At 72.7% G+C, this 54,653-nt stretch carries 48 protein-coding genes (1 of these 48 cut by a window edge); 15 read left to right on the top strand and 33 right to left on the bottom strand.

All coding sequences use genetic code 11. The features are described 5' to 3' along the window. Positions 1-171 precede the first annotated feature (171 nt). Both J7I94_RS22250 and J7I94_RS22245 read left to right on the top strand, forming a co-directional pair. Complete coding sequence (locus J7I94_RS22250) at positions 172-1,329, top strand: alkaline phosphatase PhoX (RefSeq protein ID WP_215169213.1); 1,158 nt, start codon at positions 172-174, stop codon at positions 1,327-1,329. Positions 1,330-1,425: 96 nt separating this feature from the next. Beyond that, complete coding sequence (locus J7I94_RS22245; protein ID WP_215169211.1) at positions 1,426-2,019, top strand: excalibur calcium-binding domain-containing protein; 594 nt, start codon at positions 1,426-1,428, stop codon at positions 2,017-2,019. Between the two features lie 2 nt (positions 2,020-2,021). On the opposite strand, the gene J7I94_RS22240 is transcribed toward J7I94_RS22245, so the two are convergent. The 5 genes from J7I94_RS22240 to J7I94_RS22220 all read right to left on the bottom strand — a co-directional run bounded on the left by J7I94_RS22240 (position 2,022) and on the right by J7I94_RS22220 (position 6,256). Next, positions 2,022-3,104 carry a type III polyketide synthase gene (locus J7I94_RS22240; RefSeq protein ID WP_215169209.1) on the bottom strand — a complete coding sequence of 361 codons (1,083 nt, stop codon included), beginning with the start codon at positions 3,102-3,104 and terminating at the stop codon, positions 2,022-2,024. An 8-nt stretch (positions 3,105-3,112) separates the two neighbouring features. After that, the gene (locus tag J7I94_RS22235) at positions 3,113-4,327 is read right to left on the bottom strand and encodes a cytochrome P450 (protein ID WP_215169207.1); all 1,215 of its coding nucleotides are present in this window, start codon (positions 4,325-4,327) and stop codon (positions 3,113-3,115) included. A gap of 102 nt (positions 4,328-4,429) precedes the next feature. Next, positions 4,430-4,792: a DUF952 domain-containing protein gene (locus J7I94_RS22230; RefSeq protein ID WP_215169205.1), complete on the bottom strand. Its 363-nt coding sequence runs from the start codon at positions 4,790-4,792 to the stop codon at positions 4,430-4,432. Between the two features lie 12 nt (positions 4,793-4,804). Continuing rightward, positions 4,805-5,269, bottom strand: coding sequence for a hypothetical protein (locus J7I94_RS22225; protein WP_215169203.1), 465 nt, complete (start codon positions 5,267-5,269; stop codon positions 4,805-4,807). A 171-nt stretch (positions 5,270-5,440) separates the two neighbouring features. Next, positions 5,441-6,256: a class I SAM-dependent methyltransferase gene (locus J7I94_RS22220; protein WP_215169201.1), complete on the bottom strand. Its 816-nt coding sequence runs from the start codon at positions 6,254-6,256 to the stop codon at positions 5,441-5,443. A gap of 55 nt (positions 6,257-6,311) precedes the next feature. Here J7I94_RS22220 and J7I94_RS22215 point away from each other — a divergent pair, with 55 nt between their 5' ends. Next, positions 6,312-7,031 carry a GntR family transcriptional regulator gene (locus tag J7I94_RS22215; protein ID WP_215169199.1) on the top strand — a complete coding sequence of 240 codons (720 nt, stop codon included), beginning with the start codon at positions 6,312-6,314 and terminating at the stop codon, positions 7,029-7,031. A 461-nt stretch (positions 7,032-7,492) separates the two neighbouring features. Here J7I94_RS22215 and ppdK read toward each other — a convergent pair whose 3' ends face one another. Beyond that, positions 7,493-10,213, bottom strand: coding sequence for a pyruvate, phosphate dikinase (ppdK, locus tag J7I94_RS22210; protein WP_215169197.1), 2,721 nt, complete (start codon positions 10,211-10,213; stop codon positions 7,493-7,495). 735 nt (positions 10,214-10,948) lie between these two features. Continuing rightward, positions 10,949-12,217 (bottom strand): ROK family protein, encoded by a 1,269-nt coding sequence (locus J7I94_RS22205; RefSeq protein WP_215169195.1) that lies wholly within the window; start codon positions 12,215-12,217, stop codon positions 10,949-10,951. Positions 12,218-12,542: 325 nt separating this feature from the next. On the opposite strand from J7I94_RS22205, the gene J7I94_RS22200 reads away from it, so the two are divergent. Together J7I94_RS22200 and J7I94_RS22195 are read left to right on the top strand one after the other, a co-directional pair. Continuing rightward, positions 12,543-14,492 (top strand): glycogen debranching N-terminal domain-containing protein, encoded by a 1,950-nt coding sequence (locus tag J7I94_RS22200; protein ID WP_215169193.1) that lies wholly within the window; start codon positions 12,543-12,545, stop codon positions 14,490-14,492. A 230-nt stretch (positions 14,493-14,722) separates the two neighbouring features. Further along, positions 14,723-16,447, top strand: a complete 1,725-nt coding sequence (locus tag J7I94_RS22195; RefSeq protein ID WP_215169191.1) for a CDP-alcohol phosphatidyltransferase — start codon at positions 14,723-14,725, stop codon at positions 16,445-16,447. Here J7I94_RS22195 and dusB read toward each other — a convergent pair whose 3' ends face one another. Then, a complete protein-coding gene (dusB, locus tag J7I94_RS22190; protein ID WP_215169189.1) occupies positions 16,448-17,590 on the bottom strand; it encodes a tRNA dihydrouridine synthase DusB in 1,143 nt (380 codons plus the stop codon). 77 nt (positions 17,591-17,667) lie between these two features. On the opposite strand from dusB, the gene J7I94_RS22185 reads away from it, so the two are divergent. Then, entirely contained in the window at positions 17,668-19,116 is a 1,449-nt protein-coding gene (locus tag J7I94_RS22185; protein WP_215169187.1) for an MFS transporter, read from the top strand. Between the two features lie 59 nt (positions 19,117-19,175). On the opposite strand, the gene J7I94_RS22180 is transcribed toward J7I94_RS22185, so the two are convergent. Continuing rightward, positions 19,176-19,838, bottom strand: a complete 663-nt coding sequence (locus J7I94_RS22180; RefSeq protein ID WP_374198410.1) for a DNA-binding response regulator — start codon at positions 19,836-19,838, stop codon at positions 19,176-19,178. Between the two features lie 74 nt (positions 19,839-19,912). Between J7I94_RS22180 and J7I94_RS22175 the strand changes: the two genes are divergently transcribed. After that, positions 19,913-20,773 carry an aldo/keto reductase gene (locus J7I94_RS22175; protein WP_215169185.1) on the top strand — a complete coding sequence of 287 codons (861 nt, stop codon included), beginning with the start codon at positions 19,913-19,915 and terminating at the stop codon, positions 20,771-20,773. Between the two features lie 7 nt (positions 20,774-20,780). Here the strand turns inward: J7I94_RS22175 and J7I94_RS22170 are convergent, their stop codons facing one another. The 5 genes from J7I94_RS22170 to J7I94_RS22150 all read right to left on the bottom strand — a co-directional run bounded on the left by J7I94_RS22170 (position 20,781) and on the right by J7I94_RS22150 (position 29,644). After that, positions 20,781-25,124 (bottom strand): cation-translocating P-type ATPase, encoded by a 4,344-nt coding sequence (locus J7I94_RS22170; RefSeq protein ID WP_215169183.1) that lies wholly within the window; start codon positions 25,122-25,124, stop codon positions 20,781-20,783. Positions 25,125-25,137: 13 nt separating this feature from the next. Further along, positions 25,138-26,298: a hypothetical protein gene (locus tag J7I94_RS39565; protein WP_374198409.1), complete on the bottom strand. Its 1,161-nt coding sequence runs from the start codon at positions 26,296-26,298 to the stop codon at positions 25,138-25,140. Between the two features lie 197 nt (positions 26,299-26,495). After that, complete coding sequence (locus tag J7I94_RS22160) at positions 26,496-27,083, bottom strand: TetR family transcriptional regulator (protein WP_215169181.1); 588 nt, start codon at positions 27,081-27,083, stop codon at positions 26,496-26,498. Positions 27,084-27,107: 24 nt separating this feature from the next. After that, the gene (locus J7I94_RS22155; protein ID WP_215169179.1) at positions 27,108-28,112 is read right to left on the bottom strand and encodes an aldo/keto reductase; all 1,005 of its coding nucleotides are present in this window, start codon (positions 28,110-28,112) and stop codon (positions 27,108-27,110) included. A 149-nt stretch (positions 28,113-28,261) separates the two neighbouring features. Beyond that, positions 28,262-29,644: a glycine--tRNA ligase gene (locus J7I94_RS22150; protein ID WP_215169177.1), complete on the bottom strand. Its 1,383-nt coding sequence runs from the start codon at positions 29,642-29,644 to the stop codon at positions 28,262-28,264. Between the two features lie 149 nt (positions 29,645-29,793). Between J7I94_RS22150 and J7I94_RS22145 the strand changes: the two genes are divergently transcribed. The 4 genes from J7I94_RS22145 (at position 29,794) to J7I94_RS22130 (ending at position 32,976) form a co-directional block, all read left to right on the top strand. After that, complete coding sequence (locus tag J7I94_RS22145) at positions 29,794-30,771, top strand: zinc ABC transporter substrate-binding protein (RefSeq protein ID WP_215169175.1); 978 nt, start codon at positions 29,794-29,796, stop codon at positions 30,769-30,771. Between the two features lie 26 nt (positions 30,772-30,797). Then, positions 30,798-31,568, top strand: a complete 771-nt coding sequence (locus tag J7I94_RS22140) for a metal ABC transporter ATP-binding protein (RefSeq protein WP_215169174.1) — start codon at positions 30,798-30,800, stop codon at positions 31,566-31,568. A gap of 5 nt (positions 31,569-31,573) precedes the next feature. Continuing rightward, positions 31,574-32,476: a metal ABC transporter permease gene (locus J7I94_RS22135; RefSeq protein WP_215169172.1), complete on the top strand. Its 903-nt coding sequence runs from the start codon at positions 31,574-31,576 to the stop codon at positions 32,474-32,476. Positions 32,477-32,568: 92 nt separating this feature from the next. After that, complete coding sequence (locus tag J7I94_RS22130) at positions 32,569-32,976, top strand: Fur family transcriptional regulator (RefSeq protein ID WP_215169170.1); 408 nt, start codon at positions 32,569-32,571, stop codon at positions 32,974-32,976. A gap of 15 nt (positions 32,977-32,991) precedes the next feature. Here the strand turns inward: J7I94_RS22130 and J7I94_RS22125 are convergent, their stop codons facing one another. The 10 genes from J7I94_RS22125 to J7I94_RS22080 form a co-directional block, all read right to left on the bottom strand. After that, complete coding sequence (locus J7I94_RS22125) at positions 32,992-33,531, bottom strand: YcxB family protein (protein WP_215169168.1); 540 nt, start codon at positions 33,529-33,531, stop codon at positions 32,992-32,994. A gap of 25 nt (positions 33,532-33,556) precedes the next feature. Further along, positions 33,557-34,393 carry an isoprenyl transferase gene (locus J7I94_RS22120; protein WP_215169166.1) on the bottom strand — a complete coding sequence of 279 codons (837 nt, stop codon included), beginning with the start codon at positions 34,391-34,393 and terminating at the stop codon, positions 33,557-33,559. Between the two features lie 11 nt (positions 34,394-34,404). Continuing rightward, complete coding sequence (recO, locus tag J7I94_RS22115) at positions 34,405-35,151, bottom strand: DNA repair protein RecO (RefSeq protein WP_215169164.1); 747 nt, start codon at positions 35,149-35,151, stop codon at positions 34,405-34,407. A 22-nt stretch (positions 35,152-35,173) separates the two neighbouring features. Further along, the gene (locus J7I94_RS22110; RefSeq protein WP_215169162.1) at positions 35,174-35,389 is read right to left on the bottom strand and encodes a hypothetical protein; all 216 of its coding nucleotides are present in this window, start codon (positions 35,387-35,389) and stop codon (positions 35,174-35,176) included. Between the two features lie 612 nt (positions 35,390-36,001). Beyond that, positions 36,002-37,129, bottom strand: coding sequence for a hypothetical protein (locus J7I94_RS22105; protein ID WP_215169161.1), 1,128 nt, complete (start codon positions 37,127-37,129; stop codon positions 36,002-36,004). 99 nt (positions 37,130-37,228) lie between these two features. Beyond that, positions 37,229-38,212 (bottom strand): SCO2521 family protein, encoded by a 984-nt coding sequence (locus J7I94_RS22100; protein WP_215169159.1) that lies wholly within the window; start codon positions 38,210-38,212, stop codon positions 37,229-37,231. A 1-nt stretch (position 38,213) separates the two neighbouring features. Beyond that, complete coding sequence (locus J7I94_RS22095; protein ID WP_308114659.1) at positions 38,214-39,206, bottom strand: SCO2522 family protein; 993 nt, start codon at positions 39,204-39,206, stop codon at positions 38,214-38,216. After that, entirely contained in the window at positions 39,203-40,120 is a 918-nt protein-coding gene (locus J7I94_RS22090; protein WP_215169157.1) for an SCO2523 family variant P-loop protein, read from the bottom strand. Before J7I94_RS22090 ends, J7I94_RS22095 begins: the two co-directional genes overlap by 4 nt. 4 nt (positions 40,121-40,124) lie before the next feature. Next, positions 40,125-41,969 (bottom strand): SCO2524 family protein, encoded by a 1,845-nt coding sequence (locus tag J7I94_RS22085; RefSeq protein ID WP_215169155.1) that lies wholly within the window; start codon positions 41,967-41,969, stop codon positions 40,125-40,127. A 69-nt stretch (positions 41,970-42,038) separates the two neighbouring features. Continuing rightward, complete coding sequence (locus J7I94_RS22080; protein WP_251075520.1) at positions 42,039-42,788, bottom strand: SCO2525 family SAM-dependent methyltransferase; 750 nt, start codon at positions 42,786-42,788, stop codon at positions 42,039-42,041. 334 nt (positions 42,789-43,122) lie between these two features. On the opposite strand from J7I94_RS22080, the gene J7I94_RS22075 reads away from it, so the two are divergent. Further along, entirely contained in the window at positions 43,123-43,689 is a 567-nt protein-coding gene (locus J7I94_RS22075; protein ID WP_215169151.1) for a GNAT family N-acetyltransferase, read from the top strand. Between the two features lie 25 nt (positions 43,690-43,714). Here the strand turns inward: J7I94_RS22075 and J7I94_RS22070 are convergent, their stop codons facing one another. Together J7I94_RS22070 and leuA are read right to left on the bottom strand one after the other, a co-directional pair. After that, positions 43,715-44,413 (bottom strand): TerB family tellurite resistance protein, encoded by a 699-nt coding sequence (locus J7I94_RS22070; RefSeq protein ID WP_215169149.1) that lies wholly within the window; start codon positions 44,411-44,413, stop codon positions 43,715-43,717. Positions 44,414-44,598: 185 nt separating this feature from the next. Further along, a complete protein-coding gene (gene leuA, locus J7I94_RS22065; protein WP_215169147.1) occupies positions 44,599-46,320 on the bottom strand; it encodes a 2-isopropylmalate synthase in 1,722 nt (573 codons plus the stop codon). Between the two features lie 336 nt (positions 46,321-46,656). Here leuA and J7I94_RS22060 point away from each other — a divergent pair, with 336 nt between their 5' ends. From J7I94_RS22060 to J7I94_RS22050, 3 genes are read left to right on the top strand one after another with little or no spacing between them, the layout of a single operon-like run. Further along, positions 46,657-47,751, top strand: a complete 1,095-nt coding sequence (locus J7I94_RS22060) for a M4 family metallopeptidase (protein WP_215169145.1) — start codon at positions 46,657-46,659, stop codon at positions 47,749-47,751. 35 nt (positions 47,752-47,786) lie between these two features. Further along, positions 47,787-48,053 (top strand): protealysin inhibitor emfourin, encoded by a 267-nt coding sequence (locus J7I94_RS22055; protein ID WP_215169143.1) that lies wholly within the window; start codon positions 47,787-47,789, stop codon positions 48,051-48,053. 39 nt (positions 48,054-48,092) lie between these two features. Then, positions 48,093-49,382, top strand: a complete 1,290-nt coding sequence (locus J7I94_RS22050; protein WP_215169141.1) for a GH1 family beta-glucosidase — start codon at positions 48,093-48,095, stop codon at positions 49,380-49,382. Between the two features lies 1 nt (position 49,383). Here the strand turns inward: J7I94_RS22050 and era are convergent, their stop codons facing one another. The 7 genes from era to J7I94_RS22015 form a co-directional block, all read right to left on the bottom strand. Then, positions 49,384-50,343: a GTPase Era gene (gene era / locus J7I94_RS22045; protein WP_215169139.1), complete on the bottom strand. Its 960-nt coding sequence runs from the start codon at positions 50,341-50,343 to the stop codon at positions 49,384-49,386. A gap of 101 nt (positions 50,344-50,444) precedes the next feature. Next, entirely contained in the window at positions 50,445-50,807 is a 363-nt protein-coding gene (locus J7I94_RS22040) for a cytidine deaminase (protein WP_215169137.1), read from the bottom strand. Beyond that, complete coding sequence (locus J7I94_RS22035) at positions 50,804-51,955, bottom strand: class I SAM-dependent methyltransferase (protein ID WP_215169135.1); 1,152 nt, start codon at positions 51,953-51,955, stop codon at positions 50,804-50,806. The genes J7I94_RS22040 and J7I94_RS22035 overlap by 4 nt, the downstream gene beginning before the upstream one ends. A 197-nt stretch (positions 51,956-52,152) precedes the next feature. Further along, on the bottom strand, positions 52,153-52,512 hold the full coding sequence (locus tag J7I94_RS22030; RefSeq protein ID WP_215169133.1) for an MmcQ/YjbR family DNA-binding protein: 360 nt from the start codon (positions 52,510-52,512) through the stop codon (positions 52,153-52,155). After that, a complete protein-coding gene (locus tag J7I94_RS22025) occupies positions 52,509-53,777 on the bottom strand; it encodes a hemolysin family protein (protein WP_215169131.1) in 1,269 nt (422 codons plus the stop codon). The genes J7I94_RS22030 and J7I94_RS22025 overlap by 4 nt, the downstream gene beginning before the upstream one ends. Continuing rightward, positions 53,774-54,271, bottom strand: coding sequence for an rRNA maturation RNase YbeY (ybeY, locus tag J7I94_RS22020; protein ID WP_215169129.1), 498 nt, complete (start codon positions 54,269-54,271; stop codon positions 53,774-53,776). Before ybeY ends, J7I94_RS22025 begins: the two co-directional genes overlap by 4 nt. Before the next feature lie 12 nt (positions 54,272-54,283). Beyond that, positions 54,284-54,653: the end of a PhoH family protein gene (locus tag J7I94_RS22015; RefSeq protein ID WP_215169122.1), read on the bottom strand. Its footprint extends 1,790 nt past the window's final position; the window shows 370 of its 2,160 coding nt (coding positions 1,791-2,160); its start codon lies off the right edge, out of view; it ends in the stop codon at positions 54,284-54,286.

Below are 54,653 nucleotides of genomic sequence, written 5' to 3'. Positions count from 1 at the left end.
CGCCGGTGTCCTGCGTCCTGATCCAAACGACAGGCCCTAGGGCCTGCCGGGATGTACGGCGGCGCGTCACGGCATGTCCATGACCCGTCCATCGCGCTCTCCTAGGTTGCCTGACCGCACGACCCCGCCGTCACCCGGCGGCGGGGCGGTCACGGCACCTTAGGAGTGACAGTGGAACGTCGTACTCTCCTGCGTGCGGTCGCCCTCGGCGGCACCTCCGCCGCCCTGGGCGGCACCCTGTGGCGCGGCGCCGCGTACGCCGCCCCCGCCCAGCCCGGCACCGGCCCGTACGGGGCACTGGGTTCCCCCGACGCCAACGGCATCAGACTCCCGTCCGGCTTCACCAGCCGGGTCGTCGCGCGGTCCGGCCAGACGGTCCCCGGGACGTCGTACACCTGGCACAACGCCCCGGACGGCGGCGCCTGTTACGCCGACGGCTCGGGCTGGATCTACGTATCCAACTCGGAGATCAACCCGGGCGGCGGGGCGAGCGCCGTCGCGTTCTCCTCGACCGGCGCGATCACCGCCGCCTACCGGGTCCTGTCCGGCACCCGCACCAACTGCGCGGGCGGAAAGACCCCGTGGAACACCTGGCTCTCCTGCGAGGAGGTGGACCGGGGGTACGTCTACGAGACCGACCCGTGGGGCGTGCAGGCCGCCGTCCGCCGGGACGCGATGGGCCGCTTCAAGCACGAGGCGGCGGCGGCCGACCCGGTCCGGAAAGTCGTCTACATGACCGAGGACGTCACCGACGGCTGCTTCTACCGCTTCCGTCCGACGACCTGGGGCGACCTGTCCACCGGCACCCTGGAGGTCCTGGTCGCCTCCACCGCCACCAGCGGCCCGGTGACCTGGTCCCGCGTCCCCGACCCGACCGGCGCCACCGCCACCCGCGACCAGGTCCCCGGCGCCAAGCGCTTCAACGGCGGCGAGGGCTGCTACTACGCCGACGGCACCTGCTGGTTCACCACCAAGGGCGACAACCGCGTCTGGCAGTACGACGCCGCCGCCCAGACCATCGAACTCGCCTACGACGACTCCCTGGTGACCGGCTCCACGGCCCCCCTCACCGGCGTCGACAACGTCACGGGCTCCGCCTCCGGTGACCTGTTCGTCGCGGAGGACGGCGGCACCATGGACATCTGCGTCATCACCCCGGACGACGTCATAGCCCCCTTCCTGCGCATCGACGGCCAGTCGGGCTCGGAGATCACGGGCCCGGCGTTCTCCCCGGACGGCACGCGGCTGTACTTCTCCAGCCAGCGGGGGACGAGCGGGAGTTCGTCGGGTGGGATCACCTACGAGGTGCGGGGCCCCTTCCGCACCTGACGACACAGTCGCATCACGGCTTCATCACACCCCCTCCACAGACTGATGTACCCGCCATACGGTCGTCCCCTCACGCACCACCGCAGGGGGGACCTCATGACCGGCCCGTACGACCCGCACAACCCGCACAACCCGCACAACCCGCACAACCCGCACAGCCCGCACAGCCCGCACAACCCGCAGCAGGCACAGCACGCGCAGCACCCGCAGCCGCCGTACCCGCCGCGTCCCGCTCCGCCCGTACCCCCTTCCGGGCCCGCCCCCAAGTGGGCCCGGAAGCGGTACGTCCTGCCCGCCCTGGCACTGGCCCTGTTCGTCGGCATCGGTATCGGCGGCGGGGACGGAGAGGGCGAGGACGGCCCGAAGGCCGACGGGAAGGCCGTGGCCGCCGCCGCCCGGCCGACGGTCACCGTGACGGAGACGGCGACCGAGACCCCGGAGCCCGAGCCGGCCGAGACGGTGACCGCCAGGGAGACGGTCGAGGTGACCGTCACCAGGACGGTGACGGAGGAGGCGGTCGCGGACACGGACACCGGCGCTTCCTCCGAAGACGACAGCGACGCCGGCGGCTCCGTCCACTACCGGAACTGCGACGCCGCCCGGGCCGCCGGCGCCGCCCCCGTCCGCGTGGGCGACCCCGGCTACGGCGGACACCTGGACCGGGACGGGGACGGGGTCGGCTGCGAGTAGCGTCAGCCCACGGGGACCGGCGGCCGGTCCGGTTCCTCCGTCCTGCTCCAGGTGCCGAGGGTGATCTCGGCGGTGATGCCGGGGCCGAAGCCCGCGATGAGGCCCGGAGCCGCGTGGTCGGCGCCGCCGTCGTCGAAGAAGCGGCCCAGGGCGTCGAAGACGACCGCGCTGGCGATGTTGCCGCGTTCGGTGAGGGTGGCCCGGCTGTAACGGAACATCTCCGGCGGCACGTTCAGGTGCGTGCACAGGTCGTCCAGGATTCTGGGGCCTCCGGCGTGGACGATGTAGAAGGCGAGGTCGGAGACGTTCCAGTCGCGCAGCTCGGCCAGGGCGCGCAGCGCGGGGGCGAGGTCGGCCATGGTGCCCGGCACCCGTTTGTCGAGCTGGAAGTGGAAGCCGGTGTCACGGACCGCGTAGGAGATCCACTCCTCGGTGTCGGGCACCAGGTGGGAGCCGTTGTGGTCCAGCCGTACGCCCTTGCCGCCCCGGCCGCGGACGACCGCGGCGGCGATGGCGTCACCGAACAACCCGTTGGAGAGCAGGTTGCCCACGGCCAGGTCCGTCGGCTGGTAGAGCAGCGAGCAGAACTCGCAGCACAGGATCAGGACGTTGGCCCGCGGATAGGCGGTGCAGAAGTCGTGGGCGCGGTTGATGGCGGCGCCGCCCGCGGCGCAGCCGAGCTGGGCGATCGGCAGTTGCCGGGTCTCCGACCGGAAGCCCATCGTGTTGATGAGCCAGGCGGTCATCGACGGCATCATGAACCCGGTGCACGACACGTAGATGATCATGTCGATGTCGCGGGGCGTGAGTTCGGCGTGGGCGAGGGCGCGGAGGGCGGCCTCGGGCACCCCGTTCTTGGCCTCCGCCTCGTACCGGGCGTTGCGCGCGGTGAAGCCCGGGTGGCGCAGGGTGTCCTCGATGGGCTGCACCAGGTGGCGGGTCTGCACGCCGGTGTTCCCGATCAGGCGCAGCGCCAGTTTCAGTTGCGGGTGGTCGGCGTGCAGTTCCCTGGCCAGGTCGAGGGTCTGCTCGCGGGTGATGACGTACTCGGGCACGGCGATGGCCGGCCTGCACAACGTGGCCATGGCCGCCGCTACCAGGTCACCGGGAGGGCGAGCGGATAGCGCCAGATCGACACGGTGTTCCACCGCACCTCGTCCGCGGGGACGGCCAGCCGCAGCCCGGGGAACCTGGTGAGGAGCGTGCCGATGGCCACCTGGAGGACCATGCGGGCCAGGTGGGAGCCGAGGCAGTGGTGGCTGCCGTAGCCGAAGGCCATGTGCCCGGCGGGTTCCCGTCGCTCGAAGTCCAGTTCGTCGGGCCGCTCGTACACCGCCTCGTCGCGGTTGGCGGTCAGGTACGACACGTGCACCGTGTCGCCCGCGCGGATGAGCTGCCCGCCGAGTTCCACGTCCTCCAGGGCCACCCTGGGGATGCCGACGCCCTGGCGGAACGGGATGAAGCGCAGCAGTTCCTCCAGGGCCTGGTGCAGCAGCTCGGGGCGGGCCCGCAGCTGGGCCAGGTGGTCGGGGTGGGTCAGCAGGGTGTAGACGCTGTTGCAGATGTCGTAGGTGGTGGTGTCGTGGCCGGTGACCAGCAAGAGCATGGCCAGGACGGCCAGTTCGTCCTCGTCGAGGGTTTCCTCGCCGATGCGGGCGGTGGCCATCGAGCTGATCAGGTCGTCGCCCGGGTCGCGGCGCCGCGCGGCGGTCAGCTCGGCGAAGTAGGCACGCAGTGCGGCCTTCGCCTCGACCGCCGAGGTCCGGTCGGCGGCGCTCATCGACATCATCGCCATGGCCCATCGGCGCAGCCGCGGGCGGTCCGCGTCGGGGATGTCCATGAGCTGGCTGATCGTCATCAGCGGCAGCTGGTCGGCGAGGTGGGCGACGATGTCGGCCGGCGGGCCGTGCTCCTCCATCGCGTCCAGCAGCGCGTCCGTGGTCAGCTGGGTCCAGGGCCGCAACGCCTCGACCTGGCGTGTGGTGAAGGCCTTGACGACGAGCCGGCGCACGCGGTTGAGCGCGGGCGGGTCCATCAGGTTGATCGCCTCGGACTGGGCGATGGGCTCCGGGGTGATCCGCGGGAAGTCCCGGCCGATCAGCGCGGCCCGGCTGAACCGCCGGTCCGAGGTGACCGTCCGCACGTCCTCGTAGCGGGTCACCAGCCAGCAGTCGCCTTCCCCGTACGGCATACGGACCCGGGCCACGGGGGCCTCGGTCCGCATCCGGGTCATGAACGGGTCGGGCTCCAGAGCGTCGTCGTGCCGGAACGGGCACGCCCTTTCCGTTTCGATCTCCGCGGCAGTCATCGCGGTGATTCCCCCCTTCAGCGCGAGGCCCGCCGATTCACGGGCCTGCCGGGCCGATACCCGCCACCAGCCGCGAACACCGCATTAAGCGATAAACCGCCCTTAAGGGTGGTCTTCGCGCCCTGGCGAGGCCCGTTTCGGCGGGCCCAGCCCGGTGGCCCGGCCGTCGCCGTCCATGGCGATCTCCATCAGCGCGACGACCGCGTCCCGGTTCACGGGACCGCGGACGCGCGCCACCGGCGCCCCGCCGGCCCCGGTCGCCCAGGTCACCGGCGGGTCGAGTCTCGCCTCGTCGATGACGAGCGCCAGCAGCGGGCCTTTCCTCGGGATGTGGGCCACGGCCGCCAGCAGGGCGTCCTCGCTGACGGAACAGTGCACGGACCCGTCGACGCGCAGGGTGGCGGAGGAGTAGGGCAGGTGCGGGTCGGTGAGCCAGGCCTCCAGGGAGGCCGCGTGATAGAGCATGCGGGCCCCTCCTCAGAGGCTGAACCGCTCGATCTTCAGGAACCAGTTCTGCACGCCGCCCTCGGCCCCGCTCGCCTTGAGCTTGACCCGGGCCGAGACGTCCCGCACGGCGGAGTCCGGTTCGAACCGCACCGTCCGGATGAAGGTGTGGCTCGACCATTCCGGGTTGCCGCGGGCGGTCACGAAACGGTGGTTGCCGCTGACCGGCTCGGCCTGCGTGTCCCCGAAGAACACGGTGGCCTGGAGCACACCCTGTCCGTCCTTGTCGTTGTCGGAACACAGGGCCTCGGCACTGAACGTCGCCACGAACTGCGCCCCGTACGACGGCCATCCCTGACCGAGCATCAGGTGGACCTCGGCGCCGGGTACCTGGACCCAGTCGGCCGACCTGGTCTCGAACCTCTCGGCGTCCCACACGCCGTACACGAGGTCGGGAGCGGTGGTGATCCGGAACGAGGACGGTGCGGGAGTGCTCAAGACGGTCTCCTCCAGACGTGCCTGAACGGTCCCGTGGAAGCTGCCCGCACCCGATGCCGTCAGCCGGACACCGGCGCCGAGTCATCCGTGTGGGGGACGGCTCACCGCCGCGCACCGCAGCGCCCGCAAGGCGGCTTCACCACCGGCCACCGTGGCGCCTTCGCGCGGCAGTCACGCCGCCCGGCGCCCGAACGCCAGCAGATGGGAGCCGGCCGCCAGGAGTTCCGGGTATGCCTCGGCCATCCGCGCCGCCGCCAGTGCCGACTCGAACAGGTCGCTGTCGCGGAACGACGTGCCGGTGTTGCGTTCCGCCGCCGCGAGCATGGACCAGGCCGGGCCCTCGACGCCGTAGACCCGCGCGTCGGCGAATCCGGCGGCGGCGACCTCGTCGCGCAGCTCTTCGCCGCTGTGGAAGTACGCGCTGGTGAACGCCCGCTTCCCGTCATGTACTTGGCGGTCGAGGACGGCACTGATGCTTTCCCGCATCGCCTCGCCGTGCAGGTGCGCGAAGGCCGCGTGCTCGAACAGCGACGCGTACCGGTTGATGCCCGCCGCCGCCAGGAGTCCGCCCGGCTTGAGGACGCGGTGCGCCTCGGCGAGGGCCTGGTCGCGGTCGGCGCGTTCGAGCAGGTGATAGAGGGGACCCAGGAGGAGTACGGCGTCGTAGGACGCGTCCTCGGCCGTGAGCAGACGGGCGTCTCCCCGCTCGACCGTGGCGCCGGTCCGCGCCGCCTGTTCGAGGTGTCGGGGGATCGGGTCGACGAGGTGCACGGCGTAACCGTCCTCGACCAGCCATCGCGCGTGAGCGCCGGGGCCGCCGCCGACGTCCAGGAGCCGGGCCGGCGGCGCGGGGAGGAAGCGGCGCAGCAGTTCCTGCGTCCGGACCATCTCAAGGCGCCCGTCGGCCGACACCGTCAGACGGCTCGCCTCGTCGACGGTCTCTGCGTAGAACCTCACGATCTCCGGCGCTACCTCTGGGCTCGTCATGCGGGCATTCTGGTGGTTGCCAGGTGGACCAGTCCAGTGAGCGGAAGCAGCCCCCATGCCCCTGTTGAAGTACGAGCGCATCGCCGAGGACCTGCGCACGCGGATCGCGAACGACGAGTTCGGACCCGGCGACCTCCTGCCCTCCGGCCGCGATCTGGCCGAGCGGTGGGGCGTGTCGCGGGCGACCGTGGTCAAGGCGTACGACACGTTGGTCCGTGACGGTCTGGTCGTGGCCCGTCAGGGGGCCGGGTTCACGGTCGTGGAGACTCCGGTCGCCCGGCCCGCGGGAGGTCGCCGGGCGGGCTCCGCCCGGATCAGCGGCGGAGCGGCGTACCGACGTCTCGGGGTCCCGGACCATACGGTGCCGCCCCCTCGTGTCGCCGAGGTTCTGCGCCTCGCGGAGGAAGAGCAGGCGCTGCGCAGGGTCCGGCTGGTACTGCTCGACGACGGCTCTCCGCACAGTCTGGTGACGGCATGGTTCCCGCCGGCGATCGCTGAGGCCGCTCCCCGCCTGGCCGGGCAGGGGCCCATCGCGGAAGGCACCACCCACTATGTGCGCCGTGCGACGGGGCGTTTCCCGGTGGAGGGTGTGGATCACACCACGGTACGGCTGGCCGACGCCGAGGAGGCCCGGCTCCTGGAGGTGGAGCAACCCACGGCCGTGGCGGTCGTCCTGCATGTGGCGCTCGACCAGGAGCACCGTCCGCTCGTGTGCGAGGAGGGCGTGACGGCGTCGCATGTCTTCGAGCAGGTCGAGCAGTACCCGATGGGGTGAGCTCTTCCGAGTTCTTCTTGACTGGACCGGTCCACCGGTCCAGTCTCCTCGGCAGTGCTGTCACAGCACAGACCCCGGCGACCGCTCGCGACGGTCCCGGGGCGCGGTCAACGCTGTAGAGGAGCGTCAACATCGTGAACGCTACAACCCCTCCTGAGCCCGAGGTCAAAATGACTCTGCATGTCTACCGAGTCGCCCGGGACGGCACCGTCACCGCCGATCGGGGCACGATCACTGTCCTCGACGTGAAGGGCCCGGTGCCGGTGGGAGACGGCTATCCACCCTGCCGGTGCCCCCGCTGCCGGTCCGGGCGGGCGGTGTCTCCCCTGGGTGACGCGGCGCCGTAGCCGAAGGGGGCGGCACCCCCGCACAAGGGTGCCGCCCCCTTCTCGCGGACCGGTGCCGTCGCCGATCGGTGAGGGTGGTCGGGTGACAGGCGGCGGACCGGCGTTCCGGTGGGGTCAGCGGTGGTCGCTGCCCGTGGACTGGACCGCGGCGCGGCCGGCTTCCAGGCGGGCGACCGGGATGCGGAACGGGGAGCAGGAGACGTAGTCCAGGCCTACCTGGTGGAAGAAGTGGACTGACTCCGGGTCGCCGCCGTGCTCGCCGCAGACGCCGAGCTTGAGGTCGGGACGGGTGGCGCGGCCGGCCTTCGCGGCGGCGGCGACCAGGGAGCCGACGCCGTCCCTGTCGATCGTCTCGAACGGCGACACCCCGAAGATGCCCTTCTCCAGGTAGGCGGTGAAGAAGGACGCCTCCACGTCGTCGCGGCTGAAGCCCCACACCGTCTGGGTGAGGTCGTTGGTGCCGAACGAGAAGAACTCCGCGCACTCCGCGATCTGCCCGGCGGTCAGCGCGGCGCGCGGCAGTTCGATCATCGTGCCGATGGCGAGCTTGAGGTGGGCCCCGGAGGCCGCCTCGACCTCGGCGATGACCTTGTCGGCCTCCTCGCGGACGATCTCCAGCTCCTGGACCGTGCCCACCAGCGGAATCATGATCTCGGCGCGCGGGTCGCCCTTGGCCGCCTTGCGCTCGGCGGCGGCTTCGGCGATGGCGCGGACCTGCATCGTGAAGAGGCCGGGGATGACCAGACCGAGGCGTACGCCGCGCAGGCCCAGCATCGGGTTCTGCTCGTGCAGCCGGTGGACCGCCTGGAGCAGGCGCAGTTCGTTCTCGTGCGGCTCCTGGCGGGACTCGGCGAGGGCCACCCGGACCGACAGCTCCGTGATGTCGGGGAGGAACTCGTGCAGCGGGGGATCCAGGAGGCGAATGGTGACCGGCAGGCCGTCCATCGCCTCGAACAGCTCCACGAAGTCCTGCTTCTGCAACGGCAGCAGTCCCTTCAGGGACTCCTCCCGCTCGGCCTCCGTGTCGGCCAGGATCAGGCGTTCCACCAACTCGCGGCGGTCGCCGAGGAACATGTGCTCCGTGCGGCACAGGCCGATGCCCTGGGCGCCGAAACGCCGGGCGCGCAGCGCGTCCTCCGCGTTGTCGGCGTTGGCGCGCACCCGCAGCCGGCGCTTGCGGTCGGCGAAGGCCATGATGCGGTGGACCGCCTCGACCAGTTCGTCGGCGTCCTCGGCGCCCGCGTGCATCCGGCCCTCGAAGTACTCGACGACCGGGGACGGAACCACCGGGACCTCGCCCAGGTAGACCTTGCCGGAGGAGCCGTCGATCGACACGACGTCGCCCTCCTCCACCACGTGCCCGCCGGGCACGGTCATCCGGCGGCGCTTGGTGTCGACCTCCAGCTCCTCCGCGCCGCAGACACAGGTCTTGCCCATGCCCCGCGCCACCACGGCCGCGTGGGACGTCTTGCCACCGCGACTCGTCAGGATGCCCTCCGCCGCGATCATGCCGTCCAGGTCGTCCGGGTTGGTCTCGCGGCGGATCAGGATGACCTTCTCACCGGAACGGGACCACTTCACGGCCGTGTACGAGTCGAAGACCGCCTTGCCGACCGCCGCGCCCGGCGAGGCCGCGATGCCCCGGCCGACCTGCTCGACCTTGGCGTCCTCGTCGAAGCGGGGGAACATGAGCTGCGCGAGCTGGGCGCCGTTGACCCGGGTGAGTGCCTCGGCCTCGTCGATCAGGCCCTGGTCCACGAGCTGGGTGGCGATCCGGAAGGCGGCGCCGGCGGTGCGCTTGCCGACGCGGGTCTGGAGCATCCACAGCTGCCCGCGCTCGATGGTGAACTCGATGTCGCAGAGATCCTTGTAGTGGTTCTCCAAGGTCTCCATGATCTGCATCAGCTGGTCGTACGACTTCTTGTCGATCCGCTCCAGTTCGGCCAGGGGGACGGTGTTGCGGATGCCCGCCACCACGTCCTCGCCCTGGGCGTTCTGGAGGTAGTCGCCGTAGACGCCCTGGTGGCCGGAGGCGGGGTCGCGGGTGAAGGCGACGCCGGTGCCGGAGTCCGGGCCGAGGTTGCCGAAGACCATCGAGCAGACGTTGACCGCCGTGCCGAGGTCGTGCGGGATGCGCTCCTGGCGGCGGTAGAGCTTGGCGCGGTCGCCGTTCCAGGAGTCGAAGACCGCCTTGATGGCGAGGTCCATCTGCTCGCGCGGGTCCTGCGGGAAGTCCCGGCCGGCCTCCTTCTTGACGATCTTCTTGAAGGTGGTGACCAGCTTCTTGAGGTCGGCGGCCTCCAGTTCCGTGTCGACCGCGACCTTCTTGGCCGTCTTCGCCTTCTCCAGCGCCTCCTCGAAGAGGTCGCCGTCGACGCCGAGGACGGTCTTGCCGAACATCTGGATGAGGCGGCGGTAGGAGTCCCACGCGAAGCGCTCGTCGCCGGCCTGGGCGGCCAGGCCCTGCACGGACTTGTCGGAGAGTCCGATGTTGAGGACCGTGTCCATCATGCCGGGCATGGAGAACTTGGCACCGGAGCGGACGGAGACGAGCAGAGGGTCGTCGGGCTGGCCGAGCTTCTTGCCCATCCGCGCTTCGAGGGCGTCGAGGTGCGCACTCACCTCGTCACGCAGTGCCGCCGGTTCCTCGCCGCTGTCGAGGTAGGTCTTGCAGGCTTCGGTGGTGATGGTGAAGCCGGGCGGGACCGGAAGGCCCAGGTTGGTCATCTCGGCGAGGTTGGCACCCTTGCCGCCGAGCAGGTCCTTGAGGTCCTTGTTGCCCTCGGTGAAGTCGTAAACGAACTTCGCTACCTGGGGATCTTTGTTTTCCGACACGGGTCTCGACTCCTCGAGGACGCGGTGGCTGCCCTGACGGCGAGGAATGTACCCAGATCAAAGGCGCCTGGGTACGTCTACTTGCGCGTCATACGCCTGTAACCACCCGTCCGCCAGCGGATCGAAAGTCAAGGCTTGGCAAGCAGCCACCCCTTCTTGTTTTCACTTCTTGAACACAGGAACCGACACGCCTAGCCCTCAACGCTCACATGAGCGGGTTTCCCTTCGATTGAGTTCGATCGATGAACGATCAAGGCATGGCACCGAGTGCCACCCTTTGGAGAAGTGCACCCGCCCATGATCCGCTCATCTGAGCACACCTCTTATCAAGGGTGGCGAGAATCACGCTTCCCCGCCACCCCGGATTTCACGATGCGGACGCCATCAACGGGACGGAAACGCCCCCGTCACACCGGCGGCCAACCACCCCACGGGGTGGGGTGCTGGAAATGGATGACACTTCGGGCCGAAGTGTCATCCATTTTCGTGAGGGGTACCCCGCTCCCCCTCCCCCCGCCGTTGGCCGCCGAGACGGCCCGGCGTGCATGCGAGGCGCGAACGCGCACCCGTCACGCCGGGCGGGACACGAAGAGACCTGAGGGCCCGTCGGGCCTGGGCACCCACCTTTGACGCGGGCCGTGGAAGCACGACACTGCCAAGGAAGCGAGTGGCCCGACGGCCACTGCGAACCGAGTCACGGACAGGACCGAAGGCGGCACATACCGTCCACCCCCGTCACACCCCGAGCGCCGACAACCGCTCCTCCACCCGCCGCGGCGCGTACAGGTGCTCCACCACCAACGCCCCCGCCCCGATCAACCCGGCCCGCTCGCCGAGCCGCGAGGTGACGACCTCCAGACGGGCGGTGGAACGCGGCAGCGCCCGCTGGTAGAGGAGTTCACGCACGCCGGTGAGGAAGGGGGTTCCGGCCAAGTCCCCGGCGATCATCAGCACGCCGGGGTTGAGCAGGGTCACCACGGTCGCGAGGACGTCCCCGACCAGCCGCCCCGCCTCCCGGGCCAGCGCGACCGCCTCCGGATGCCCGCCCGCCAGCAGTTTGCGCACGTCCGAGCCGGACTCCGCCGGCACCCCGGCCACCGTCAGCCGCCGCGCCACGGCGCCCCCGCTGGCGACGGCGGCCAGACAGCCGTACGAACCGCACCGGCACAGCGCCTGAGCGCCCTCGGGGACGCGGATGTGGCCGATGTCCCCGGCCCCGCCGTCCGTCCCGCGGAAGATGTGGCCGTCCACCACGACCCCGGCGCCGATGCCGGTCGACACCTTGACCAGCACGAACGCCGAGGCGTCCGGGTACGCGGCGCGCTGCTCGGCGTAGGCCATGAGGTTGGCGTCGTTGTCCACCAGGACCGGTACGGGGGCGGCGGCGGCCCCGGCGCGTTCGGTGACGGCGCGGGCCAGCCGGCCCCGGATGTCGTAGCCGTCCCAGCCCGGCATGATCGGCGGCTGCACCACCCGGCCGGCGTCGCGGTCGACCGGACCGGGGACGGCGAGGCCGATGCCGCACACCTCGTCGATGCCGCGCCCGGCCTTCTCCAGCAGTCCGGCGAACCAGCGGCCCAGTTCGCCGAGGACCGCCTCGGGGCCGTCCTCGACGACCAGGGACCCGCTGTGCTCGATGACGATCTCGCCGGTCAGGGTGAGGAGGGCGGCGCGGGCGTGCCGGGTGTCCAGGTCGGCGGCGAGGACGACGGCGTGTTCGTCGTCGAACTCCAGCGTGATGGAGGGGCGTCCGCCCAGCGGGGATTCGACGGGGCCGCCGGCGCCCTCGCGCAGCCAGCCCGCGCGGAACAGCCGGTCGAGTCGCTGACCGACGGTGGCCCGGGACAGGCCGGTGGCCTGCTGGAGCGCCCCGCGGGTGGTGGCACGGCCGCTGCGCACGAGCGCGAGCAGGTCACCGGCGCTCGCCTGACCACTCGTTCTGGTGATGCCTCTGCCTGGTGCCCCGGTCGTGGTCGCCCCGGTCCTGCCGGGCTCTTCGGTCATGCGCACCCCCTTGTGTTTCCCAACTCTGCATTACATAGTGAGTTATGCGTGTTAAATAGACGTAACTCTATGGTAGCCACCGCCGAATCGGCAGGCCGGACGTCTTCGGGGAGTCCCGAGTGGATCGCATGACCCGACCCACCACCACCCGTCCCACCACCACCCGCACCACCACAAGCACCACCACCCGCACCACCACACGGCCCATCACGCGCACCACCACACGACCCACCGCGCACCTGGGCCCTGTCCCACCTCCCCCACCCACGGACTCCTCCGCGCACCCCGGACACCAGTATGGCGGCGGCCAGGGAGGGGGCCCGGCATGACGGAACGTCATCAACTGCTCGTGCACGGCGGCACGTTCGCGGCCGTCGGTGACCACGGGGACATCAGCGGGGTGCGGGGCGGCGGTGGACCGGACGGCCTGTTCGTCCGGGACGCGCGCCACCTCAGCCGGTGGCAGCTCACCGTCGACGGCGCCGTGCCGGAGGCCCTCACGCCCGTCGCGGGCGGGGACACCGCCCGCTGTGTGCTGGTGCCGCGCGGCGGACGCGACGAGCCGCCCGCGTACACCGTCTTCCGGGAACAGGCCGTCGGGGACGGCTCGTTCGTCGAGGCGCTGCGGGTGACCAGCAACCGCCCGGTGCCGACCACGATCCACCTCGCGGTCACCGCCGACGCCGACTTCGCCGACCAGTTCGAGCTGCGCGCCGACCACCGCACCTACGCCAAGCCCGGCGCCGTCCGCTCCCGAGAGGTGCTGCCGCACGGCGTGGAGTTCGCCTACCGGCGCGGCGAGTGGCGCTCGGTCACCACGGTGACCTCCGAGCCCGCGCCGGACGCGGTCGAGGAGACCGGCACCGGGGCCCGGCGCCTGGTGTGGACCCTCGACCTCGACCCGCACGGCACGGCGGAGCTGGTCCTGCGGGTGGTGGCCCGGCCGCACGGGCACCGGCGGGCGGTGCGGGTGCCGCGCTCCCCCGACGCCGCCGTGCGGCGACTGCTCGCCGAGGAGGACGCGTTCGCCCGGGGCGTGGCCTTCCCGACCGGCTGGCCGGAGCTGGCGGCGGCCTGCGCGCGGGGCCTCGCGGACCTGGCCTCCCTCCAGGTCCCGGCGCGGGGCCCGGACGGCGAGGAACTGCGCGTCCCGGCGGGCGGCGCCCCCTGGTTCCTCACCCTGCTGGGCCGCGACGCCCTGCTGACCTCCCTGTTCACGCTCCCCTACCGGACCGGGCCGGCCGCCGCCACGCTGGCCGCGCTCGCGGCGACGCAGGCGACGGCGCGGACGGCGTCCGGCACCGACCCGGGCGTGGCCCGGCCCGGCAAGATCGTGCACGAGGTGCGGTACGGGGAGCTGGCGCACTTCGGGCAGGTGCCGTACGGGCGGTACTACGGGTCGGTCGACGCCACACCGCTGTTCCTGGTGCTGCTCGGCGCGTACGTGGAGCAGACCGGGGACACGGCGACGGCCCGCCGCTTCCAGCCGCACGCCCGGGCCGCGGTCGGCTGGATGCTGGACCACGGCGGGCTGACCTCGCGCGGCTACCTGGTCTACCGCGCCGACCGGGGCGGCCTCGCCAACCAGAACTGGAAGGACTCCCCCGGCGCCGTCTGCCACGCCGACGGCACCCGGCCCACGGGCGCGGTCGCGGCGGCGGGCGCCCAGGGGTACGCGTACGACGCCCTGCGCCGCACGGCGTGGCTGGCCCGCACGGTGTGGGAGGACGAGAAGTACGCGGGGCTGCTGGAGCAGGCGGCCGGTGATCTGCGCGACCGCTTCCAGCGGGACTTCTGGATGCCGGAGCACTCCTTCCCCGCCCTGGCCCTGGACGGTGAGGGCCGCCAGGTGGACGCGCTGGCCTCCGACGCGGGGCATCTGCTCTGGTCGGGGCTGCTGGACAAGGAGTACGGGGAACTGGTCGGACGGCGCCTCCTCGAGCCCGACTTCTTCTCCGGGTGGGGGGTGCGGACGCTGGCGGCCGGGCAGGCGGCGTACCACCCGCTGTCGTACCACCGGGGGTCGGTGTGGCCGCACGACAACGCGCTGATCGCGCTGGGGCTGGCCCGCTACGGGCTGCACGACGAGGCGCGGACGGTGGCGCACGGCATGGTCGACGCGGCGACGGCGGTCGGGCACCGGCTCCCGGAGGTGCTGGCCGGGTACGGGCGGGAGAGCCATCCGGAGCCGGTGCCCTACCCGCACGCGTGCGTACGGGAGTCCCGGGCGGCGGCGGCCCCGCTGGCCCTGCTGACGGCGGTCGGCGGGGCGTGAGCCTCCGGCGGTCGTGCGGCGGGGCCGGCCCCGGTCACACGTCGCCGTCGGACGCGGCCAGGGGACCGAGGTCAAGGCCAACGCCACCCACGTGAACACCCACCCCCCGACACCCGTACTGAGGTACGGCGGACCCGGGCCCCCACGCCGGGTCCGCCACCGGACCGGTGTCGTACGGAGGGAATCCCCGGGTGTCTGTGCTCACGCGGTCCACGCGGTCCACGCGGTCCATGCGGTCCACGCGCTTCACGCGATGCGCGCAGACCGCGCCGCTCGATGCCGCGCGCTCCCGCCTCGCCCACTGGCGTGCCTGGCGCACCCGGCACCCGGCGGCGGCCCTCGTCACGCGTCGGACGGTGACCGTGCTGGCCGCCCTGCTCGTCCTCGGGGCGCTGCTGCTGCCGAACACCCTCGGCGCGCTGCGGCCGGACCGCTTCGCCCGCATCCCGGCGGAGGCGATCGTCGGCGCCGTGGTGCTGCTCGCCCTGCCGCGCCGGGCCCGCCGTGCGGTGGCCGCGCCGGCCGGGGCCCTGCTCGGGGCGCTGACCTTGCTGAACCTGCTCGACATGGGGTTCCGGGAGTACCTCGGCCGGGGTTTCAACCCGGTCCTCGACTGGGAGTTGCTGGACGACGCGCGGGCGTACCTGGCGGACTCGCTGGGCGGGGCCACCGCCGTCTGGGCGACGGTCGGCGCCGTCGTCCTCGCGGTGCTGGTGCCGGTGGTCATGGCGCTGGCGGCGGTCCGGCTCGGCGAGGTGCTGGCCGCGTACCGGGAGCGGGCGGGGCGGGGTGCGCTGGTCGCCGCCACGGTGTGGATCAGCTGCTCGGCGCTGGGGCTCCAGCCGCTCGGGACGCCCCTCGCCTCGGACCGGGCCACCGGGGCGCTGGAAGTGCAGGCCCGGCGGGTGGTGGACACCGTCCGCGACGAGGCGGCTTTCGAGAAGGAGGCGGGGAACGACGCCTTCGGCACCACTCCCGCCGCCGAGCTGGTCCCGGACCTGCGCGGCAAGGATGTCCTGTTCGCCTTCGTCGAGAGCTACGGCCGCTCCGCCGTCGAGGACCCCCTGATCGCGCCCGGCGTGGGCCGGACGCTGGAGGCGAGTACGGAGGAGCTGGCGAAGGCGGGGTTCCGGGCCGAGAGCGGCTGGCTGACGTCGGCGACGTACGGCGGCAACAGCTGGCTCGGTCACTCCACGTTCCTGTCCGGCCTGTGGGTCGACAACCAGCAGCGCTACCGGACGGTGGCGTCGAGCGGGCGGCTCACCCTGACCGAGGCGTTCCGGCGGACGGGGGCGTGGGACACGGTCGGGATCATGCCGGGCGTGCGGAAGAGCTGGCCGGAGGCGGAGTTCTTCGGCCTGGACACGGTCTACGACGCGTCCCGGCTGGGCTACCGGGGACCGAAGTTCAGCTGGTCGACCATGCCGGACCAGTACGCCCTGGAGGCGTTCCAGCGCCTGGAGCACGGCCGCGAGCGCGACCGGCCGCTGATGGCGGAGATCGTCCTGACCTCCAGTCACCAGCCGTGGGCGCCGGTGCCCGAGCTGGTCGGCTGGGACGAACTGGGCGACGGGCGGGTCTTCGGCCCGATCGCGGAGGCGGGCGAGAAGGCGGCCGACGTCGTCGCCGACGGCGACCGGTCCAAGCGGGCGTACGGCCGTTCCATCCAGTACTCGGTCACCAGTCTCACCCAGTGGCTGGAGCGCTACGGCACCGACGACACCGTCCTGGTCTTCCTCGGCGACCACCAGCCCATCGCCCGCGTCAGCGGCGACCACGCCGGCCGGGACGTGCCCGTCTCGATCGTCGCCAAGGACCCGGAAGTGCTGGACGCGATCGACGGCTGGAACTGGACAGAGGGCCTCAAGCCCGCCCACGACGCCCCGGTCTGGAAGATGAGCGCCTTCCGCGACCGCTTCCTGACGGCCTACGGCACCACGCCCTCCGGGAGTTGATCAGCCGCCGGAGGTGTCCAGTTCCGCGTCCTCGCCGATGCCCGCGCAGTCGTACGGGTCCTTCAGCCAGCCGTCCGGGAGGGCGACGCGGTTGTTGCCGGAGGTGCGGCCGCGGGGGCCGTCGGCGCCGGCCGGCCAGGGCTGGGTGAGGTCCAGTTCGTCGAGCCCGGCCCGCAGGTCGGCCAGGGTGGAGGTGATCGCGAGCCGCTTGCGCATCTCGGAGCCGACCGCGAAGCCCTTGAGGTACCAGGCGACGTGCTTGCGGAAGTCGATCACGCCGCGCGCCTCGTCGCCGATCCACTCCCCGAGCAGGGTGGCGTGCCGGACCATCGCGTCGGCGACCAGGCCGAGGGTGGGGCGCGCGCGGTCCTCCCGGCCCTCGAACGCGGCCACCAGGTCCGCGAAGAGCCACGGCCGGCCCAGGCAGCCGCGGCCGACGACCACGCCGTCGCAGCCGGTCTCGCGGACCATCCGCAGCGCGTCCTCGGCGCACCAGATGTCGCCGTTGCCGAGCACCGGGATCTCCGGGACGTGCTCCTTGAGGCGGGCGATGGCCTCCCAGTCGGCGGTGCCGCCGTAGTGCTGGGCGGTGGTACGGCCGTGCAGGGCGACGGAGGTGACGCCCTCCTCGACGGCGATCCGGCCGGCGTCGAGGTAGGTGAGGTGGTCGTCGTCGATGCCCTTGCGCATCTTGATGGTGACGGGCAGGTCACCGGCGGCGGTGACGGCCTCGCGCAGGATGGCGCGGAGGAGGGGCCGCTTGAAGGGGAGGGCGGAGCCGCCGCCCTTGCGGGTCACCTTGGGGACCGGGCAGCCGAAGTTGAGGTCGATGTGGTCGGCGAGGTCCTCGTCCACGATCATGCGGACGGCCTTGCCGACGGTGGCCGGGTCGACGCCGTACAGCTGGATCGAGCGCGGCTTCTCGGTCGCGTCGAAGTGGATCAGCTGCATGGTCTTCTCGTTGCGCTCGACCAGCGCCCGGGTCGTGATCATCTCGCTGACGAACAGGCCCTTGCCCCCGCTGAACTCCCTGCACAGGGTGCGGAAGGGGGCGTTGGTGATCCCGGCCATCGGGGCGAGGACGACGGGCGGCTGGACGGTGTGCGGACCGATCTGGAGGGGCGCGGGGCCGGGCGTGGACATTCCTCCATTGTGCCGTGTAATGAAATGGCAAAGTTAATTAGTTAGGCACACTATCGATATCGGCGTACGATGAGTCCATGCCCGAGCTGACCCGTCGCCGCCGTCTGCTCGTGCTCGCGATCTGCTGCATGAGCCTGCTCATCGTGAGCATTGACAACACGGTCCTGAACGTCGCCCTGCCCGCCCTGCAACGGGACCTGGACGCGAGTACCTCCGGCCTCCAGTGGGCCGTCGACGCCTACACCCTCGTCCTCGCCGCGCTGCTGATGCTCGCCGGGTCGACGGCCGACCGGATCGGCCGCAAGAAGGTGTTCATGACGGGCCTGGCGGTCTTCACCGTCGGCTCGGTGCTGTGCTCCCTCGCGCCGGACCTGTCGTCGCTGGTGGTGTTCCGGATGGTGCAGGCGGTGGGCGGTTCGATGCTCAACCCGGTCGCCATGTCGATCATCACCAACACCTTCACCGACCCGCGCGAGCGGGCCCGCGCGATCGGCGTGTGGGGCGCCGTCGTCGGCATCTCGATGGCCGCGGGTCCCCTGGTCGGCGGGGTGCTGGTGGAGTCGGTCGGCTGGCGCTCCATCTTCTGGATCAACCTCCCGGTGGGGCTGGCCGCCCTGCTGCTCACCCTGCGCCACGTCCCCGAGTCCCGCGCCCCGAAGGCACGCCGCCCGGACCCGCTGGGCCAGGTGATGGTGATCGCCCTGTTCGGCAGCCTGACGTACGCGATCATCGAGGCGCCGAACGCCGGGCTCGCGGCCGTGCTGCCGTACGCGAGCGTCGCCGTCGTCGCGCTGGCCGGGCTGCTGATCTACGAGCCGCGCCGCCGCGAGCCCCTGATCGACCTGCGGTTCTTCCGCTCGGCGCCGTTCAGCGGGGCGACGCTCATAGCGATCGGCGCGTTCGCGTCGCTGGGCGGGTTCCTGTTCCTGTCCACGCTGTACCTCCAGAACGTACGGGGGCTCAGCGCGCTGCACGCCGGGCTGTGGATGCTGCCGATGGCGTTGCCGATGTTCCTGTGCGCGCCGCTGTCCGGGCGGCTGGTGGGCAGCCGGGGGCCGCGCCTTTCGCTGCTGGTCGCGGGCGCGGCGATGACGGTGAGCGGGGTGCTGTTCGCCGCCTTCGAGGCCGAGACCTCCGACGTCACCCTCTTCCTCGGCTTCGTCCTGTTCGGCGTCGGCTTCGGCTTCGTCAACGCGCCCATCACCAACACCGCCGTCTCCGGCATGCCCCGCGCCCAGGCGGGCGTGGCCGCCGCCGTCGCCTCCACCAGCCGCCAGCTGGGCCAGACCCTCGGCGTGGCGGTGGTCGGCGCGGTGCTGGCCGCGGGGGTGAGCGGGTCGTCGTACGCGGACACCTTCGTCTCCGCCGCCCGGCCCGGCTGGTGGATCCTGGCCGCCTGCGGTCTGGCGGTGCTGGTGCTCGGCGGGGTGACGACGGGGCGGTGGGCGCGCGGCAGCGCGGAGCGGGCGGCGCGGCGGCTGGCGTCGGAGCCGGAGGCGCGTGAGGCGGCTCGGGCGGGGGTGTGACGCGGCACCCCCGGACCGCTGTCGTCTCTCCCACCCTTCAGCCCCTGATCACTACCGCTTCAGCCCTTCAGCCCCAGCTCCCCCGCCCGCAGCCCCGCCTGGAAGCGGGAGTCCGCGTCGAGGGCGGTGAGGAGGCCGGCGACGCGGCGGCGGTAGGTGCGCAGGGACATGCCGAGTTCGCGGGCGGCGCTCTCGTCGGTGGCGCCCGAGCCCAGGGCGCGCAGGATCGTCCGGCTGTCGGCGTCGAGGCGGGGCCGTTCGGCGCGCAGGAACGTGGCGAGGTCGGTCGCCGCCTCCCAGACCGCCTCGAACAGGGAGTAGACACCGCCGACCACGGCGGGCGCGCTGGTCACCGTGTACTCGCGGCTGTCGGGACCGGCCGGTGCGGCGGGTCCGGCGAGGATCGCGTACCGGTGGTCGATGAGGATCGCCTCGTGCGGCAGCGCGGTGGCGGCGATCCGCACCCGGGCGCCCGCGTCGGCCATCGCGCGCAGATGCTCGCGGCCGGATTCGTCGGCCAGCGCGAGCGGGCTCATCAGCTTGCGCACGTGCCGTACTCCGCTGTCGCGCACCCGGGCGCGGGCCGCCCGGCGGGTCTCGGGGAGCGGCCAGGTGCGCAGGTCGCGGGCGGCGCAGACGAACTCCTCGCGCACCGAGGAGAACAGGTGCCCGGTGCGGGCCAGGAACTCCAGGTCGCCGCGGATGGTCATGGTTTCTGCCACCCGTCCATAGTGCCCCCTGGCAGCAAGTGGCCACCGCCTCGCCTCCGGAGGTCGCCCCGCGGAGGCTGGACCGCATGAGCAACGACTTCCGCCTCGGCGGCGACCTCGTGATCAACCGCATGGGCTTCGGCGCGATGCGTCTGCCCACCAGCTCCTTCCTGGGCCCGGCCCGTGACCCCGAGACCGGCCGTGCCGTGCTGCGCCGCGCCGTCGAACTCGGCGTCGACCACATCGACACCGCCGCCTTCTACACCAGCGGCGACGGCAGCGTCCGCGCCAACGACCTGATCCGCGAGGCTCTCCACCCCTACCCGGCCGGTCTGGTCATCGCGGCCAAGGTCGGGCCGGTGCGCACCCCGGACGGAGCGGCGCAGGCGATCACCGACCCGGCGGGGCTGCGGGCCCTGGTCGAGGAGAACCTGGAGACCCTCGGGCTGGACCGCCTCGACCTGGTCTATCTGCGGATCGGCGGCATGGCGCCGCCGCCGCGCGGCGAGTCCGTCGCCGCCCGCTTCGAGGCGCTGGCCGCGCTGCGCGAGGAGGGCCTGATCCGGCACCTCGGGCTGAGCCACATCGACGCCGGCCACCTCGCCGAGGCCCGCGCCATCGCACCCGTCGCGGCCGTCCAGAACCACTTCCACGCCGCCAAGCGGGACGACGTGGAGCTGCTGCGCGCGTGCGAGGAGGCCGGCATCGCCTTCGTGCCGTACTTCCCCCTCGGCGGCGGCCACGACGACCTCGCCGTCGGTGACCGGCTGGCCGAGGTCGCCGGCCGCCACGGGGCCACGGTCCCGCAGATCGCGCTGGCCTGGCTGCTGGCCTCCTCCCCCGTCACGCTGGCCATCCCCGGCACGGGGTCCGTCTCCCACCTGGAGGAGAACGTCGCGGCCGGCGGGATCACCCTCACCGAGGAGGACCTCGCCGACCTGACATAGGGCACCGTCAGCGGGCGAACTCCGGCAGCCGCTCCGCCACCTTCGGCCACACCCGCGCCACCGCCTCCTCCACGTGCGGCAGGGCCCGCTGCCCGGCCAGCGCGGCGGTGATGGCGAGGGCCACGCCGGCCCAGGCCAGCGGACCGAGCGGGGTGCAGCCGAAGAGGTTGCTGGCGCCCGGCGTCTGCACCAGGGCGACCAGCGCGGCGGCGGAACCCAGCGAGGTCAGCTGCACCAGGCGGCTGCCGCGCCGGTCGGCGAGGGTCTGGGCGAGCTGGGTGCCGACCACCGCGCACAGCGCCATCGTCGTCGACCGGCGGCGCGTGCCCGGCGTGAACCGGCCGAACAGCCAGGCGATCGTCGCGCCCAGCGCCGTGGTCAGCGCCCGGTGCCGGATCTGCCGGATCAGGGGTTCGCCCAGGACGGCCGTACCCAGCGGGGCGCCCGCGTCCGCGTCCTCCTGTTCCGGGTCGCCGGTCTCGGTCACCGCCACGGCCATCGCCGGGAACAGGTCGGTGAAGAGATTCACCAGCAGCATCTGCCGGGTCGACAGGGGCGCGGAGCCGCCGAGGACCGTGCCGAGGATGCCGAAGCCGACCTCGCCGGCGTTGCCGCCGATGAGGATGGCGATGGCGTCCGCGACGCTGTGCCACAGGGCGCGGCCCTCGCGCACCGCCTCCACCAGGACCAGCAGGTCGTCGCCGGTGACGACCAGGTCGGCGGCGTTGCGGGCGGCGGCCGAGCCGCGGGCGTTGATGCCGACGCCGATGTCGGCGGCGCGGATCGCGGCGGCGTCGTTGGCGCCGTCGCCGACCATGCCGACGACCCGCCCGGCGTCCCGCAGCGACTCGACGACCTGGAGTTTCTGCTCGGGCGCTACGCGGGCCACCACATCGGCGTCGCGCAGCATCCGGGAGCGGCCCCGGCGGTCGGCGGCGGCGAGTTCGTCGCCGGTGACGACGACCGCGTCCTCGGGCCAGCCCAGCTCGGCGGCGATGGCGCGGGCGGTCTGCGGATGGTCGCCGGTCAGCACCACGGGCCGTACGCCCGCCTCGCGCAGCCCCCGCACCAGCGCCGGGGACGTCTCGCGGGCCACGTCGGACAGGCCGAGCAGCCCGGTGAAGCGCAGGTCCAGCTCGTCCAGGGGGCGTTCGAGCAGCTCGGCCGGGTCCTCACCGCCGGTCAGCGGGCGGTGGGCGACCGCCAGGACGCGCAGTCCGGCGGCGGCCAGGTCGTGGGCGCCGTCGTGCGCGTGGTCGGGGAGGCGGGGGCAGGCCGGGAGCACCGTCTCGGGGGCGCCCTTGACGACCAGGACCGGGGTGCCGTCCCCGGCGCGGCCGACGGCGGCGGCGTAACCGCGCGAGGTCTCGAAGGGCAGCCCCTCGATCTGCTCCCACTCGGGGTCGTCCCCGGCGGCGTCGAGGACCGCCTCGTCGGTGGCGTGGGTGGGCCGGGTGCCGTCCCCGTCCAGCCGGGGACAGGCGCGGGCGGCGACCCGTACCGTCTCGGCCGCCTCCTGCGCGGAGGCCCGGTGCACCGTGCCGCTCTCGTCCGTGACGCGGATCAGCCGCAGCCGGTTCTCGGTGAGCGTGCCGGTCTTGTCGAAGCAGACGGTGTCCATCCGGCCCAGCGCCTCCAGTGTGCGCGGGGTGCGCACCAGCACGCCGCGCCGCCCGAGGCGCCGGGCCGCCGCGAGCTGCGCGACCGTCGCCACCAGCGGCAGCCCCTCCGGCACGGCGGCCACCGCCACCGACACCCCGCCGCTGACCGCCTGCCGGATCGGCGTGCCGCGCAGCAGCGACAGCCCGGTCACCGCGGCACCGCCGGCCAGGGTGAGCGGCAGCGCCTTGCCGGTCAGCTCCTGGAGCCGGGCCTGTACGCCGGCGGCGGCCGGGGTGCGGGAGGCCAGCGACACGGCGCGGGCTGCCTCCGTACGCTCCCCCGTGTCCACGACGACGGCGCGGGCCCGCCCGGCGACCACGGTGGTGCCCTCGAAGACCATGCAGTGCCGCTCGGCGACGGGCACGTGCGGCGTCGGGTCCAGGCACTTGTCCACCGGCAGCGACTCCCCGGTCAGCGCCGACTCGTCGACCTCCAGACCGTCCTCCCACAGCAGCCGGGCGTCGGCGGGCACCACGTCGTCGGTGTTCAGGGCGATGACGTCCCCCGGGCGGAGCTTGGCGGCGTCCACGACCCGGTCCGGCCGCTCCTCGGCGCCGTCGTCCTGAGTGCTCACCCGGGCCTTCTGCTTCTGCTGGGCGAGGAGCCCGGCCAGCGCCCGTTCGGCGCGCAGCCGCTGCAACCCGCCGACCAGCGCGTTGAGATCGAGGGCGCCGACGACCAGCGCGGCGTCCATCACGGAGCCGAGGATCGCCTCGGCGGCCGAGCCGACCGCGAGGACCGGGGTGAGCGGATCGTCCAGCTCGCCCCGTACCGCACCGGCCAGCTGCGCCGTCCAGACGACCGGCTTGAGCACGGGCGTCCGGGCCGCCTTCCGGGACACCGCCCGCAGCCGGGCGGTCAGTTGCTCGGCGGCCGACGGCTCCGGCTCCCGCTGCCCGGCCAGCCTCTCCCGTACGTCGTCGGGGTCCAGTTCGTGCCAGGCCACCCGGGGCCGGGGGCGGGGCGCGCGGGCCGCCGCCACGGTGAGCGCGGCGCGCGCCCCGGACACCAGGGCGGCCAGCGCGCTCGCGTCGACGGGGGCGTGCCGCAGCCCCGGCAACAGCGGCGAACCGCGTTCCTTACGGGCCTCCCCGACCGCCACCAGCAGCCCCGACAGCGCGGCCCCGGACCGGGCCAGCACCTGCGAACGCCGGCCGACCCCGCGGGCCGCCGGCACCGCCCGCAGCAGCCGCCACACATCGGCGAGGCCGTGCGGGGCCAGTACGTCCGCGCCCCAGGCGACCGGACCGTCCCCGTCGGCGAGGGCCACGGCCACGTCCCCGCCGAGCAGCCCGGCGAGCAGCGGGCCACCGGCGTCGGGACCGGGCCGTACGACGGTGATGACGCCGCCGTCCTCCTCGCGCAGGGCGTCCACCACCTCCCGCAGCGGCCGGCCGGCGCCGACGACCTGGTCGGCGAGGCCGGTGAAGTCGGCCAGCGCCGGGTCCTCCACCATCACCACGCGCAGTCCGGCGCGGCGGGCCGCGTCCAGGACGTCCTCGGTCCAGGGGTCCGCGCCCTCGCCCGGCCGCCGCAGCGCGCTCGGGTGCAGCACGACCGTGCCGGCCATCTCCAGCTGCCGCAGCCGCTCGGGGTCGCGGACCAGCACACCGGCCCGGGACAGCGCGCCGCTGAGGACGGCGTGGAAGGCGGCGGGCCCGTACCGGGCGGCCTTCGGCGAACCCGCCAGCACCGCCTCGGCCGCCTCGTTCAGGTCGTGCTTGACCAGCAGGGTGGCCAGCGCGCCCGCCACACTGCCGGTGGAGGCGTGGGCGGCGTAGGTGAGGGCGGGCGAGGAACGCAGCGGCGGGCGCAGCGCCGGGTCGCCGGGCAGACCGCCCCGCTCGGGGGCGCACAGCCGGTCGTGCACGACCTCGAACGTGGCCGTCCGGGCCACCGCCTCCGCCAACTGGCAGGCGCGCAGCGCCCCGTCGAGGATCAGCGAGGCCGGGCTCTGGCCCGCGCCCTGCACGGCGGCGTTGACGACGGCCAGCGCCACGTCCATCCGGGCGGTGCCGAGCCGGCCGCGCAGCCAGGACCGGAAGGCGGGGTTCTCGCGCAGCAGGGTGGCCACGGCCGTCACCAGCCGGGGCGAGGGCGGCAGCCGCAGCGCGGAGGCGGTCAGCCCGGCGGCGACGCCGAGCGCGTCGGCGCCGAGGGCCGCCGCGGCGACCCGCACGGAGGTGGGGTCGCCGGGGTGGGACAGTTCTTCGACGGGTTCGGCGGCTTCGGCGCGGGTCAGCCCGTGCTCCTCGGCGAGGTCGGTGGCCCGGTCCACCACCCGGTCGGTCAGCGCCTCCTCGGTGGCGGTCACCACCAGGCGGGCCAGCCCCTCGTCCCAGTAGGCGAGCGCCACGTCCGGGTGGTCGGCCAGCGCCGCCGCCACCCGCCGGGCCGCTCCCGCGACGCCGCCCGCCCGCCGCACCTTCCCCTCTTCGGCAGGCCGCAGCGCGAGGTGGGCGCGGGTGCCGGCCCGCCAGTCGCCGGTGCCGCCCGGCAGCGCTGCGCGGGCGACCCTGGCCGCCCGCGCCGCGAAGTCCGCGGTCCGTACGCCGGCCCGCGCGCCGCCCGCCACGGCACCGGCCGCGAGGCCGGCCGCGGGCGCGGCACCGCGCGCGAGCAGCCGGGGTCCGGCGAGGACGAACCCGGCCGCGGCTCCGGACGTACGGTTCAGAAGTCCAGCCCCCATCACCAACGCCCCCTCAGCCTGCCTTCCGGCTCGTTCCGGCCGCCTTGCCCGACTTGCCCGACCGGGCGGTCTTGGCGGTCTTCTTCTGTGCGGATTTCCGGGCGGTGGCGGCGCGGGTGGTCGCCGTCGAGCCGCTCCTCGTCGCCGCCCCGCTCCGGGCCACGGCACCGGCGCCCTTGGCCACGGCCGTGTTCTTCGCCCGCACGCCGCTGGTCATGCCGGTGTCGGTGGTCGCGGCGGGGGTGGCGCGGGTGGTGGCCGTGGCCGGCTTGGCGCGGGCGGTCGCCGTCTCCTTGGCGGCGGCGGTCTGCTTCACCGCGCCGGCGGCTGTCTTCGTCCCCGTGCCGGTGGCTGTCTTCCTCCCCGTGGCGACGGCCGACTTCTTGGCCGCGGCGGCGGCCATCTGCTTCGTCGCGGCAGCAGCCGACTTCTTGGCCGCGGCGGGAGCAGTCTTCTTCGTCGCGGCGGCAGCCGACTTACGAGCCGCCACAGCCGCCCCCGCGGTCGCCGCCTTGGACCCGGCGGTGCCCGTCGTCCGCGCAGCCGGGCTCGCGGCGGCCGTCCTGGCCGCCCCCGCGGTCTTGCGAGCCCCGGCACCCGTCTTCCCGGCCCCAGCCGCCGTCGTGGCGGACCGGGCCGCCGTCTTGCGGACCCCGGCCGCCGCCTTACGGGCTCCGGCCGCCGTCCCGGCCGCGGCGGCGGTCCTCGACGTACCGCCCCGGACCGCCTCACCACCCCCGGCGCTCACAGCCGTAGCAACAGCCCCAGCCGCGCCCTTGCTCGCACCCGTACCCGGGCCCTTCACCGCACCCGAAGCCGCAGCGGCATCCGCATCCGCAGCCGCATCCCCCTCCGCCGGCTCCCGCCGCCGAGGCTGCGTCAGCCAGGCGACCGCCGCTCCGGTGAGCGCGACGGGCCACTCCACGAGACCGGCGACGCCCGCCACCCCGGCGCCGGTGTACACCGCCAGCCGCCGCCCGCGGGGCGACACCGCGCCGATCCGGTCCAGCACGCCGCCCGCCATCTTGCCGACGGTTCCGGCACCCGGCACCCGGTCCAGGACCCCGCCGGCCACCCTGCCGACGGTTCCGGCACCCGGCACCCGCTCCAGCACCGTGACGGCGGCACCGAGCGGCCCCGGGAGCCCGCGTGTCGCCGACTTCTGCTCAGCCATGACCGTCCTCCACGCGCGTGCTCGCCCTTGGCAACATCACCTTCCGGTATGCGCCGGGTTCCCGCACTTCGGACGGTCATCCACGTGATAGCGGGTCACTCCTGTGCCACGGGGCGCCTTTCCAGTGCGAGCGCGTGCAGCGCCTCCAGCCGCCGGGTGACGTCGTCGGCCGGCGGTCCTGCCGTCCGGCCCCCGGGTCAGGCCCGCAGCCCCCGCACCAGCAGCCCCACCACGGCCTCGAACTCCTCGTCGATCTCCGGCCGCCGCCACTGGTCCGCGTGGCAGGGGTCGTGGAAGCGGGCGGTGGCCTGGAAGAACGCCCGGGCGGCGGTCTCCGGATCACCGGCGGCGAAGGCGCCCGCTTCCGTGCCGAGCCGCACGATCCGGGTCAACTGGGCGGTCAGGTCGTCGAGGTGCTCCCCGACCACCGTGCCGTTCTCCCCGACCAGGACCGAGTACGTGGCGAACAGCTCGGGATCGTCGCCCGCCTTGCGGCGCTTGGCCTCGAACAGGGCCCGTGTCCAGTCCCGCAGCCGGGCCTCCGGGTCGCGGTCGGCGGCGGCGATCCCGGCCAGTGCCTCGGAGGTACGGTCCAGCCACCGCTTGGTGACCGCCTCGCGCAGCGCCGCCTTGGTCCGGAAGTGCCGGTAGACGCTGCCGTGGCTGACGCCGAGCGCGCGGGCCACGTCCACCACGGTGGCCTTGGCCGGGCCGTGGCGGCGCAGCACCTCCTCGGTGGCTTCGAGGATGCGCTCGGCGGTCAGGGTCTCGGAGGTCGGTGCCATGTCCTAGACCGTACCCGGCGCGGGTCAGCGCTCGACGTGGGCCATCTGGGCCGCCGGGTAGCGCTCGCCGGCGGCGGCACCGGGCGGCACGGCCTCCTCGATCGCGGCGAGGTCGGCGGCGTCCAGCGTCACGTCCAGCGCGCCCAGCGCCTCCCCGAGCCGCTCCCGGGTACGGGCGCCGACCAGCGGCACGATGTCCGTACCGCGCGACAGCACCCACGCGATGGCGACCTGCGCGACGCTCACGCCCTTGCCCTCGGCGATCTTCCGCAGGGCCTCGACGAGGCCCAGGTTGTGCTGGAGGTTGTCGCCCTGGAAGCGCGGGGAGTGGGCGCGGAAGTCGGTGGCCGCGAGCTGCCGGTCGGGGGTGAAGTGCCCGGAGATCAGCCCGCGCGAGAGCACGCCGTACGCCGTGACACCGATCCCCAGCTCCCGCACGGCGGGGAGGATCTCCTCCTCGATGCCGCGCGAGATGAGCGAGTACTCGATCTGCAGGTCGCTGATGGGCGCGGTGGCGGCGGCCCGCCGGACGGTCCCGGCCCCGACCTCGCTGAGGCCGATGTGCCGCACGTACCCCTTCTCGACCAGCTCCGCGATGGCGCCGACCGTCTCCTCGATCGGCACGTCGGGGTCGAGGCGGGCGATGCGGTAGACGTCGATGTGGTCGACGCCCAGGCGCTGGAGCGAGTAGGCGGCGAAGTTCCGCACGGCGGCGGGCCGCCCGTCGTACCCCGCCCAGCCGCCGTCCGGGTCCCGCAGCGCACCGAACTTCACACTGACCAGCGCCCGCTCCCGCAGGCCGGCCGGCGCGGTGCGCAGGGCCTCGCCGATCAGCATCTCGTTGTGCCCCATGCCGTAGAAGTCACCGGTGTCGAGCAGCGTGACCCCGGCATCGAGGGCGGCGTGAATGGTGGCGACCGACTCCCCCCGGTCCGCTTCCCCGTAGAGCGCGGACATGCCCATACAGCCGAGGCCGAGGGCGGAGACCTGGGGGCCGGTGGTTCCGAGAGAGCGCGTTGACATCGTCATGCGTCCACTCTGACATGACAGCTGACAGATTTCAATATCTGTCAGCCACTATCCGTTACACGGGAGGCCGCCAGGCCGTGGTCACGACAGCCGAACGCCGGATGAGCCGCACCTTCGGCTCATCCGGCGTTCACGGGAGGCGGAGACCCTCAGCAGCCGACGAGGCGGCTCGCCAGGTACCCCTCGATCTGGTCCAGCGACACCCGCTCCTGCTTCATGGAGTCACGCTCGCGGACCGTCACCGCGTTGTCCTCCAGCGTGTCGAAGTCGACCGTCACGCAGTACGGCGTGCCGATCTCGTCCTGGCGGCGGTAGCGGCGGCCGATGGCGCCGGCGTCGTCGAAGTCGATGTTCCAGTTCTGGCGGAGCGCCTGGGCGAGGCCCTTGGCCTTCGGGGACAGGTCGGCGTTGCGCGACAGCGGCAGCACGGCGACCTTCACCGGGGCGAGGCGGTGGTCGAGGCGCAGCACGGTGCGCTTCTCCAGCTTGCCCTTGGCGTTGGGCGCCTCGTCCTCGATGTAGGCGTCCAGCAGGAAGGCGAGCATCGCGCGGCCGACACCGGCCGCCGGCTCGATGACGTACGGGGTCCAGCGCTCGCCGGCCTCCTGGTCGAAGTAGGAGAGGTCCTGGCCGGAGGCCTTGGAGTGGGCGCCGAGGTCGTAGTCGGTGCGGTTGGCGACGCCCTCCAGCTCACCCCACTCGCTGCCGCCGAACTGGAAGCGGTACTCGATGTCGGCGGTGCGCTTGGAGTAGTGGGAGAGCTTCTCCTTGGGGTGCTCGTACCACCGCATGTTCTCCTCGCGCATGCCGAGGCCGGTGTACCAGTTCCAGCGCTGCTCCATCCAGTACTCCTGCCACTTCTCGTCCTCGCCCGGCTTGACGAAGAACTCCATCTCCATCTGCTCGAACTCGCGGGTGCGGAAGATGAAGTTGCCGGGCGTGATCTCGTTGCGGAAGGACTTGCCCATCTGGGCGATGCCGAACGGCGGCTTGCGGCGCGAGGTGGTCTGCACCTGGCCGAAGTTGGTGAAGATGCCCTGCGCGGTCTCGGGGCGCAGGTAGGCGACGGAGCCGCTGTCCTGGGTGGGGCCGAGGTGGGTGGAGAGCAGGCCCGAGAACTGCTTGGGCTCGGTGAACTGGCCCTTGTTGCCGCAGTTGGGGCAGTTGACGTCGGCGAGGCCGTTCTCCGGGGCGCGGCCCTTCTTCTCCTCGTACGCCTCTTCCAGGTGGTCCGCGCGGAACCGCTTGTGGCACGCGGTGCACTCGGTCAGCGGGTCGGTGAAGGTCGCGACGTGGCCGGAGGCGACCCAGACCTCGGGGGCGAGGATCACGGACGAGTCGATGCCGACGACGTCCTCGCGCGACGTGACCATGTAGCGCCACCACTGGCGCTTGAGGTTCTCCTTGAGCTCGACACCGAGCGGGCCGTAGTCCCAGGCGGCACGCTGGCCGCCGTAGATCTCACTACAGGGGAAAACGAAGCCACGGCGCTTGCTCAGGCTGACGATGGTGTCGATCTTGTCGGCGGCCACGGTGCTCTCTTCATTACGACGACGGGCGACGAAGCGAGATGCTTCCAGCGAATGATTCAGGTTACCGGCGTTGCCCGGCCCTCGACCAAATCGGCCCCTGGTCCGTCCTTTGTTGACAATCGTTTCCAGATTTGTTGAAAATGAGTGTCATGAACGTACGACGACGCCCCATATCCGGCATAGCGGTCGCAGCGGTCACCGCTCTCGGCCTCGGCACCCTCTCCGCCTGCTCCAGCGACAGCGCGGAGGCGAGCGGCGGGGGCGACGGCGGCAAGCTCGACGTCGTCGCGTCGTTCTACCCGATGCAGTACCTCGCCGAGCAGATCGGCGGGGACCACGTGAACGTCACCACCCTCACCGAGCCCGGCCAGGAGCCGCACGACCTGGAGCTGAGCACCAAGCAGACCGCCGAGCTGGGCGAGGCGGACGCGGTGCTCTACCTGAAGTCGCTGCAGCCCGCCGTGGACGAGGCGGTCGCCCAGTCCGGCGTCAAGACCAAGATCGACGCGGCCGCGCTGACCGAGCTGGAGAACCACGGCGACGTCGAGCACGACCACGGCGGCGAGGAGGAGCACGCCGAGTCCGGGGAAGAGGGGTCGGAGTCCACCCTCGACCCGCACGTCTGGCTGGACCCGGTCAAGTACGCCGAGATCGCCGAGGGCGTCGCCACGGCCCTGGAGAAGGCCGACCCGGACAACGCCGCCGACTACAAGAAGAACGCCGAAACGCTGACGACCAAGCTCGACGGTCTGAACACGGCGTACGAGAACGGTCTGAAGAACACCGACACCAAGGTCTTCTTCACCAACCACGCCGCCTTCGGCTACCTCGCCGAGCGCTACGGCCTGACCCAGGAGGCCATCACCGGCCTCGACCCGGAGAGCGAGCCCAGCCCCGCCCGGATCAAGGAGCTCCAGACCGAGGCCAAGGCCGACGGCGTGACCACCGTGTTCTACGAGACACTGGTGTCGGACAAGACCGCGAAGACCCTCGCCAAGGACGCGGGCCTGAAGACCGATGTCCTCGACCCGCTCGAAGGCATCACCGACAAGTCCGAGGGCGAGGACTACATCGAGGTCATGCAGTCCAACCTCGAAGCGCTGAAGACCGCCCTCGGCGCCAAGTGACCGTTTCTGACCGTACGGAGGACCTCGTGAGCGACGAGCCCGTCATATCCCTGCGCGGCGTCCGCGCCGAACTGGGCTCGCGCCTCGTCCTGCGGGGCATCGACCTCACCGTGCGCCACGGTGAGGTCGTCGCGCTGCTCGGCGCCAACGGCTCCGGCAAGTCCACCGCCGTGCGCACCGCCATCGGCCAGGTGCCGGCGACGGCCGGGGAGGTCGAGCTGTTCGGCACCCCGCTGCGCCGGTTCCGCGCCTGGGCGCGGGTGGGCTACGTCCCGCAGCGCACCACGGCCGCCGGCGGCGTGCCCGCCACGGTGACCGAGGTCGTCTCCTCCGGCCGGCTCTCCCGGGCCCGCTTCGGCATCCTCCGCAAGGCCGACCACCAGGCCGTACGCCGCGCCCTGGAGCTGGTCGGCATGGCCGACCGCGCCAAGGACTCGGTGAACGCCCTCTCCGGCGGCCAGCACCAGCGCGTCCTGATCGCCCGCGCGCTCGCCTCCGACCCCGAGCTGCTGATCATGGACGAGCCGATGGCCGGCGTCGACCTGGCCAGCCAGGAGGTGCTCGCCCAGACCCTGCGCGAGCAGACCGCCGCCGGTACGACCGTCCTGCTCGTCCTGCACGAGCTGGGCCCCCTGGAGCCCCTGATCGACCGGGCCGTCGTCCTGCGCGACGGCTGCGTCCTGCACGACGGCCCGCCCCCCAAGGCGGTCGGCCAGCACGCCCTGCCCGGCCACGACCACGTCCACCCGCACGACACCTCGGGCGCCGAACCGATCCGCACCGGACTGCTGAGCTGACCGCCATGGAAATCCTGAACTACGCCTTCATGCAGCGGGCCCTGCTCGCCGCCGTCCTGGTCGGCGTCACCGCCCCCGCGATCGGCATCTACCTCGCCCAGCGCCGCCAGGCCCTGATGGGCGACGGCATCGGCCACGTCGCGATGACCGGCGTCGGCCTCGGCTTCCTGCTCTCCTGGTCCCCGGTGTGGATGGCGACCCTGGTCTCCGTGCTGGGCGCCGTACTGATGGAGCTGATCCGCTGGTACGGCCGCACCCGCGGCGACATCGCCCTCGCCATGCTCTTCTACGGCGGCATGGCCGGCGGCGTGATGTTCATCAACCTCGCCCCGGGCGGCTCCAACGCCAACCTCACCTCGTACCTCTTCGGCTCGCTGTCGACGGTGAGCGAGTCGGACGTCACCGCGATCTGCCTGCTGGCCGCCTTCGTGGTGCTGGTCACCCTGGGCCTGCGCCGCCAGCTCTTCGCGGTCAGCCAGGACGAGGAGTTCGCGCGGGTCACCGGGCTGCCGGTGCGCGCGCTGAACCTGCTGACCGCCGTCACCGCCGCCGTCACCGTGACCGTCGCCATGCGCGTGGTCGGCCTGCTGCTGGTCTCCGCGCTGATGGTGGTCCCGGTGGCCGCCGCCCAGCAGCTCAGCCGCAGCTTCGCCGCCACCTTCGCGATCTCCGTGGCGATCGGCGTCGCGGCGACCCTCGGCGGCACGGTCACCTCGTACTACCAGGACGTGCCGCCCGGCGCGACGATCGTGCTGCTCGCCCTCGGCGCGTTCATCGTGCTGACCGTGCTGGCCGCCCCGCTGGCCCGGCGGCGCGCGCGGGCGTCCGCCGCCGCGCGGGCCGCCGCCGACCCCGCCGAGTGCCGGATCCCGGCCGGGCGGGAGGCGGGCGACGAGGTGAGCGTATGACCGGCAGCTGCCCGGCATCCGATCGGCGTCCGACCGACGGCAGCGGGGGCTGGCACAATGGCCCCGGCAGCGCAGACGTGAGGAGGCCACCGGTGACCACCGCAGGACCACCCGTGAAGGGCCGTGCCACCCGGCAGCGCGCCGCCGTGTCGGCGGCCCTGCAGGAGGTCGAGGAGTTCCGCAGCGCGCAGGAACTGCACGACATGCTCAAGCACAAGGGCGACTCGGTCGGCCTCACCACCGTCTACCGCACCCTGCAGTCCCTCGCCGACGCCGGCGAGGTCGACGTCCTGCGCACCGCCGACGGCGAGTCCGTCTACCGCCGCTGCTCCAGCGACGACCACCATCACCACCTGGTCTGCCGCACCTGCGGCAAGGCCGTCGAGGTGGAGGGGCCCGCCGTGGAGAAGTGGGCGGAGGCCATCGCCGCCGAGCACGGCTACGTCAACGTGGCGCACACCGTGGAGATCTTCGGTACGTGCGCGGACTGCGCGGGCTGACCCCCGGCCCGTCCGTCACACGCGGGCCAGGTGCCGGTCCAGGACCGCGCGCAGCCGGTCGGCGTCGGCGCCGTCCCCGAGGCCGCGCTTGGGCAGCACGGTGAAGCAGGAGATGTTCCTGTCGTCGCTGAACAGGACGAACAGCTCGGGGGTCTCGCGGTAGCGCGGCTGCGCCGCCCAGGTGACCGTCGTCGAGGTGGCGTCGTTCGTCACCGTCAGCCCGGACTCCGTCACCGTCGCCCGGTGGTCGCCGAACCGCGCCGCCAGGGCGAGGAACTGGCGGGCCTGGAGCCACGGCAGCAGGAGCACCAGCACGACGACCAGGACGATCCAGATCACGGGGAACAGGTCGAACTCCCCCGTCGCCGCGCTGACGGCGATCCCCACGACCGCGCAGACGGCGGCGACGGCGAGCAGCACCCGTTGCAGCCGCGCGCCCTTGCGGATCCGTCTTCGCGCCCGCAGCGCCGCCGTGAAGTCCCCGAACTCCGGCCGGTACGCCAGCTCCACGGCGTCCGCGCCCGTCTCCCGCCCCATGTCCATGTCCATGTCCATGAGGCGGAAGCGTAGGCGAAGAAGATCAGCCCTGCTGACGGCCCTCCATGGCGAGCAGTTCCTCGTTGGGGATCGCCCCGCCGAAGCGCCGGTCCCGGGAGGCGAACTCCAGGCACGCGCGCCACAGATCACGGCGGTCGAAGTCCGGCCACAGCACGTCCTGGAAGACCATCTCCGCGTACGCGCTCTGCCACAACAGGTAGTTGGAGGTGCGCTGCTCGCCGCTGGGCCGCAGGAACAGGTCGACGTCCGGCATGTCCGGGTAGTACAGGTACTTCGCGACCGTCTTCTCGGTGACCTTGGACGGGTCGAGCCGCCCGGCCCGCACCTCCTCGGCGATGGCCTGCGCCGCGTCGGCGATCTCGGCCCGGCCGCCGTAGTTCATGCAGAAGTAGAGCGTGAGCCGGTCGTTGTCCTTGGTCTGCTCCTGGGCGATCTGGAGCTCCTTGGCGACCGACTTCCACAGCTTGGGCATCCGGCCCACCCAGCGCACCCGCACGCCCAGCCCGTCGAGGGTGTCGCGGGACTTTCGGATGAAGTCGCGGTTGAAGTTCATCAGGAAGCGCACCTCGTCGGGCGAGCGCTTCCAGTTCTCGGTGGAGAAGGCGTACAGGGAGATGCTCCCGACGCCCATCTCGATGGCCCCCTGGAGCACGTCCATGACCTGCTCGGCACCGACCTTGTGGCCCTCGGTGCGGGGCAGCCCGCGCTGCTTGGCCCAGCGGCCGTTGCCGTCCATGACGATGGCCACGTGCTCCGGGACCAGCTCCCCGGGGAGCTTCGGCGGCCGGGCGCCGGACGGGTGCGGCTCGGGTGTCCGGTACTCCCGGCGCTGACGCCCCAGAATCCCGCGTACGGCCATGTCAGGTTCTCCTACTTCTCGACGTACCGCAGGGAGCGCAGTCCCCGCTCCAGATGCCAGTGCAGGTAGGCGGAGACCAGTCCGCTGCCCTCCCGGACGTGCCGCGGCTCGGCCGCGTCCGCCGTGCCCCAGTCTCCCGCAAGCAGCGCGCCGAGCAGTTCCAGGGCCTGGGGCGAGGGTACGACGCTGCCGGGCACCCGGCAGTCGGCGCAGACGGAACCGCCCGATCCGACCGAGAAGAACCGGTTCGGGCCCGGCATCCCGCACTTCGCGCAGTCCCCGAAGGTCGGGGCGTACCCGTTGACCGCGAGGGAGCGCAGCAGGAACGCGTCCAGGACCAGGCCCGGCGCGTGCTCGCCCCGGGCGAGGGTGCGCAGCGCGCCGACCAGCAGCAGGTACTGCTGCACGGCCGGCTCCCCTTCGTGGTCGGTGAACCGCTCGGCGGTCTCCAGCATGGCCGTCCCGGCGGTGTACCGGGCGTAGTCGGTGACGATGCCGCCACCGTACGGCGCGATGGTCTCGCTCTGCGTGCACAGCGGCAGTCCGCGGCCGACCAGTTCGCTGCCGCGCGCGAAGAACTGCACGTCGACGTGGGAGAAGGGTTCGAGCCGGGCGCCGAACTTGCTCTTCGTGCGCCGCACGCCGCGGGCCACGGCGCGCACCCGGCCGTGACCGCGGGTGAGCAGGGTGATGATCCGGTCCGCCTCACCCAGCTTCTGGGTGCGCAGCACGATGCCGTCGTCGCGGAACAGACTCATGGCACCCATTGTCACCCACGCCTCAGGGCACCTCGCCCCGGCTGCGGGCGTTGACGTACGCCGTCCCCGCGCCGATCCGCTCGGCGGGCGTCGCCCGGCGCACCGCGCCCGGTTCGGCGTCCCACTCCCGCCCGCCGCCGCACGGCCGGAGCTGGACGTACGGTCCCTCGTGCCCCATGACGATCCCCACCCTTCCGTTCCGGGTGTCCACGACGTACGAACCGACGGGCTCTTGCACCGCGTCCTCCGCTCCCTCGGCCCCTTCGCTCCGGGCCGATCGTTGTCCGACCGGGTCCCCCTCTGTTTTTCGGTTCCGGGCCCCGTCTCCCCAAGGTGACGTTTCAGCACCGGCCCCGGGGGGCCGTCGCGCGCCGTAAGTGCGGTGGGGAGGAGGGGAGTTCGGGAGGGCCGCCGGGGAATGCAGAAACGTACCGTTCGAGCATGTGATGCCCAGACCCGACGGTGTTCGAGCGCCGGACCCGATCGGGTGCGGCTGCGGGGGTTTGCCCCCAGGAGAACCGGGGTGCTGCCCGGACGGGGACCGCGGCCCGTCTCGGCGACTCTGCCCGTATGACGCAGACCACACACCTGTCGCGGACCATCCGGTCGAGGCGGACCACGGCCGCCCCACGGGTCCGGCGCGCCGCCGCCCTCGTGGGCGCCTCCGCCGTCCTGCTGGGCCCGACCGTGCCGGTGACGTCCGCCGCCGCCACCCCCGCCGCCGCCCGCTCGTCTGGGCCGCGTGCCCCGGGGCGGCGGACCTCGACCCCGGCAGCGGTGCGCCCTGGCGACCGGCGAGCGGCCGGACGGCGACACGTACTGCCGCTGAGCCGCCGCCCGTTCACCCCGGTCAGCCCCGGTCGACCATCCAGGTGCCGTCCTCCTCGTCGTCGACCCGCACCTCCAGCTCGCGGAGGTTCATGCCCGCCTCCCACAGCTCCCGGAACCGTTTCATCCGGTCCTGCACGTGGTCCTGGCGGGCGTTGAGCCGGGTGCGGACGTTGACCTCGCGCAGGTCCTGCTCGATCTCGAAGGTGACCTCCTCGTCGTAGACGATGAAGTCGTCGGTGGTGCCGCGCTGGAGGTGCGGCGGGAGTTCGGGCAGGACGGCGACGCGGACCTCGATGCGCAGCAGTTCCTGCTCGTCGCACAGGCGCAGCAGCCGGTCGTCGAGTTCGCGGGCGCTCTGCAGCAGGAAGAGGCGGCTCACCGGGACGCCGCGCTCCTCGATGACCTCCTTCTGCGCCTGGAGGTAACGGCTGGCGGGCTCGCTGTTCCAGAACTCGCGGTCGACGGAGGTGCTGATGGCGCAGATGGAGTGCTGGGCGGCGCGGGTGAGGGTGAGCATCCAGTCGTGGTTCTCGCCGGGGCACTGAGCGGTCAGGTTGGTGAGGTCCGACAGGTGGGAGACCACCCGTTTCATCTCCATGCGGACGAACGTGCCGAGGATCGCCGGGCCGGGTGCGAGCACCTCGGCGAAGCTGCGGGCCAGGTCGGGCACGCCGTCGGCGTCGGTACGGACCTGGAGCTCGTGGGCGGCGTCCTCCTCCGGGTCGGCCGGGGGCAGCCGGGTGTCGACCAGGTGCCGCAGGTCCTCGGTGGCCCGGGCGAGGGCGGCGCCCAGTTCGTCGTCGCGGCGCCGCAGCCCCTCCTGCAGCGCGGCGGCGGTCTCGGCCAGCGCGCCGCGGGTACGCCGCTCCTGGTCCCGTACCCGCCGGTCCAGGCCGAGGACGTGCTGGACGGCGACCGCGGCGGCGCCGCACAGCAGCGCGGCCGTGACCTGCCGCGCCACCGCGACCTCGGGGCCGAGCAGCGCGGCGACGCCCCAGGCGAGGGCGCCGACGACCAGGCCGGCCGCCAGCCGGCGGGGCCACAGGTCCGCGCCGGGACGCCGGCGGCCGAGGGCCCGTATCCGGGCGGTCAGGGGTCCGGACGGCGGTCCGGACTCCTCGGATCGAGGTGACTGTGCCGTGCTCATCTCGCTTCTCCCCCCGTCGGGATGGGCTCGGATCGAGGTGCGGTGATGTGCTGGAGGCGGCTGGGCGGCTGGGCGGCTGGGCGGCTGGTCGGCGGGCGGTCAGGGGGCGGGCTCCACCTCCCGGTACAGCGCGGGGACCGCGTGCAGGGTGAGCTGGTCGCGGATGCGCTGCACGAGCGCCTGCCACTGCCGGGTGAAGCCCGGCCGTTCTTCGAGCGTCTCCCACAGCGGGGCCAGTTCGGGTGCCACCCGGGCCCGTGGCATCCACAGGTGCAGCAGGTGGTCGACGGCGGGGCGCAGCGCCAGGACGACGGCGGGCCGGCCGGACGGCTCCGGAGCGCCGAGCCGTACGCCGTCGAGCAGGTGGACCACGGTGGTCAGCAGCCAGTCGTGCAGGGCGAGGTCGTCGCAGAGCCCGGCGATCCGGTCGGGCGGGGTGCCCGGGGGCACCCTGAGGCGTACGGTGCGCAGCTCGTCCTCGGCCAGGGTGAACCGCTCCAGCGCGGGGCCCTGGCCCGGGGCGGCGGGCAGGGCCGCCCAGCGCAGCCGGGTGGGCCGGGACCGCAGGGGCGGGCGCTGGTCGAGCAGGGTGTGGCGCAGCAGCCGGGTGAGCAGGCCGTCGGCGATCAGCCCGACGTCGAGGTCGCCGTGGCGCCCGCCGGCCAGGACGCCCTCGGCGACGGCCTCGGGCCGGGCCCTGCCGAACGGCTCGACCGTGCCGGGCCGCACCAGGTACTGGCCCCAGGGCCGGCGCCGGTCGGGTCCGGCGGGCGGCAGCCGGAACCAGGCGGAGGTCTGCAGGACGCGGCCCTCGGTGAGCGCGGCCCGCGCCGCGACCGTGCCGACGGCGCGGACGCGGGAGCCGTTGGCGCTGGGCAGCGGGCAGTCGACGCCGGTGAGGGTCTCGGGGGAACGCGCGTAGAGGCCCGGCCGTTCGGAGACGAGCACGCGTTCGTCGGCGCGCAGGGCGAGGAACTGGGCGGCGGCGCGGATGTCGAGCGCCTGCCGGGTGGGGAGCAGGCGGGTGCGGACCTCGCCGCAGGCGAGGACGGCGTCCGGTGCGCTCGCCTCGGGCCGCGCCATGTCAGGGTCCCGGGTAGAAGACGTAGGAGACGCGGTCGGCGACCGAGTCGGGGACGGCGGCGTGCTCGCGGGCGGAGCGTTCGGCGACCTGGCGCAGGGCGCCGTGGTCCACGTCGAGCTGGTCGAGGATGACGCGGACGGCGTGCTCGACGGGCAGGAACCGGCTGGGCAGGACGGAGGCGGTCCGGTAGGCGGCGAAGGGGTCGGCGCGCGGGTTGAGCCGGATCAGGGAGGGCAGTTCGTCCCAGTCGTCGGGGAAGCCGGCGTCGGGCGGCCGCTGGGGGACGAAGACGGCCTCGCCCTCGTCGCGCAGCAGGCCGAGGCGGGCGAGCTGCCAGACGGCGGCGAGGAAGGGGCAGGACCACAGGCGGTGGCCGTCGGCGTCGTCGCTCCACAGCTCGACGTCCAGGAAGACGGAGTGGCGGCGGGCCGCGGTCTCCTTGGGCGGCTCCCAGGGGGCGGCCCGCTTCATCGCCTGGGGAGCGCGGGCGACCGGGCTGCGCTCGCCGTTGGCCAGCCAGCCGGTCTGCGCGGCGGGCGGGCGCAGTCCGTAGCTGCCGGGCGGCGGGGACTCGACGATGCGCCCGGCCACCGCCTCGGCGACCGGCACCTTGCCGGTGACGGCGCAGCCGGACTCGCGGGCCAGGTAGTCGACGGTCAGCCCGGCCCGCGCGGCCTCGTCGACGATGAGCGGGACGATCTCGGCGGGGCTGGAGAACCGGGCGAAGTAGTCGTCGATCAGGAAGCAGGTGCTGATCCGGGCGCGTCTGCCGTCGGTGGCCGCGGCGGCGGCGCGGGCGGCCCCGGCCCAGGGGGCCACCCGGGCGAAGTGGTCCCGCAGCCGCCCGGGTCCGGCCTCGAAGTCCTCCATGTACAGGTGTCCCAGCTCCAGCGAGAGGTGGGACAGCGCGACCGCCTGGGTCCGCGGGTCGGCGGCGGTCTCCCGGAACACGGACTCGGACGTGCGCCGGGACTCCGCGGCGTGCTCGGTCACGGCAGCCCCCAGTACGTGTCGTCCGTCAGCCGCCGGGCGATCTCCTCCAGCGCCTCCAGCGTCTCCTTGTTGGCTATCTGCGTGGCGAGGACGTCCTCCTCGGTGATGAGCTGCTCGCGCCACTGCAGGATGGGCTCCAGCGGTACGACGCCGAGGACGACGCTGTCACCGATGGCGTGCTCGGCGGCGAGCCGGCGCAGCGCCTCGTCGCAGGACTGCATCCAGGCGGCCTGCGCGGGCGAGCCCTGCGACCAGACGGCCGACTCCGGGTCGGGCACGGCGGCCCGCACGAACCGGATGGCGGCCCGCAGCGCGTTCTCGTCGTGGCCGCGTTCGACGCCGCCCTTGATGATGCCGTGCTCGCGGTGGACCAGGCCGGAGGCGGCGATCACGTGCTGCCGGGTCCAGCGGTGGAAGACCAGCCAGCGGAAGGGGACGTTGCGCATCCGGGGGTGGGCGGTGGCGGCCAGCGCCATGTCGACGGCGTAGCTGCGGCCGGCGCTGAGGTCGACCATGATCACGTCGAACTCGCCGTTCAGCCGCAGCAGCAGGTCGACGCAGCGCTCCAGGGCGTCGTCGTCGGTGGCGAACTCGCCGCCGCCGAGGTCGCCGGGGAACAGCACCAGGCGCCCTGACTGGTTGGGCCAGGCGTGCAGGTGCGGGTGCTCGGTCTGCCGCCATACGTCGATCATGGCGGGCTCCGGGGTGCCGCCCTCCAGGTAGGAGTGGAGTCCCCGCGCCTCGGTGCCGCGCAGGGCGCTGGGCACGTCGAAGACCGCGGCGGCGGTGGGCGAGCCGAAGTCGAAGTCCACGTAGGCGACGTGGTCCCCGTTCAGGGCGCGCTGGTAGGCCAGGTTGGCGCTGGTCACCGAGCGCCCGGTGCCTCCCTTGTCGGAGGCGGCGAAGACGAGCACCGGCTCACCCCTCCTTCACGCCGGCGTCCCTGGCCTGGGCCAGGGTGTCGAGTTCCTGGAGCACCGGCAGGACCAGGGCGAAGGCGGTGCCGGGCTGGGTGTCGACCAGGGCGCGGGCCCGGTCGAGGCGGCTCTCGACGCTGCGCATCGCGCGGCCCCGGTTGCCGCCGACGCCGGCGGCGGACTGGAGCTGTTCCTTGCCGAACAGGTGGGTGGCCTCGCTGAGCAGTTCGCGGGCGAGCTGGGCCAGGTCGTCGCTGGGGATGGGCTGCTGTTCGTACAGGTTGCGGGCGGCGACCAGGCACTCGGTGACGCGTTCGGTGACGCTCCAGGACAGCCGCCGGTCGACGCCGCGGGCGTCCGGGTAGACGGCGCGTACGTCGTCCCAGAGGTCGGCGCCCTCGTCGGACCTGATCCGCCGGTGCCACAGGTGCTCGAAGGTCTGCTCGGCCAGGCGCAGCAGGCGGTCCTGGGAGTTGATGTTCTGGGAGAGGATGGCGAGCTGGACGGTGCGCTTGAGGAGCTGGGCCGCGTAGTCCGTCATCCGCCACAGCAGGAGCCCGCCGGAGCGCTCGGACCCGGCGAGCGGCATGGTGACGCCCGGGTGGTGGAGCCGGATCGTGGGGTCGTCCTTGGTCATCCGGCTGTTGACCCGGCCGCGGTCGGCGAGGCGCTCCATGATGGTGACGGTGCGGGTGAGGTCGTCGTCGGTGGCGTTCCGGCGGACCAGGTCGTGCACGAGGATGGCCGCGACGGTCAGGGAGAAGTACTCGGACTCCAGGCGCAGGCCGGTGGTCTGCCAGGGCAGGTCCTCCAGGGGCCACCGGTCGGCGCCGAAGCGGGCGATCGCCGACCAGTACTGCTGGCTCAGCTCCCAGCGCAGCCGCAGCATCTCGGCGAGCTTCTGCTGGTCCTCGTCGAGCAGGCCCAGGGTGAGGGTGCGGTGGGAGAAGAGATCCTGGATGCCGTCCAGGGCCACGACGGTGAAGTACACGTAGGGCAGCCGGTCGGCGATGCCCTCGGGCTGGCCGGGGACCGGGAGGTCGAGGCCGGTGACCTCCGGGGCGCCCCGCACCACGCCCCAGGCCCAGCCGCACTCGAAGAGCTGGCTCTCGTCGCGGATGGACTCGTCGACCTGGATGCCACGGGTGAGGCTCTCGATGATCGTGGCGCGCAGCGGGCGCAGCCGGCGGGCGAACTGCTGGAGCACGACCCGGTCGGACTGTCTGTTCTGGCCGATGACCTCGATCAGCCGCTTGCCCTGCTCGGACTCGGAGTCGAAGACGTTCACCGTGAAGGAGCGCAGCAGACTGATCATCGCGGCGGTGAGCCGGGTGTTGGTGGCCTCTCTCAGCTCGCCGATGGCGGCGTGGATCTCGGGCCGGGTGGTGGTGGCCTCGTAGACCTTGAGGAACCCGAGGGTGGCCAGGCAGAGGGTGACGGACATGGAGTAGGAGTCGACCACGCCCAACTGGGCCTGCTGGTGGGTGAGTTCGACTCCGGGTTCGGCCGGTTTGAAGTAGTGGCCGCCGGAGAAGGCGGGGCTGTCGTCCGGTCCGGTGTGGGTCCGCATGTACTGGGTCAGGGCGGTGATCAGGTTGGCGGGGATCTCCAGCCGGCCGCCGACGTCCTCCAGGACGCGCAGGACGTCCCGGTCGGTGGTGTCCGGCTGGTCCAGCCGGAAGGCGGGGACCTCGGTGGCCGGGTACAGCAGGCAGAGCAGGCGTTCCGCGTCCGCGACGCTGCTCAGTCCGCCGGTGTCCCCCATGAGGTATTTCCCGTTGTCGAACGAGTAACGGGCCACCGCCCGCCAGACGTCCAGCAGATGCTGGCGTGGCTTGATCTGCATCCCCGCACCCCTCGCACAGATCTCATTGCCTTGTCCTGTTGTGCAGCCATGGTCCCCGTTCCCGTGGTTCTAGGGAACGGCCACCACGGAATTGCGTCGGCCGAGCACCAGCAGCATTCCCTCGTGCCCCTTTCGCACCACCTGGTGGAGATCGTGGATCTCCAGTTCCGCGGCGAACCGGGCGAGGCTCTCCCTGACCCTCTCCTCGTTCACCCGATAGGCCGGGAAGTACTGGTCCCCGACCTGGTAGCCGACCGATTCCTTCATGAACGCGGCGGCGAACGGAGCGCCCGGCGACAAGGTGTTCATGAAACACCGCACGCCCCGCCGGAACTCCTGCGGGCACTCGGACATCGAGTCGGCGACGAAGAACATCGTCCCCAGGTCGTAGCGCTGCCGGCCGCCCAGGTCGAAGAGGTTCGCGCGCTCGACGCGGACGATCTCGGCGACCCGGCCGGCCGGGTCGACACCGCGGTAGGCCGGATTTTCCAGGAGTACGTCCCAGAACGCGCTCCACGTCGCGTCGAGACCGCCCCCGGTGGTCTGCCGTTCCAGATACTCCACGTTCGGCTGCGCGTATTCGAGCAATACGATCTTCTCGCACCACGGAAGCATGGCCAGCGCCGGATACATGTTCGCACCGGCGCCGACGTCGACGCCCTGTACCGATTGCGGGACGTTTCCCCCGAAACAGCGGCTGAAATGGTCGCGCATCGCCCGCAGGATCAGCAGATCGACGTCGAGTGGAGTGCGATAATTGACGTCGACATATGCCTCCGGATCGAACTTCGACCAAGGCGCGTCGGCGTTTCGATCCATAGTCACCCTGCCGCTTTCCATTCGTCTTACGACCGACCATGTGCCGTGCGCGTGATCTCCCCGGGACATCGACAGACGAAAACGGCACATCTTTTTCCGCACGGTAGGCCACCCATTAGGGCGCGGCCAGCTCGGAATACGCCAGTCCTCTTCGGCCGGGCGCATGTCGGGCGCACCGTCGCACACCCTAACTCGCCCTTGCACAGCGGCAGTTGACAGCACACTCTAGCCAGAAGCCGACACGGGCCGCCACACGGGTCCGCATTCCCTCAAGGGGTGAATCGCGCAGCCGCCGAGTTGACTTCCGTCCGCAATATCCCGACCGGGGGGTGGCATGACCGCCGAACCGCTGGAACGTTTCCTCAATCGCCACGGGCAGCTCAGGGCGCCCGTCCGCGTACCGGACCCACGGGCCGCACCGGGCTCGGGGACGCTGGTGCTGCGGACGGCGCGGGAGACCGACCTGCCCGAATTGCGGCGGCTGGACGAGGAGGTCTTCCAAGAGGTCGCCTACCCCGGTTTCCTGCTGCGCCAGCTGTACGACATGTACGCCGAGCACTTCCTGGTCCTGGACGACGGCCGGGGCCGGCTGCGGGGCTACGTCCTGGCCGGCACGACGGCGCTGGACCGGGACAGCTGGATCCTGGGCCTGTGCGTGACCCAGGACCGGCGGCGGCACGGGCTGGGGCGGGAGCTGATGCGGGAGATCCTGGTACGGCTGCGCGGCGCCGGCGTCGAACGGGTCCGCCTCACCGTGGAACCCTCCAACCGCGCCGCGATCCGCCTCTACCGCTCCCTGGACTTCCGCCCCGAACCCCCCGACAAGGGCCTGCGGCGCGACTACTTCGGCCCGGGGATGCACCGGCGGGTGATGCGGCTCGACCTGGTCCCGCAGGAGTGAGCCGCGGCTTCCGGGAGGGGTGAGGTCAGGAAGGCGTCCGCGCCGCCGCCGCCAGCAGGCGGGTCACGTCGTCCGCGCAGATGGTCAGGGCCGCGCCCACGGTGGCGAGGGTGTCGCGTTCGGCGGGGGTGTAGGGGCCGTCGGCGAGGGCGATGCGGGCGCCCTGGAGGAGAACCGACTCACGGCCGCCGGCGGCGAGGTGCGGGGCCAGCGGGTCCAGCGCCTCGTGCAGCTCTATGGCGAGGCCGGGCCCGCAGGGTCCGCCCCGGATCCGCCCGGTGTCCGCCGCGAGCGCCTCGACCAGCGCCTCCAGCCGCTCCTCGGTGCAGTCCTCGAAGCCCGCCGCGCGCACCGCCCCGACCGCCGCCGCCAGCGCCGTACGGGAGCAGGTGCCGCCCGCGGCCAGCACCGCGAGGGCGACGGTGTGCACGGCGTCGCGGAGCATCGCGGAGAAGCGGGTGGTGGTGGGGTGGTCGAGGACGTCGGTGCCGAAGTGGCGCCGGCAGGCCGCGCACTCGACGACCGGGCCGGTGTCCCCGCGGGGCAGCACGGGCATCCCGAGCAGGGCGAGCCGGCGGCGGCCGGTGAGGCGCCGGTAGTTGCGGTCCCCTCCGCAGGCGGGGCAGAAGAACTCGCCGTCGCCGACGGCCGTCCACGCGGTGCGGGTCCCCAGGATGCGCGGCGGCCGGGCAGCTCGGCCGTTCCGTCCCCGTCCAGGCAGCACGTCGCACCTCCGTAACCGCACGGCAACATCGCCGTACTGGCGTGATGTTAGCCACATCGCCGACGCGGAGTCAGTACCCCGTACGAGACCTTTCCGTGACCTGCACACGTAGATGGCCGGTACCCGACGCCGCCCCGCCTCCCGCGCGGCGGGGAGACGGGGCGGCGGACCACTGGTTCGGCTGGTCAGCGGGCCGCCCGGTTGACGGCGGAGACGACCGCCTTCAGCGAGGCGCGCGTCGTGTTCGCGTCGATTCCGATCCCCCACAGGACCTTGCCGTCGATGGCGCACTCGATGTACGAGGCGGCCTGCGCGGAGGCGCCCTCGCTCATCGTGTGCTCCTGGTAGTCCAGCAGGCGTACGTCGATGCCGACGGCCTGGAGGGCATCGAAGAAGGCCGAGATCGGACCGTTGCCCGAGCCGGTCAGCACGGTGTCGTCGCCGTCGACCGTGGCCTCCACGGTGAGGGTGTCCACGCCGTCCCGGTCGGTGGTCGTCTGGCCGGTGCGGACCTGGATGCGCCCCCAGGCGTTGTCCGGGTTGGGCAGGTACTCGTCCTGGAAGACCTCCCAGATCGCCGCCGGGGTGATCTCGCCGCCCTCGGCGTCCGTCTTCGCCTGGATGATCTTCGAGAACTCGATCTGCATCCGGCGCGGCAGGTCCAGCTTGTGGTCGTTCTTCAGGACGTAGGCGATCCCGCCCTTGCCGGACTGCGAGTTGACCCGGATGACCGCCTCGTAGGACCGGCCGACGTCCTTGGGGTCGATGGGCAGGTAGGGCACGGCCCATTCGAGGTCGTCGACCGTGACCCCGCGAGCCGCCGCGTCGGCCTCCATCGCGTCGAAGCCCTTCTTGATGGCGTCCTGGTGGGAGCCGGAGAAGGACGTGTAGACCAGGTCGCCCACGTACGGGTGGCGCGGGTGGACCTCCATCTGGTTGCAGTACTCCCACGTACGACGGATCTCGTCGATGTCGGAGAAGTCGATCTGCGGGTCGACGCCCTGGGAGAACAGGTTCATGCCCAGGGTGACCAGGTCGACGTTGCCGGTGCGCTCGCCCTGGCCGAACAGGCAGCCCTCGACCCGGTCGGCGCCGGCCATCAGGGCCAGCTCGGCCGCCGCCACCGCCGTACCGCGGTCGTTGTGCGGGTGGACGGAGAGCACCACGTGCTCGCGGCGGGACAGGTTGCGGTGCATCCACTCGAAGCGGTCCGCGTGCGTGGACGGCGTCGAACGCTCCACGGTCGCGGGCAGGTTGAGGATGATCTCGCGGTCCGGGCCGGGCTGGTAGACGTCCATCACCGCCTCGCAGACCTCCAGGGCGAAGTCCAGCTCGGTGTCGGTGAAGATCTCCGGGCTGTACTGGTAGCCGAAGACCGTCTCCGGGCCCAGCAGCTTCTCCGCGTACTCCATGACCAGCCGCGTGCCGTCGACGGCGATCTGCTTGATGTCGTCCCTGGAGCCGCGGAAGACGACCCGGCGGAAGACCGGCGCGGTGGCGTTGTACAGGTGGACGGTGGCCCGCTTGGCGCCCCTGAGCGACTCCACGGTCCGCTCGATCAGGTCCTCGCGGGCCTGGGTCAGTACGGAGATGGTGACGTCGTCGGGGATGGCGTCCGGGTCCTCGATGATGGAGCGGACGAAGTCGTAGTCGGTCTGGCCGGAGGCCGGGAAGCCGACCTCGATCTCCTTGTAGCCCATCTTGACCAGCAGGTCGAACATCGCGCGCTTGCGGGCGGGCGACATGGGGTCGATCAGGGCCTGGTTGCCGTCGCGCAGGTCGGTGGAGAGCCAGCGGGGGGCGGTGGTGATCCGCTGGTTCGGCCAGGTGCGGTCGGCGATGTCGACCTGCTCGTAGCCGCGGTACTTCTGGATCGGCATGGAACTGGGCTGCTGGCGATTGGCCATGATGGCGTGGGCTCCTCGATTTTTCCGCGGTGTCCGCGAGTCCGGAAGGACGGCCGACGGCAACGCAGAAGCTCCGCGGGGAGGGAGTCGGCCTCGACTACAGGCCCTCGCCGCGGCAGCTAAGGAGAAGCAGCCCGAAACGCATGGTGCTGTGCAGCCTAGCCCAGCCGTGCCGGATACGCGGGTCCGTATCAGTATGCGGGACCCGTGGGAGAACCGGGACAAAAAGTGCCGCATACCACTTCAGGGGCGCCACGGTCGCCCGGCGACGGCCCATTTCACCAATCATGGTTGCGGCTAGTGACAGGTGCGCTACGCAGTGCGATGGTTTTGAGCATGAACACCAACGGGGGCTTCGAGCCCGTCTTCTGCACCATCGTCCCACCGCACGTCCTGGACAAGCTCGCCCAGGCCGACGACCCCGTGCTCGCCGGACCCGCCCGCCGCACCCTCCAGCGCGACGCCTACGAGCGCACCCAGCGCCGCCTGACCACGGTGGTCGGCGCCCGCGCGACGGCCGCGCCCGCCACCGCCGAGGCCGGCACCCCGCACCGCACGATCTACGACGCCCGCAACGGCACCGACCTGCCCGGCACCAAGGTGCGCGGCGAGGGCGACGACCCCGGCAAGGACGCCACCGTCAACCGCGCCTACGCGGGCCTCGGCGCCACCTTCGAGGTGCTGCTGAAGGCGTACGGCCGCGACTCCATCGACGGCAACGGCCTGCCGCTGGACGCGACCGTGCACTACGACCGCGAGTACGGCAACGCCTTCTGGAACGGCGAGCAGATGGTGTTCGGCGACGGCGACGGCGAGATCTTCCTCGACTTCACCATCCCCCTCGACGTCATCGGCCACGAACTGGTCCACGGCGTCACCCAGTACACGGCCAACCTGACCTACTTCGGCCAGAGCGGCGCCCTCAACGAGTCGGTGTCGGACGTGTTCGGCTCCCTCATCAAGCAGTACTCGCTCGGGCAGACCGCCGACCAGGCGGACTGGCTGATCGGCGCCGGCCTGCTCGCCCCGCGCGTCACCGGGGTGGCGCTGCGCTCGATGAAGGCGCCGGGCACGGCCTACGACGACGACGTCCTCGGCAAGGACCCGCAGCCCGCGACGATGGACGGCTACATCAACACCGGCTCGGACAACGGCGGCGTGCACATCAACTCCGGCATCCCCAACCACGCCTTCTACCTCTTCGCCACGGCGCTCGGCGGCAAGGCGTGGGAGCGGGCCGGGCAGGTCTGGTACGACGTGCTGACCGGCGGCGAGCTGGGCCAGGACGCGACGTTCGAGGAGTTCGCCGGGCTGACCCTGGCGGCGGCCCGCGAACGCTACGGCGACGCGGAGGAACTGGACGCGGTGGGCAAGGCATGGGAACGGGTCGGGGTCCAGGCGGGGGCACAGGCCGGGACACGGGCCGGGTAGTTCCGTACCGGGCGCCGGCGTACTAGACACGGACCATGCGGATTCAGGTGACGCGCACAGGAGGCTTCGCGGGCGTCGAACGCCACGCGGAGGTGGACACCCGGGGGCGCCCGGACGCGCGGGAGTGGCACGCGCTGGCCGCGCGGGCGGTCGAGGGCGCCCGGACCACCCCGCCCGCCGGGGTCCCGGACGGGTTCGGCTACCGGATCACCGTGGACGGCCGGACGGTCCACGCCGCGGAGCCCCGGCTGACGGAGGCCCAACGGGAGCTGGTCCGGCGGGTGTTGAAAGAGGGTTCGTAGCGGTTGACGTGAGTCGCGGGCCGTGCGGATGATCCGCGCATGGTGACGACGAACCCGGTGCCCAGGTTCCCGGCCGGCTTCCTGTGGGGAGTGTCGACCTCGGCCCACCAGATCGAGGGGTCCGCCGGGACGCGCGAGCGGTCCGTGTGGGACGCCTTCACGGACCGGCCCGGCCGGGTGAGCGACGGCTCGACGGCGGCGGTGGCCTGCGACCACTGCCGCCGTTACCGCGAGGACGTGGCGCTCCTGGCCGGCCTGGGCGTGGGCGCGTACCGCTTCTCGGTGTCCTGGCCGCGGGTCGATTCCCCCGGCGGGCTGGACTTCTACGACCGGCTGACGGACGAGCTGTGCGCGGCGGGCGTCCGCCCGGTGCCGACCCTCTTCCACTGGGACCTGCCGCTCGGCCTCGACTGGCGCGAGCGGGACACGGCGGCCCGGTTCGCGGCGTACGCGGCGCGGGTCGCCGACCGGCTCGGCGACCGGGTGAGCACGTGGATCACCCTCAACGAGCCCGCCGAGCACACCCTGCTCGGTCACGCCCTGGGCGTGCACGCGCCGGGCGAGCGGCTGCTGTTCGACGCGCTGCCGGTGGCCCACCACCAGCTTCTCGCGCACGGCCTGGCGGTACGGGCGCTGCGCGCGGCGGGCGCCACCGGCATCGGCATCGCCAACTCGCACGGCCCGACCTGGCCGGCCTCCGACGACCCCACAGACCGGGAGGCCGCCGGCTTCTACGACGTCCTGCTCAACCGGATGTTCGCCGACCCGCTGCTCCTCGGCCGCTACCCGGACGGCATCGGCGGGCTGATGCCGGGGGACGTGGCGGCCGACCTGGCGGTGATCGCCGAGCCCCTCGACTTCTACGGCGTGAACTACTACGCGCCGACCCGGGTGGGCGCCCCCGCCGGAGAGCGTCAGTTCGGCGCCGAACTCCCCTTCTCCGTCCGCCGGATCGAGGGCCGCCCGGTGACCGACTCCGGCTGGCCCGTCGTCCCCGAGGCCCTGACGGAACTGCTCACCGGCTTCCGCGCCCGCTACGGCGACCGGCTCCCGCCGGTCCTGATCACCGAGAACGGCTGCGCCTACGACGGCCTCGACGACCAGGCCCGCATCGCCTACCTGGACGGCCACCTGCGCGCCCTGCACGAGGCGCTGGCGGCCGGGGTGGACGTACGCGGCTACTTCGTGTGGTCGCTGCTGGACAACTTCGAGTGGGCGGAGGGGTACACCCGGCGGTTCGGGCTGGTCCACGTGGACTTCGCCACGCAGCGGCGCACACCGAAGGCGTCGTACGGCTGGTTCCGGGACGTGCTGAGAGCCCAGGCGTGAGTCAGAAGCCCAGCCGGCGCAGCTGCTTGGGGTCGCGCTGCCAGTCCTTGGCCACCTTCACGTGCAGGTCGAGGAAGACGGGGGTGCCGAGCAGCGCCTCGATCTGCTTGCGGGACTTGATGCCGACGTCCTTGAGGCGCTTGCCCTTGGGGCCGATGATGATGCCCTTCTGGCTGGGGCGCTCGATGAACACGTTGGCGTGGATGTCGAGGAGCGGCTTGTCGGCGGGGCGGTCCTCGCGGGGCAGCATCTCCTCCACGACGACGGCGATGGAGTGCGGCAGCTCGTCGCGTACGCCCTCCAGCGCGGCCTCCCGGATCAGCTCGGCGACCATGACCTGCTCGGGCTCGTCGGTGAGGTCGCCCTCGGGGTAGAGCGCGGGGCCCTCGGGCAGGAGCGGGACGAGGAGGTCGGCGAGCAGGTCGACCTGCTTGTCGCCGGTGGCGGACACCGGGACGATCTCGGCCCAGGTGATCCCCAGCTCCTGGCCGAGCTGGTCGACGGCGATGAGCTGCTCGGCGAGGGTCTTGCCGTCCACCAGGTCGGTCTTGGTGACGACGGCGACCTTCGGGGTCTTCTTGATCGCGGCGAGTTCCTTGGCGATGAAGCGGTCGCCGGGGCCGAGTTTCTCGTTGGCGGGCAGACAGAAGCCGATCACGTCGACCTCGGCCCAGGTGGTGCGCACCACGTCGTTGAGCCGCTCGCCGAGGAGGGTGCGCGGCTTGTGCAGGCCCGGGGTGTCGACCAGGATCAGCTGGGCGTCCGGCCGGTGCACGATGCCCCGCACGGTGTGCCGGGTCGTCTGCGGGCGGTTGGAGGTGATCGCCACCTTCTGCCCGACCAGAGCGTTCGTGAGGGTGGACTTGCCCGCGTTGGGGCGGCCCACGAAACAGGCGAAGCCCGCCCGGTGTGCGGCCTCGGACGTTTCCGACGGCTCGGATGACTGACTGCGAACGCTCATGGCGCCCATTGTCCCTGATCCACAGGGCCCCGCCGCACCAGTGCCCCGGCACCCGCGCGGAACGCGGGCGTCCGGGGCCCGGCGCCTTCGGGTCAGGGGGGTCAGCCGGCGGTGAGCGTCTCCCGGACCTCGCCGTCGGGTCCGGCCACCAGCACCGGCGTCCCGGGCCCGCCCAGGTCCCGTACGGCCGCCCGGTCCTCGTCGGAGACACCGCCGGCGCCGGTCACCACGGCCGCCGCCTCCAGCGAGGTCGCGCCGGAGGCCACCGCCATCGCCACCGCCGTGCGCAGCGCGCTGAGGTTCAGGGAGTCCAGGGCGACGGTGCCGGCGACGTACGTACGGCCGGTCTCGTCGCGCACAGCGGCGCCCTCGGGCACCTGGTTGCGGGCCCGGGCGGAACGGGCCAGGGTGACGATCTTCTGGTCCTCGGGGGCGAGGGGGGCGAGCGCGCTGCTGTCGGTCATGGGGTGAGCATACGAAAGCGTCCGTCGCCGGTGAGACGCCAGAGGGAGGTGACCTCTCCGGCTCTGGCCGCGTGGAGGGGATCGGCGGTGTCCCTCGCCCGTGGGTGCCGCGGCCGGATGTCGGTCCGGTCCAGCACGCGCAGGCCCGCCGCCTCGATGCGCGTCAGGAGTTCGCCGCGGGTACGGAGCCCGAGGCGCTCGGCGAGGTCCGACAGGATCAGCCAGCCCTCGCCGCCCGGTGCGAGACGGTCGGCGAGGCCGTCCAGGACATCGCGGAGCATGCCGCCGCCCGGGTCGTAGACGCCCTGCTCCAGGGCGGAGGTGGGCCGGGCCGGGAGCCAGGGCGGGTTGCAGACGACGAGGTCGGCGCGTCCGTCGGGGAACAGGGCGGGACCCACGACGTCGACGCGCCCGGTCAGGCCCAGCCGGCGGACGTTGTCGCGCGCGCAGGCCAGGGCGCGCGGGCCGCTGTCGGTGGCGACGACCCGGTCGATGCCCCGGCGGGCCAGGACGGCGGCGAGCACTCCCGTCCCCGTACCGAGGTCGAACGCGGTACGGCGGCCCGGTGCCGGTGCGGGCAGGGGTGCCTGGGCGACGAGGTCGACGTACTCGCCCCTGACCGGGGAGAAGACGCCGTAGTGCGGATGGACGCGGGCGCCGAGGGCCGGTACCTCCACGCCCTTCGCGCGCCACTGGTGGGCTCCGATGACGCCGAGCAGTTCGGTGAGGGAGACGGCCATCGGCCCGGACGGCGGGCCGTACGCCTCGGCGCAGGCCCGGCGCACGTCGGGGGCCCGGCGCAGGTCCAGGCGGTGGTCGTCCTCCAGCAGGACGAGGAGCCTGCCCAGCACGCGGGCGCGGTGGCCGCGGGCCCTGCGGTACTGGTGGAAGGAGTCGGCGGGGTTCTCGCCCGGCCGGGGAGGTTTCCGGTCGACGCGGCGGCCCATCGCCCGCAGCAGTTGCCGTGCGCCGGGGAAGTCGCCCCGCCACAGCAGGGCGGTGCCTTCGCAGGCCAGCCGGTGGGCCGTGGCGGCGTTCATGCGGTCGTCGGCGCCGATGACGCGGACCGGAGGCGGTGCGGCGCTCTCGGAGTGCCAGCGGGCGGAGCGGGAGGTGTTCGTCTCGGTCCAGTGGATGGTGTTCACCATGTACTCCTCGTGAGTGGACGTGCGGGGGCACGAAGAGCACTTCGACGGGGAGCAGGGGGAACCGGCCCGTGCGCGGCACGGGCGGGTGGGTCGGGGCGGGCCGGGCTACCGCTCCCGCGTCGAAGCGCGGGAGCGGGAGTCGCCGAGCACCATGCCGAGCGTCATGACCAGTCCTTCCGGAGGGACGGTGTGCGGGCTCAGAGGCGGTCGAGGCGGAGGCGGTCGGCGCGTGGCAGGCCGGCGACGACCAGGTCGTAGGAGTCCTCGACCAGCTCCCGGACCAGGCGGTCCGGGAGGTCGCCGTCGGCCGTGACCGTGTTCCAGTGCCGCTTGTTCATGTGCCAGCCCGGGACGATCAGATCCGGGTGCTCGCGGCGCAGACGGACCGCGTCGTCCGGGTCGCACTTGAGGTTGACGGTGAGCGGGCGCGCGTCCAGGGCCGTCAGGGCGAACATCTTGCCCAGCACCTTGAAGACGGAGAACTCGGGGCCGAAGGGGAAGTCCTCCACGGCCGCGTCGAAGGAGAGGCAGAACGCGCGCAGGTCCCGTGGGTTCATTCCGGCTCCGCCAGTACCGTCACGATCTTGTTGCGGCGGCCCGCGGCGGCCTCCGCCGTCAGGCGCAGGGTCCGGCCGTCGGGCAGGTCGACCGGGGCCGACGCCCCGGCGATCGGCACCCGGCCCAGCGCCTTGGCGAGCAGGCCGCCGACGGTCTCCACGTCCTCGTCGTCGAACGCCTCCAGGCCGTACAGCTCGCCCAGGTCGCCGATGTCGAGGCGGGCGGTGACCCGGTAGCGGTCCTCGCCGAGGTCCTGGACCGGCGGGAGTTCGCGGTCGTACTCGTCGGTGATCTCGCCGACGATCTCCTCCAGGATGTCCTCGATGGTGACGATGCCCGCGGTGCCGCCGTACTCGTCGATGACGACGGCGACGTGGTTGCGGTCCTTCTGCATGTCGCGCAGCAGGTCGCCGGCGTTCTTGGTGTCGGGCACGAAGTACGCGGGGCGCATCGCCGTCGACACCAGCTCGCTCTCGGCGTCCCGGCTGATGTGCGTCTTGCGGGCCAGGTCCTTCAGGTACACGATGCCGACGATGTCGTCCTCGCTGTCGCCGGTGACCGGTATGCGGGAGAAACCGGAGCGCAGGGCGAGGGTGAGGGCCTGGCGGATGGTCTTGTAGCGCTCGATGACGACGAGGTCGGTGCGCGGGACCATGACCTCCCGTACGAGGGTGTCGCCCAGTTCGAAGACGGAGTGCACCATGCGGCGCTCCTCGGCCTCGATCAGGGACTCCTTCTCGGCGAGGTCGACCAGCGCGCGCAGCTCCGCCTCGGAGGCGAAGGGGCCCCGGCGGAAGCCCTTGCCGGGGGTGAGGGCGTTGCCGATGAGGATGAGCAGGGGCGGGATCGGGCCCATGATCCTGGCCAGCGGGACCAGGACGTACGCCGCCGCGGTGGCCGTGTTCAGCGGGTGCTGGCGGCCGATGGTGCGCGGCGAGACGCCGACGGCGACGTACGACACCAGCACCATCACGGCGATGGCGATCAGCAGGGCCTCGGTGGTGTTGCTGAACTCGTTGAGGCAGCCGTAGGTGACGAGCGCGGCGGCGGCCATCTCGCAGGCGACGCGGACCAGCAGCGCCACGTTGAGGTAGCGGGTGGGGTCGGCGGCGACCTTGGCGAGCTTGGCGCTGCCGCGCCGCCCGGACCGTACGGCCTCCTCGGCGCGGAAGCTGGAGACGCGGGCGAGCCCGGCCTCCGCGCTCGCGGCGAGCCAGGCGACGACGATCAGGGCGACGGCGCCGGCGATGAGCGGCAGGCTCATGAGACGGTCGGGGCCGGGGACGGGCCGGTGAGGCCCTTCTCCGCGCGCCAGCCGTCCACGATGGCCGCCTGGAGGCCGAACATCTCGGCCTTCTCGTCCGGTTCCTCGTGGTCGTAGCCGAGCAGGTGCAGCACACCGTGGACGGTGAGCAGTTGCAGCTCCTCGTCCATGGTGTGCCGCGTCTCGGCCTCCTTGCCCTGCTTCTCGGCGACCTCGGGGCAGAGCACGATGTCGCCGAGCAGGCCCTGCGGCGGCTCGTCGTCGTCCTTGGACGGCGGACGCAGCTCGTCCATCGGGAAGGACATGACATCGGTGGGGCCGGGGAGGTCCATCCACTGGATGTGGAGCTGCTCCATGGCGTCGGCGTCCACGACGATCACCGAGAGCTCGGAGAGCGGGTGGATGCGCATCCGCGCGAGCGCGTAGCGGGCGATGTCGAGGATCGCCTGCTCGTCGACCTCGGTTCCGGACTCGTTGTTGACGTCGATCGACATGGTCGTGCTGGTCTACTTCCCCTGGGTGCCCTTGGCGCCGGAGGACTTGGCGCGCGGCTTGTGCGCGCCGTTCTCGGTGCCGTGGTCGCTGTCGTACTTCTCGTAGGCGTCGACGATACGGCCCACCAGCTTGTGCCGGACGACGTCCTGGGAGGAGAGCCGGGAGAAGTGGACGTCGTCCACCCCGTCCAGGATGTCCTGGACCTGGCGCAGCCCGGACTTGGTACCGCCCGGCAGGTCGACCTGGGTCACGTCACCCGTGATCACGATCTTCGAGTCGAAGCCGAGGCGGGTGAGGAACATCTTCATCTGCTCGGGGCTGGTGTTCTGGGCCTCGTCCAGGATGATGAAGGCGTCGTTGAGGGTGTTGTGCGTCAGCAGG

Origin of the sequence: Streptomyces sp. ISL-12 (genome assembly GCF_018614415.1) — a bacterium.
Classification (GTDB): Bacteria; Actinomycetota; Actinomycetes; order Streptomycetales; family Streptomycetaceae; genus Streptomyces.
Note: the sequence above shows the minus strand (reverse complement) of the source record. Positions and strands in the feature narration are given on the sequence as shown.

What these genes read in the sequence shown, in the direction of transcription:
- J7I94_RS22220 (WP_215169201.1), bottom strand. Translation starts at nt 6,256, where the DNA reads ATGACGAGCCCAGAGGTAGCGCCGGAGATCGTGAGGTTCTACGCAGAG.
- J7I94_RS22175 (WP_215169185.1), top strand. Translation starts at nt 19,913, where the DNA reads ATGAGCAACGACTTCCGCCTCGGCGGCGACCTCGTGATCAACCGCATG.
- J7I94_RS22235 (WP_215169207.1), bottom strand. Translation starts at nt 4,327, where the DNA reads ATGACTGCCGCGGAGATCGAAACGGAAAGGGCGTGCCCGTTCCGGCAC.
- J7I94_RS22040 (WP_215169137.1), bottom strand. Translation starts at nt 50,807, where the DNA reads ATGACCGACAGCAGCGCGCTCGCCCCCCTCGCCCCCGAGGACCAGAAG.
- J7I94_RS22105 (WP_215169161.1), bottom strand. Translation starts at nt 37,129, where the DNA reads ATGAGCACGGCACAGTCACCTCGATCCGAGGAGTCCGGACCGCCGTCC.
- J7I94_RS22120 (WP_215169166.1), bottom strand. Translation starts at nt 34,393, where the DNA reads ATGGCCGTACGCGGGATTCTGGGGCGTCAGCGCCGGGAGTACCGGACA.
- J7I94_RS22075 (WP_215169151.1), top strand. Translation starts at nt 43,123, where the DNA reads ATGACCGCCGAACCGCTGGAACGTTTCCTCAATCGCCACGGGCAGCTC.
- recO (WP_215169164.1), bottom strand. Translation starts at nt 35,151, where the DNA reads ATGAGTCTGTTCCGCGACGACGGCATCGTGCTGCGCACCCAGAAGCTG.
- leuA (WP_215169147.1), bottom strand. Translation starts at nt 46,320, where the DNA reads ATGGCCAATCGCCAGCAGCCCAGTTCCATGCCGATCCAGAAGTACCGC.
- J7I94_RS22125 (WP_215169168.1), bottom strand. Translation starts at nt 33,531, where the DNA reads ATGGACATGGACATGGACATGGGGCGGGAGACGGGCGCGGACGCCGTG.
- J7I94_RS22135 (WP_215169172.1), top strand. Translation starts at nt 31,574, where the DNA reads ATGGAAATCCTGAACTACGCCTTCATGCAGCGGGCCCTGCTCGCCGCC.
- era (WP_215169139.1), bottom strand. Translation starts at nt 50,343, where the DNA reads ATGAGCGTTCGCAGTCAGTCATCCGAGCCGTCGGAAACGTCCGAGGCC.
- J7I94_RS22055 (WP_215169143.1), top strand. Translation starts at nt 47,787, where the DNA reads ATGCGGATTCAGGTGACGCGCACAGGAGGCTTCGCGGGCGTCGAACGC.
- J7I94_RS22215 (WP_215169199.1), top strand. Translation starts at nt 6,312, where the DNA reads ATGCCCCTGTTGAAGTACGAGCGCATCGCCGAGGACCTGCGCACGCGG.
- J7I94_RS22085 (WP_215169155.1), bottom strand. Translation starts at nt 41,969, where the DNA reads ATGCAGATCAAGCCACGCCAGCATCTGCTGGACGTCTGGCGGGCGGTG.
- J7I94_RS22245 (WP_215169211.1), top strand. Translation starts at nt 1,426, where the DNA reads ATGACCGGCCCGTACGACCCGCACAACCCGCACAACCCGCACAACCCG.
- J7I94_RS22230 (WP_215169205.1), bottom strand. Translation starts at nt 4,792, where the DNA reads ATGCTCTATCACGCGGCCTCCCTGGAGGCCTGGCTCACCGACCCGCAC.
- J7I94_RS22030 (WP_215169133.1), bottom strand. Translation starts at nt 52,512, where the DNA reads ATGAACCCACGGGACCTGCGCGCGTTCTGCCTCTCCTTCGACGCGGCC.
- ybeY (WP_215169129.1), bottom strand. Translation starts at nt 54,271, where the DNA reads ATGTCGATCGACGTCAACAACGAGTCCGGAACCGAGGTCGACGAGCAG.
- J7I94_RS22155 (WP_215169179.1), bottom strand. Translation starts at nt 28,112, where the DNA reads ATGACGATGTCAACGCGCTCTCTCGGAACCACCGGCCCCCAGGTCTCC.
- J7I94_RS22080 (WP_251075520.1), bottom strand. Translation starts at nt 42,788, where the DNA reads ATGGATCGAAACGCCGACGCGCCTTGGTCGAAGTTCGATCCGGAGGCA.
- J7I94_RS22240 (WP_215169209.1), bottom strand. Translation starts at nt 3,104, where the DNA reads ATGGCCACGTTGTGCAGGCCGGCCATCGCCGTGCCCGAGTACGTCATC.
- dusB (WP_215169189.1), bottom strand. Translation starts at nt 17,590, where the DNA reads ATGTCCACGCCCGGCCCCGCGCCCCTCCAGATCGGTCCGCACACCGTC.
- J7I94_RS22195 (WP_215169191.1), top strand. Translation starts at nt 14,723, where the DNA reads ATGCGGTCCACGCGCTTCACGCGATGCGCGCAGACCGCGCCGCTCGAT.
- J7I94_RS22185 (WP_215169187.1), top strand. Translation starts at nt 17,668, where the DNA reads ATGCCCGAGCTGACCCGTCGCCGCCGTCTGCTCGTGCTCGCGATCTGC.
- J7I94_RS22145 (WP_215169175.1), top strand. Translation starts at nt 29,794, where the DNA reads ATGAACGTACGACGACGCCCCATATCCGGCATAGCGGTCGCAGCGGTC.
- J7I94_RS22160 (WP_215169181.1), bottom strand. Translation starts at nt 27,083, where the DNA reads ATGGCACCGACCTCCGAGACCCTGACCGCCGAGCGCATCCTCGAAGCC.
- J7I94_RS22100 (WP_215169159.1), bottom strand. Translation starts at nt 38,212, where the DNA reads ATGGCGCGGCCCGAGGCGAGCGCACCGGACGCCGTCCTCGCCTGCGGC.
- J7I94_RS39565 (WP_374198409.1), bottom strand. Translation starts at nt 26,298, where the DNA reads ATGGCTGAGCAGAAGTCGGCGACACGCGGGCTCCCGGGGCCGCTCGGT.
- J7I94_RS22050 (WP_215169141.1), top strand. Translation starts at nt 48,093, where the DNA reads ATGGTGACGACGAACCCGGTGCCCAGGTTCCCGGCCGGCTTCCTGTGG.
- J7I94_RS22060 (WP_215169145.1), top strand. Translation starts at nt 46,657, where the DNA reads ATGAACACCAACGGGGGCTTCGAGCCCGTCTTCTGCACCATCGTCCCA.
- J7I94_RS22170 (WP_215169183.1), bottom strand. Translation starts at nt 25,124, where the DNA reads ATGGGGGCTGGACTTCTGAACCGTACGTCCGGAGCCGCGGCCGGGTTC.
- J7I94_RS22025 (WP_215169131.1), bottom strand. Translation starts at nt 53,777, where the DNA reads ATGAGCCTGCCGCTCATCGCCGGCGCCGTCGCCCTGATCGTCGTCGCC.
- J7I94_RS22205 (WP_215169195.1), bottom strand. Translation starts at nt 12,217, where the DNA reads ATGACCGAAGAGCCCGGCAGGACCGGGGCGACCACGACCGGGGCACCA.
- J7I94_RS22200 (WP_215169193.1), top strand. Translation starts at nt 12,543, where the DNA reads ATGACGGAACGTCATCAACTGCTCGTGCACGGCGGCACGTTCGCGGCC.
- J7I94_RS22035 (WP_215169135.1), bottom strand. Translation starts at nt 51,955, where the DNA reads ATGGTGAACACCATCCACTGGACCGAGACGAACACCTCCCGCTCCGCC.